The following is a 55,314-nucleotide window of genomic DNA, read 5'->3' on the forward strand; positions in this document are numbered from 1 at the left end:
CTGCACGTGGCGTGGAACGGCGAATGGTTCGGCCACCCACATGGCGGGGCCATGCATTTCGGCTTCCACCAACTGATCGCTCATGCGGCGCTGACCCGGCGCCTTAGCGCGGGTAGCTTGATCGGCTCGGGTACCGTGTCCAACGCGGACCGTTCTGTAGGGTCGGCGTGCATCGCGGAGCGCCGTGCCATTGAAACCATCGCCCACGGTGCACCGCGCACGGCCTTCATGCGCTTTGGCGACCGCGTGCGCATGGAAGCCCGGAGTCGTGCAGGCGAGGTGCTGTTCGGTGCCATCGACCAGCGTGTGGTGCCGGGAGGTTGGCAATGCGCGTAATGGTCACCGGGGCCAACGGCTTTGTCGGGCGCCAACTGGTAATGCGCCTGCTGGAGGCCGGCGAGATACGTGGGCGGCCCATCGAGGCGTTACTGATACTGGACCGGCAACTGGAGGGGCTGCCCGACGATGCGCGGTTACGCCGCCATTACGGCAGTGTCACCGACCCTGCCTTGTTGCGCCGGGCGCTGGCCGATGGTGTGGATGTGGTGTTCCACCTGGCCAGCCTGCCCGGGGGCGCCGCCGAGGCGCAGTACGAGCTGGGTTACCAGGTCAACCTGCAGGGCAGCCTGGAGCTGCTCGACCAGTTGCGCAACCCAAGGCGACCGCCCGTGCTGGTGTACGCCAGCAGTGTCGCGGTGTACGGCGGCGATCTGCCCTTGCGCATGGATGAAGACCAGCCCTGTTCGCCGCAACTGTCCTACGCGGCCCACAAACGCATGGTGGAAATCGCACTGCAGGACCTCGCGCGTCGCGGCGAGGTGGATGGCCGCGCGCTGCGCCTGCCCGGCATCGTCGCCCGGCCGCGCGAGCCGAACGGCCTTCGCTCGGCGTTCATGAGTGACTTGCTGCACGCCTATGCAGCCGGTGAGGCCTACACATGCCCGGTTTCCCCTCAAGCCAGCGCCTGGTGGATGTCGGCCCGCTGCTGCGTGGACAACCTGCTGCATGCCGCCGAACTGCAAGCCCCGGGTGACCGTCGTGTCTGGCAGCTACCGGTGCTGCAGCTGACGATCGCCCAGGTGCTTGCCGGGCTGCAGGCCAGCCTGGGCGAAGAGAACCGCGCCTGCATCAGCTTCGAGCCCGAGCCACAGCTCGAAGCGCTGTTCGGCCGTTATCCGGCCTTGCGTACAACCCAAGCTCGCAAGCTGGGTTTCTGCCATGACGGCTCAGTGCTTGGCCTGCTGCGCAACGCCCTTGATCTGCCACCGCGCCGCGGCACTGCGGCAACCCGTAAAGGAATCTGTGCATGAATGTGAACAAGCGTCGCCTGCTGGACCTTTCCGTCACCCTGGACAACAACCCCTACACCGACCCACCGCCTTTGCTGCCAAAGATCGACTACATGGACCACCAGCAGGGCTGGCCGGAAATGGCCGCGATGTTCCCGGGCCTGCGCAAGGAAGACCTGCCCGGTGATGAGTCGTGGGCAGCTGAACGGTTGCAGATCACGACCCACAGCGGCACGCACATGGACGCGCCCTGGCATTATGCGTCCACCACCAATGGCGGTGAGCGGGCCTTCGGCATCGATGAGCTGCCGTTGGAGTGGTGCTTGCAGCCGGGTGTGAAGCTGGATTTTCGCCACCTGCCCGATGGGCACGTGGTGACGGCGACGCAGGTGGAAGCCGAACTTACCCGCATCGGCCATCAACTGCAGCCGCTGGACATCGTGCTGGTCAATACCCGCGCAGGCAGCCTGTTTGGCCAGCCGGGCTACCTGGAAGCCGGGGTGGGCATGGGCCGCGAAGCGACGCTTTACCTGTTGGAGCGGGGGGTAAGGGTGGTCGGCACCGATGCCTGGAGCTGGGATGCGCCGTTCAAGTACACCCGTGAACGTTTCAGTGCCACAGGCGATGCATCGATTATCTGGGAAGGCCACAAGGCCGGCCGTGACATCGGCTATGGGCAGATGGAGAAACTGGCCAACCTGGATCAGCTCCCGGCCTACGGTTTCATGGTCAGTTGTTTCCCCTACAAGATCCGCCAGGCGTCCGCGGGGTTCGTCCGGGCAGTGGCCATCTTCGATTAGCGCGACGTTGTCAGCCGCCGTGCTGGCCGCCCATCCCGGCGCAGCGATGGCCAGGTGAACTTTATCAGGCCTCCAGGCTTCCTCTGTTACAGCAGCTGCCCCCGTGGGGCAGCCAGTGCTGTATCACGCCAAAGGTTCAGGAGGGGCAATGAAGACGCACACCACGCAAGCGCCTGAGAAAGCAGGCCAGGGCAAGGGCCAAGGGGAAGTCGAGCGGGACAATGATGCCCATCGGCCAGACGGGTCAGGCGGTACGGCGCATGATTCCACCGCGCAACGAACCGCGCGAGACAAGGGGCCGCACTCGTCCGACCACGCCGACAGCCAGGATGACCTGGGTTTCGACCCGGACTCACCGGACTTGGACGACCCGCAGGTCGATCCCCAAGGGCCGGCCAAGCCCCCCAGGGATGTGGAGAAAAAGGCACCCTGATCGAGGCCGTGAGCGCGGAGGTTCTGGACGCTGTTCAGCGCACCCGCTCAAGGCTTTGCACCGATAGCTGCAGGGCTTTTTGCATGTCCAGCCGCGCCGAACGCCCCACGTCCTGGTCGTGCAATTGAAAGTTGCGCTCCGAAGGCAGGATTGGCGCGGTGAGGTCTTCGGCGTCCTCTCGTTCGAAGTCGTTGTTGCCGCCGATGGTCATGGCGCTGCGGCGCAGCAGCATGCGTAGCTGCTCGGGCTGCAACTGCGGGTTGATCGACAGCATTGCCGCCACCAGGCCTGTGACCATCGGGGTTGCATAGGACGTGCCGCAATGCACCGCGCCGGGTTGGCCTGCCTGTGGGGTAGAGGCGTGGGCGCAGGCTGCGGCGGTGATGTCGACGCGCATGTCTACGTTCGAGGTGCTGCGCTTGACGGCATAGTTTGGCGACTCGACGGGGACTGACGCCTGCCCGCTACGTTGATGGCCACCCACCACCAGCAGTTGTTCGGTGATGAAGGAGGAGGGCAGGCGGTATTCATCGGTGCCCGAGAACGAGGCGCCGTTGCCGGCCGAGTTGACCACGACCACGTCCGGATGGGCCTTGCGCAGCCAGAGAAAGAACTCTTCGAGCAGCTCTTCATAGCCGCTCATGGCAATCCCGGAGCGCAGCAGTGAGTCCACTTCGTCGCCTTGCACGTTGCGCGCCCCGACGCGGTGAATGCCCCAACTCCAGTTGAGTACGCGCACGCCGTCCTCGACCAGGTTCACCGATGCGGCAATGTTGGCGGTGATGCCGGCATCGGAGTTGCGCTCGACGATCACCTCGAAGCCACCTGCCGCCTTGTCCAGCCCCTTCAGGAAGCCGGTATTACCCCCGTCATCCCAGGCGGCGGCGAGAATGCCGGCCACGGTCGTGCCGTGGTTGTCCGGCTTGCTGGCATCCTGGGCATAGACGCAGGTGCGGCGCCCCTCGCAGGCGCCCAGGTAGTCGGCGAAGTCTGCGCTGTCGAAGTCGACGTTGCGTTCGATCACGCCGACCCGGATGGGGGTGGGCAGCACCGGTGCCTGGCGGCCCGGGATGCGCCGCTGGTAGTAGTGCACCGCATCGAGAAAGCGGTTGGCAGCCCACTCGTCCGAGTCTTGCGCAGGCTTGCGGGTACCCGGCGCCTCGCGGGCGGCGTGCTCTGCCTCTTCAGCCGCTGATTCCTCCACCACCACCGCATCCACGCTGGTTTCACCACCCAGGCGCAATACCAGCGCGTCGCGCTGCACCAGGTCCCGGGCGGGCAGGCGCAGCTGATAAAGGTTCAGCGCAGCGATGCTGCCAACCACCTTGGCCCCGTATTTGCGCGCCAAGCGTTCGGCCTCCTGGCGGCCGTCGTGGTCCTCTTCGATCAACACGCTGACCAGGTCGACATAGGTGGTCAGGCCATCCATGTTCTTGGCCACCTCCTTGGGCCCTGCGGCCAGCACATGGTTGTTGCGCAGGGTAAGCCAGGCGGCGTTGCTGGCACGCGGGCCGTCCTGCAACCACAGCGGGCCGCTTCGCACCGCCGTGCTGTCCAGTTGCAGGCGCAGGGTGTCACCCTGGCGCTGGATACGCGCCGGAGCCACTGCGTTGCCGTTGAGCAGCAGCTGCGGCGTGGCCTGGCCAAGCCCCTGCACGCGCAGGCACCAGGTTTGCTGCTGGCTGTCCATCAAGTCGCCGCAGCGTTTGAGCTGTTGCAGGCGTAACGGCTGCTCGGCGAGCGCGGGGGTACTGGCCGCCAGCGTCAGCGCCAGGGCAAGGGCAATGCGTGGATGGCCCATGGCTTACTCCATGGCCTCGGCCACACCCTGATCCTCACCCAGGAAGCCACCGCTCTGGTGCTGCCACAGCCGGGCATAGGTGCCGTTCCTGGCGAGCAGTTCGCTGTGGGTTCCCTGTTCGATGATGCGCCCCTGGTCCATGACGATGAGCCGGTCCATGGCGGCGATCGTCGACAGTCGGTGGGCGATGGCGATGACCGTCTTGCCCTGCATCATTTCATTGAGGCTTTCCTGGATGGCGACCTCGACTTCCGAATCCAGCGCGCTGGTGGCTTCATCGAGCAGCAGGATCGGGGCGTTCTTGAGCATGACCCGGGCGATGGCGATGCGTTGACGCTGGCCACCCGAAAGCTTGATGCCGCGTTCACCCACCAAGGTGTCGTAGCCGCTGTGGCCTTGCCGGTCGCTGAGCTGCTCGATGAATGCATCGGCCTGGGCGTTGGCTGCGGCGTGGCGGATCTGTTGCTCGGTCGCATCGGGGCGACCGTAGGCGATGTTGTCGCGGATGGAGCGGTGCAGCAGGGAGGTGTCCTGGGTGACCATGCCGATGGCGCTGCGCAGGCTGTCCTGGGTAACTTTGGCGATGTTCTGCCCATCGATGCGAATTTCGCCGCTGTCCACGTCGTAAAAGCGCAGCAGCAGGTTGATCAGCGTGGATTTACCCGCACCGGAGCGCCCCACCAGGCCGACTTTTTCGCCTGGGCGAATGTGCAGCGTCAGGCCATCGAGCACCTGGCGTTCGCCGTTGTAGTTGAAGCTGACGTTGTCGAAGTCCACCGCCCCGCCCGTGGTCTTGAGCACCCCGGCGTTCGGCGCATCCTGCACTTTCGGGCCGCGCGTGAGGGTCTCCATGCCATCCTGCACGGTGCCGATGTTCTCGAACAGCGAGGTCATCTGCCACATGATCCAGTGCGACATGCCGTTGACCCGCAGTGCCATGGCGGTGATCGCGGCAACCGCGCCAGTGCCGACTTCGCCCTGGTGCCAGAGCCACAGGGCGTAGCCACCCGCGCCAGCGATCAGGCCGACCACCAGCGCCTGGTTGACGATCTCGAACTGGCTGACCAGGCGCATCTGGCGAAAGCCGGTGAGCTTGAAGTCTTCCATTGCCGCCCGCGCGAAATGCGCTTCACGCTTGGAGTGCGAGTGATGTTGGTGTAGGCGTCCGACACTCGCCCGGTCATCGAGGAACGCGCGTGGGCCTGCTCCTGCCCCACCTGGCCCAGGCGCGGCACGAAGTACAGCAGGGCCAGCCCGAACAACGCGACCCAGGCAATGAACGGCAGCATCAGTTTCAGGTCGAAGCCGCCGGCCAGGGCGATGATCGCGATGAAATACACGCCGATGCCCGGGGCGATCTCGATGACGGTGAACAGCACTTCGCGCACCGCCAGCGCCGTCTGCATCACTTTGGTGGTAACCCGGCCAGAAAACTCGTCAGAGAAGAACGACAGGCTTTGGCGCAGCATCAGCCGGTGGAAGTCCCACCGCAGTCGCAGTGGCAGGTTGATCGCCAGTACCTGATGCTGAACCATCGTGCGCAGCGCCACCAGGCCGATGCTGGTCAGCAATACGATGGCGATACCCCACAACACCCGGGTTTCCTGCCCATCGGCAGCGCCACCTGCCTGCCAGGCCGACAGCAGGTCGACGACCTGCCCCAGAAAGGAAAACAGCCAGGCTTCGTAGATCGACACACCGGCGCTGAGCACCGCCAGGGCCAGCACATAGCCGCGCGCGCCCCGCGTGCAGGCCCACAGGAAGCGCAGCAGGCCAACCGGGGGTGGGGGCGCCTCGTCGGGTGGGAAAGGGTCGAGCCGTTGTTCAAACGCGCGCAGCATAAAGTCTCCGAATGGGTCAGGTGTCGCTCACTTGCGACAGGGGCCTGGCTACGTGTTCAAGTGGCTGTCGCTCTGCCGCCACGCCCCACAGCGCCTGGGCCAGTGCCGCGATGATCATCAACGCCGCGCCGATCAGGTAGCCGTACAGGACATTCAGGCGCTCGCCGGTCTCGATCAGCGCGCCGAACAAGGTCGGGCCGATCAAGCCACCAAGCCCCGTGCCAAAGGCATAGAATACGGCAATCGCCAGCGCACGGATCTCCAGCGGGAAGGTTTCAGCCACGGTCAGGTAGGCCGAACTGGCGGCTGCCGAGGCAAAAAAGAAAATCACCATCCAGGCGATGGTCTGCTCGGTCACATCGATCAGTTGCTGCTGGAACAGGTAACCGCTGACCGCCAGCAACAGGCCGGAAAGCAGGTACGTGGAGCTGATCATGATGCGCCGCCCGACCACGTCGAACAGCCGGCCCAGCAGCAACGGCCCGCAGAAATTGCCCAGGGCGAACGGCAGTATGTACCAGCCCACCTGGGCAGACGGCACGTCGTAGAAGTCGGTCAGCACCAAGGCATAGGTGAAGAAGATCGCGTTGTAGAAAAAGGCCTGGGCGGTCAGCAGCGTCAGCCCCACCAGTGCCCGCCGCCGGTGCACCCTGAACAGGCTGTGGAACACCTCGCGCAGTGGCGTATGGTCGCGCGCGCGCAGCCGCAGGGCAGGGGTTTGCAGCGGGGGAATGGCGATGCCGCGCTGGTGGTAATGGCGTTCGATGCTGGCGACGATGCGTTCGGCCTCTTCAGGCTGGTTGTGAATCATCAACCAGCGTGGGCTTTCGGGTATCCACAGGCGCATCAGCAGGATCAGCAAACCCAGCGCGGCGCCGATGCCGAAACACAGGCGCCAGCCCAGTTCGCCGCCAAGCACCGCCGGGTCGAGCAGGATCACTGCGCCCACCGCGCCCAGTGCGGCACCGAGCCAGAACGTACCATTGATGGTCAGGTCGACCCAGCCGCGATAGCGCGCCGGGGTGAATTCCTGGATGGTCGAATTGATGGCGGTGTACTCACCGCCGATGCCGGCCCCGGTGAGAAAGCGAAACAGCAGAAAACTCCACAGGTCCCAGGCGAAGGCCGTGGCCGCTGTTGCGCCGATGTACAGCAACAGCGTAATGAAAAACAGCTTGCGCCGCCCCAGGCGGTCGGTGAGCCAGCCGAACAGCAATGCACCCAATACGGCACCGGCGATGTAGGCCGCCCCTGCCAGGCCGATCTGGGTATTGGTCATTGCCAGGGCCGGGCTGGCCTTGAGCGCGCCCGCCACCGAACCGGCCAAGGTCACTTCAAGGCCATCGAGCAGCCAGGTGATGCCCAGCGCCATGACCAGCAGGGTATGAAAGCGCGTCCACGGCAGCCGGTCGAGCCGGGCCGGTATGTCGGTGCTGTAGAAGCGCTCCTGCGCACAGGCGCCGGCGGGTGGTTGCAGGGCGTGGGTCGTCATGGCGCGTCCTGTCGGCTGGCGGGTGGGCAGCTCCGTTATCGCCGGTTTTTGGCTTCGACCTCAGCCAGGCGCCGCTTGATGGCCTCGGTCTGCGCCTGTTGTTCCTTGATCGACGTCGGCGTGATCACTTTGTCCACGGCTTCGGTGTCGGGGTCCGGCCGCTCCAGCACAGGGTCGGGCGATGGCTCGCCTTGTTGGGCGTGCTCCGAGGATATCGGGCGAGGGACTTTATCCGCGCTGTCGCCGTTGTTGCGATCGGTGTGCTTCATGGCTTGCTCCCGCGTGAAGGTATGTCTTTCAAAAGAGCCCATGGGCACGAAAAAGTTTGATTGGCTTCGCTTTGTGCAGGCAACCGAGGCACTGCGGCGTATCAGGCTGAACATCCGCCAGCAAGCCTCGTCCAAACGGATGACGGGCCTTCCCCGCCCAACCCCACCTAGCAAACTGCCGCAGGAGTGAATGCCATGCCACGTGGAGACAAAGCCAAATACACCGAAAAGCAGAAACGCAAGGCTGAGCATATAGAAGAAAGCTACGAGCATAAGGGGGTCTCCAAGGATGAGGCCGAGGCGCGTGCTTGGGCTACCGTCAACAAGCAGTCTGGGGGTGACGAGAAAGCTGGCGGCTCAGGCAAGAAGACCACGCCCGGCGAAAAAAGCACCGCGCGTTCCGACTCTGCCAGGCGTGCCGCCAAAACCCGTCAGGGCCATGCCCGCACATCAGGCGCTTCCCTGGAGACCCAGACCAAGGAAAGCCTGATGAAAGAGGCCCGCAGCAAGGACATCAAGGGGCGCTCCAGCATGACCAAGGCACAATTGGTCGAAGCGCTGCGCGGGCTGGGTCGATAGGGGCTGGAGCTCAGGCCTCTCTGAAACCCCGCTCTTCGGTACTGTGGCCAAAGGTCTCGGCCCCTTGCGGCAGCGCTGTGACCTTGATGGCCCGCACGGGTACGGCGAACTTGGCGCCGATCCTGGAGAACCGTTCGAGCAAGCGGAAATTGATGGCCTGCTGAATGTCCATGTAGAGGTTGTAGCCTGGGTCCTTGACGATGTAGACGCACTCGAACTCCAATGCCTCCTTGCCGAAACCGCGCAAGTGGGCGCGGTCGAAGCGCGCCTGGTCCTGCGCCTTGATCGCCTCCTCGACGATGGCCGGGGCTTTTTTCACGGCCTCGGTCGGGGTGTCGTAAGACAGCCCGAACTCAAAGACGATGCGCCGCTCCTGCAAGCGTTTGTAGTTCTGGATGGTGCTGCTGATCATGCTGGCGTTGGCCATGACGATCTGCTCACCGCCCAGGCTGCGGATGCGCGTCGTCTTCAGCCCGACTTGCTCGACGGTGCCGGACAGTGAGCCGATGACGATGAAGTCGCCCACCTCGAATGGCTTGTCCACGGCAATCGCCAGCGAGGCGAACAGGTCGCCGAGGATGTTCTGCACAGCGAGCGCAACGGCAATGCCGCCCACGCCCAGGCTGGCGACGAAGGCGGTGATGTTCACGCCCAGGTTCGACAGCATGGCCAGCAGTACCACCGACCACAACAGCACGCGCGCGCCCCAGCCCGCCAGGGTAGCCAGGGCGCTGCCCTGGTTCAGGCCTGGGGTGCCGTGCCGGGCGAAGTAGCGGCCCAGGCCCAGCCCGATGGCGCGGTTGGCCCACAAGCCGATCTGCAGCGCTGCTACCACGAACCAGAGGCTGCCCACCCGGCTCAGCCAGCGCTCTGGCAGGTCGAGCATGCTCAGGCCCACCAGCACAGAAGCGAGGAACAGCAGGGAGTTGCTGGTGCCGGACAGTACTTTGGCCATGACATGGCTCAGCGCACCGTCATGCACGGACCAGCGTTGCACCCGCCTGAGCAGAAAACTGATGGCCGCCCGTGCGGCCACAAAGGTCAGTGCGGCGACAGTAAGCGCCAGCAGCAGGTTGAGGATGGAAATACCGAACACAGTGGTGTCGGTGAAAAATTCGATGATGCGATCGTTCATGAGCGATTGGCCTCCTGGTTGCCCTTGAGTGAATTCGCACGTGCAGTTCATCGGACGCCCAGTGGGCGCAAGAGGTCGATCGGATTTTGGTTTTTTGTCGGCGTTTGCAGCCCCCGGGCGCCTGGACGCCTGTCAGATCAAGCACCGCTGATCTCACAGGCGTCACAAGCCTGGGCTTACTTCACCGCGGACAGCACCGCATTCTCTTCCTGCTGCAATTGCCTGAAATGCCCTGCAATGGCCTCGATCAGCACCGCGTCGGCAACGGGATCCATCCCTGGGTAAGGCTTGCCGTTGTAATCACCCTTGTGGGTCAGCACAGCCTCGACGCGTTCACCGTTCTGCTGGTAGATGCGTTTGATGGTCTGCGCTTCGAGGTCCTTGCTGTCGCTGCAACGCAACGCATAGTGAATGCCAAGCGCAGCCCCGAACGTCAGGCCAGGGGTTTCGATGCCGTGCTTGTGGGCAAGGTCGATACTGCTGAGGATGCGCTCGTTGCGCTGAAGTTTGCGCAGTGGGTCGCGCCCGACACGCGAGCAGGGGTCTTTGAACGACGTTTTGCAGCGTTCCAGAAAGGTGCTGGCAAAATCGCGAACCGCCTCTGCCATGTCGGCATTCTCAGCCACCAGTGCCGGTGCGACCTCCTGGCTGATCAAGCGCTCGGCCAGTTCACTGACCCGCTCATCGCCCATGGCCTGGCCAACCCAGTCATAGCCCAGCACGCTTGCATACCAGGCAATGATGGCGTGAGGGCCGTTCCACAGGCGGTTCTTGATGACCTGGATCTGGGCGATGTCAGCGACCGTTTTCACTTGGCGCAGACGTTCCAGCAGGTCACTGCCGCGCTCCACGTACAACGGCATGTCTGGCTCGCTGTTGAACAGGATCAGGTGCAACTGGCTCATCGCGTTGCTCGATTGCGCGAACGGCCGGAAGCGGCAGATCAGCCGCTCGTATTCAGGTACGGGTGCGGAGGGTTTGCTGGCCGGTGCGGGCTCGTCGTCAAGGCTGTTCTGGAACATTTGAGACTTGATGCGCAACTGACGGACCAGGGCCTCGTTGCTGAGTTTGGACACGATGCGGCTGACCACCGTCTCCGCGAAATGGGTTTTTTGCAGGATCTGTTGGGTGATGTCTGGCGCGCACAGCAATTCCAGCTCCGCCTGTACGTGCAAGCGTACGAACGCGGCGCCACCGATCTTGTTCAGCACGATCAGGATGGTGAGGTCACGGCCCCGGCGCTCGAAGCGGCGCAGCAGGCCTTGGGCAATCACCTTGGCCTGTTTGCGGATGGCCTGCTCCGGCAGGCTCAGGCCGATGATTTCTGCCGCGTTGTACATGTCGATCACCGCCTCGGCATCGTCCATGTCGATCATGCGTACATTCTCGATGGTCTGGTCGAACGAGGTGGCGCCGTAGCGCACGCTGTAGCGGCCAAACGCAGAGACGGTTTCGCGGAGCATGCGCGAGCGGGTGGCGGCGATGATTTCACACGGCCGGGTGTAGCCGTCCCAATGGGAAAACACCTGGGTCAGGTAGCCGCCGCCGATGGCGCCGAACCCGTGAATGCCGACACGGAACTGGTTCAGTGACGCTGGAAAGGGCTCCTCAAGCTGCGGCATGCCCAAGTCAGGCACGCATTCGCTCAAGTCGGCGAGGAATTCGGTCATGCTGCGGTAGGCTTTCAGCGCGCCGGCTTTGACTTCAGGAGCCGGCGGCTTGATGTCTTCGATCAGGATCGCCTGGCCTTCGGCACGGATGGCCGAAAGCATGCCGTTTTCCGAGTCTTCGACCATGAAGCACTGGCTCGGCTCGCAGTTGAGGGCGGTGGCGGCGCGCAGGAAGATTTCGGGGTGGGGTTTGCCTTGGCTGACTTCGTCGCCACACACGGTGATGTCGAAATACTTGAGCACATTGGCGTTGATCAAGTACTCCTCGGCAATGGCCCGGCGGCTGGAGGTGGCGACCGCCATGGTCAAGCCAGACTTGCGCAGCCGCTCCAGCACTTCCAGCAACCCGGCTTTGATCGGCACGCCGTGGTTGCGCACGTACTCCAGTTCAAGCTCATCGGCGCGCTGGCGGATCTGCGCGTACGGGAAGTCGTCACCGTTGTGCGCCTTGGCCAGGGCCTCGGCCTTCTTCGCGCTCAGGCCCAGCGAACCGATCAGTGTCTGCTCGCTCAGCGCCTTGCCGGAAATTTCCAGAGACGCTTGTTTGAGCGTCTTGAAGCGCAGGCGCTCGGTGTCGAACATGGTGCCATCCATATCGAAGATGGCGCTGAAAATGCGTTTGCCTTGAAAAAAGATCATTGGCTATTGCCCCTTGTTGAGTCGTGATTCATCTCGGCTTGCACACGGGTACAAGCGAGCGCTGCGAAAAAACGCGGCTTGAGTTGTCAGGTAGGGGGCAGGCGATCGACAGGGCCACGCACCGGCGCGACGTAGAAGTAAGGGGGGACAGAGCGGGGAGTGCAGAGGATGTCTGCGAGCTTCGAGGCAGCTCGGGCGCCTTGTTTGACTTCACGCCCACTGGCTGCAGATCGGTTTGCAGACAGTGAGCGCAAATAGCGATGGATACGTGTGATTCCTGGCATGGGGGGGCTTCGCTTCCTTTGTTTTGACGGGTATTCCTTTTTTACCCTTGCACGTATGCCCGGTCACATGCAACCGGCAAGGGCGCCGCAGCGTGCCATGCGCGGTTCGTGCCTTACCTGTTCAGCGCTGCCTGCTCCCTGAGGATCTGCATCTGCTGGCGATAGTCTGCGGTCACTTGACGCGCCTGTTCAGGGTTGTTCACGACCTTGGGTGTAATCAGCACGATCAACTCGGTACGGTCACGGCTCTTGGAGGTGCTGCCGAACAGCCAGCCCAGCCCGGGTATGCTCGACAGGCCCGGCACGCGGGTATCGGATTGGCCGTTGTCTTGCTTGATCAGGCCCCCCAGCAGCACGGTCTGGCCGCTCTGCACCGCCACTTGGGTCGACACCGCACGGCTGGAAATCCGCGGATTGGGCTGCGTGGTGGTGACGGCGCTGTCGTCGGCGTCGCTCACTTGCTGCTGAATATCCATGTACACCAGGCCACCGGGGTTGATCCGTGGCACGACATCGAGAATGACACCGGTCTGCACGTATTCGACGCTGCTCAGGGTGGTATCGGAGTTGCTGGTATTGACCGTGGTCTGGCTGATCGGAATGTTGTCGCCGACCTGGATCTGCGCCTGCTGGTTGTTCAGTACCACCAGCGAAGGGGCCGAAAGCACCTGCGTCAGGCCGCGTGTCTCCAGCGCGCGCAGGGCAACCTGCAGGTTGCTGCTGACGAAGGAGTAGAACATCGAGGCGCTGCCCAGTGCGACGCCACCGGCACCGAGCGCGCCCTGGCTGCCGCTTTCGTTGGCGACGGTGGTGCTGGACGAATTGCCGGCCAGGCGGCCCAGGTACCACTGCACGCCCAGGTCCAGATCGCCGGTGAGCTTGACTTCAAGGATGCGGGTTTCGATCTGCACTTGCAGCGGCGGGCTGTCGAGGCGCTTGATGGCCGATTCGATCTCTTTCCACTGGGCAGGCCGCGTGCGTACCAGCAACTGGTTGCTGCTTTTCTGCGCGGTGATGCGTACCGTCTCTTCAAGGCTCTTGGCCGAGCCGTCGCCCGGCTCGGCGCTGCTGGCCAGGGCTTGCTCGGTGTCCTCGTCGCCATCCTCCGACGGCACTTCGCGGATACTGGCCTGGGTGCTCATGCCCGTACTGCCCAGGCCTTGGCCCGACTGGCTACCGGTGCCGTTGAGCGAGGTCAGGTTGGTGGTCTTGAGCCCTGGCGCGACGCTGGCTGCCTTGTCGTCGGCGATTTGCCCCGAGCCGTAGATCTGGCGCAGATAACGGGCAAGGTCCGCCGCTTTCATGTTGCGCACGTCGTACACGAACAGCTGCGGTTCGTTGCCACCGCCTTCATCGATGGTGCGGATCCAGTCGCCGACTTCCTGCAGATACTCCGGTTGCGCAGAGATGGCGACGATCGAATTGGTGCGTTCGTTGGGCATGAACCTGACCATGTCCGACAATGGCATGCCGCTGTCGGGCCCGAACAGTTTCTGCAACTGCGGCATGAGTTCGGCCACCGAAGCGCGTTGCAGGCCGTAGACGCCGATCGACATGCCCTTGAGCCAGTCGACATCGAAGGTGTCGATGGTGTCCTGGTAGTTGGCCAGTTCATCGGGGGTGCCCGCCAGGCTGATCACGTTGCGGGCCGGGTCGACCAGCAGGAAGGCGTTTTCACGCACGAAGGGCTTGAGCAGCTTCTGCATTTCGCTCGCACCGATATAGCGCAGCGGGTAGAGCCGGGCTGCGAGGCCCGTGGCCGGCTGGGCGACCGGCACCTGTGGCACCAGTTTGCCGGCGATGGCCTTGTCGGCGGGCAGGATCACGTAGCGCTCGCCCTGGCGGATCATGGCGTTGTCGGTCCACGACAGCAGCGTTTCCAGAATCGACAGCGCCTGCTGCTTGGTGACCGGCTTTGAGGTGGAAAAACTGACATTGCCTTTGACGCCTTGGCTGATGCTGTAGTTTTCATGCAGCAGGTCACCCATGACGCTGTTGATCACCGCCTCGATGGGCTGGTCGGTGAAGTTGAACACGATGTCGCCTTGCTCATCTTGCTGGGCCGGTGGCGTTGCCGGGGCTTTGCGGATGAAACGCTGGTTGCCGGTGATGATCTGCCGGCCAGGCGCCGTGCGAGGTGCCGTTGCCATGGGCGCGGCGGGTTCCAGGCTGGTGGGCGCAGGTGCAGGGGCGTCGGCGCCGTTGAAGGCTTGCTGCAGCAGCGCCGGGTCGGTGTGCAGGTCACCTTGCGTGGTGGCGCAACCGGCCAGGGCGATGGCGACACTCAGGCCGAGCAGGGGCGCGCGCAGAGTGGGGAACGGGAGGCGTGAAGAAGCTTGCATGGTCATGGGGTTTCAATACGCGGAAGAGTGATGGCGGAGGCCTTGGACGGCGGTGGCAGGCGCAGCAGTGGCATGCTCAGGGTGTGCTGTTGCCCGGCACGGGTGAAGGTAGCGCTCAGCGCGGTCAGGCGGGTGAGGGTCCAGCCGCTTGCCAGGGTGCTGCCCAGCGCCACCTTGCTGGCCGGTTTGCGGCCTTCGCGCAGGTAGGCCCAGCGCGCCTGCCCGTCAAGCACCACGCCGCTCAGCGTCAGGTTGGCCAATGCAGGGCTGTGCTGGCCTTGCGCGGGTGGGTCGGGCTGACGGTCAACGCTGAAGATCGGGTGCGTCCAGGTGGCGGCCCGCACTGGCTGGGCAAGCTCGGCCAGTGGCGCAGGTGGCTGGTAGGTGGGCGTCGCTGACGGCTTTGGCGCGGGCAGCCACCGCGGTGGGTTTGGCGCGACGAGCATCCAGGCGACCACGGCGAGGGCACTGGCATTGGCAGCCAGCAGCACCAGGTTAGCGGCACGCATCATGAGTCGCTTCCTGCTGCTGGCTGAGCGTGCAGGTAACCGCGTATCAGCAGGTGAACTTCCAGGCGCCCGGCAGGCCCCTGGGCTGGCGCCGCAGAACGGCGGCGTATGCTCAGCTGGTCGATGAACAGGCTGGGCTGGCCGTACTCCAGCGCATGCAACAGGGCCGCCAGCGGCTCGATGGCGCAGGCCAGCGTCAGGCTGACCTTGACCGGGCGATAAGGCTCGGCCTGGTGCTGATCGGCGGGGGCGATCGGCATGCGCTGGGTGATGTCGCAGCCGGGGCCCAGATGTGCCTGCGCTTTGACCTGATCGACGGCATGCTGCATCAGGTCGGCGGCAACGGCGTTGGGGTCTTCGCCCGGCAGCAGGCTGTTGCGCTGGGCAGCGTCGTTGCGGCTGCGCTGCAATTGGGCCTGCAGTGCAGGTTGCTGGAGCATGAGGCTGCCATAGCGCCGTTGCTGCTCGCGCAGCGCCTGGGCTTGCGCGTCCAGGCTGCGCAGGGGGGCGAGCAGCAGGCATTCGAACACCAGGTACCAGGCCAGCCAAAGCAACAGCGCGAGCACGCTCAGGGCGCAGAGCTTGCGTTCCCTGCTAGTGAGTGGGCGCATGCGGCACCTCCTGGCTGAGCTGCGCGGTGATGGAGAAGCGCTCGCGGCCCGTGTTTTTGTCGGCCTGGATGATGCCCTTGAACTGCGCGTGCTCAAGCGTGGTGCAGGTCTTTACCTGCGCCAGCAAGGCACTGGTGCGTTCGCTTTGGCCGGTGAATGTCACCTGCGTGGCATCGCTCACCTCCAGCTGTTCTATCCAGGTGCCGTCGCCCACGCAGGCGGTGAGGTCGGCCAGCAGGGCGGTGACGGTGGGGCGTTGTGCCTTGAGGCTGGCCAGGTAGGTCGAGGCGCCCAGTGTGGTGTCCAGGGCCTGGCGCACGTGCTGCACCTGCTGGGCAGCCACGCGTTGTGCCGCCACTTCACGCTGCATGGCCTGGACCTCGCCCTCGCGGCGCTGCAGCCAGGCTGCAGCGAGCATTACGCAGCAGGCCGCGCAGCCAAGCCACAGCCAGCGGGCCTGCTGGCCCGGGCGAGCACGCGTGCGAGCGCTTTCGGCCGGTAGCAAGTCGATCATCAGGCGCTCGCCGCGGGCATCCAGTGCATCGATGCCGACCAGGTGTACCCCGTGTTCGCCACAGGCAGCCAGCAGGGTGTCCAGGGCGCTACGTGCGATGGCCACCAGTTCAACCTGGGCCTGGGGTGCGCGGCGCTGCGTCACGCGGGCGACAAAATGCACCTGGTCGGCGGTATACGGCGTGTATCGATCGATCTCGAAGGCCAGCACCTGCATCAGGTTGCGCGTGGCCGCAACGGGCAGCTCGATGTGCTGTGCCAGCACGTGCGAGGCAGGCAGCAGCACAACGGCAGGCTGGCCGTGCTTGCAATCGGCAGGCAAAGGCCATGGCAGCAACTGTGGCGTATTACCATTGGCCAGGCGCGCGGCGATCGCCTGCGGGAGCATGCCCAGCAGCTCGGCCCGCCATGCGCTGAGCCAGCGCCGGGCACGGCTGCCCCTCCAGCGCGCCTGGTAAAGCTGGCGCAGGCTGCACCAGCGTGCCGCAGCGTGTTTTGCCAGGCGGATCAATCCTGCCACCTCAGTACTCGGTAAGGCTTGCCACCGGCGTAGGCCGGCAGCAGTACGAAGGTGGCCGTCAGGCGTGACGCAAAGCCGCCGGGCAACGTGGCCTGGCTGGTGACGGTGAGAATCGGCCCGCCATCGGCTGCTGGCCCGTGATAGCGGGGCAGGCCCAGCACACTGGCCAGCGAGGCTGATGCCAGGCTGGGGTCGGGCTGGGCATTGCCCGACCAGACTGTGATGAAAGGCAAGGCCCGGTCATAGATGGCGTAGCTCATGCCGGGCAGTTCGCGAAATTCTTCGAGCATTCGCAGGGGTACCTGGTTGCGCCTCGTCCTTAAAGCTTGAGTGATGATTTTCGAGCGTTCGGCAGTGGCGCCGCTGGCACGCAGCAGTTTTGCCAGGCTCGTTGACGGTGTTGCATTGAGGTCCAGCTTGCCTCGCTCGCTGACCACGCTGATGTGCAGCGTACTGCCTGCAAAGTCAGCCTCGTGTACCTGGCCATCGGCGAGCCAGCGCGCCTGGCCGTCGCGCAGCAGGTTGGCCACGGCCAGGTTGAAACCTGCCTGGGCGGCGAGCCCGGCTTGGGTCTGGTTGCCTTGCCAGCGGGCCTGACGCTGCTGCAGCTGCACCGACAGCGCCAAGCCGCCGAGCAGCACGCTCAGCAAACCGACGACCCAGAGCACCAGCAACAGGGCCGCGCCGCGCTGGCGGCTCATGGCCGGCCACCGTCGCCGGACAGGTCAAGCAGCAGGTTGACCTGCAGCAGCGGCCAGGCCTGAGTGCCCTGCAGTTGCACCGCCACGCGCACGGCCTGGGGCAGGCGCTCCGGCCACGGCCACTGGGGCATCCAGCCGGTGGCTTTGCCCAGCGGGGAGTAGCCGCGGTAAGTCAGGTGCAGCTTTTTCACCCCCTCCAGCAACGGCTGCGGCTCGCCCCAGGCCTGCAGGCGTTGGCCTTGCAGCCTGGCCAACTGGATCTGAAGGCGCCCTTGGCGCAGTTGCAGGCGCTGGCGGTAGATACCGCCCCCGACAGAACTTGGCAGCGGGGCGAAAAACACCACCGCGTCGCTTTGCCCCTCGAACGTCGCAGTGTGGGCGCCCTGGCCGGTCGCGGCGGTCAAGGGCAGCACCTGGCCCAGCGCCTGGCGCAGGAACCGCTGGGTCGTACGCAGTTCATCGAGCCGGGCGCTGTAGCGCTCGGCCTTGGCCACTGCGCGGTTGGCCGCCACCAGGGCGCTGCCGACCAGGCCCAGGAGCAATCCCAGCAGGCTGATGACCACCAGGATCTCCAGCAGGGTGAAGCCTGCCTGGCGCTTCATGTTCCACTGCCTGGCGCGCGAGCGCGCAGCGTGCTGTAGCGCCAGGTGTGCACGCCGTCGACCAGGGTCAGGTCCAGCCGGTACAGTGCCAGGCGTGCGGGCAATGACTGTTCGAGGGTGACGTCCAGCACCCAGTCGATGCCCTGCCAGCTACCCCGTCGCTGGCCTGGGGCAAGTGGGCTCAGGTCGAAATCGTCCAGCAGCGAACGCGCCGCTGCATTGTGGCGGTCACTGCGCGCCACCTGTGCCAATGACCGGCTGCTCTGGGCGAACGCGCCCAGCAGGATGCTCGAAGCCACCACCAGCACGGCGATCGCTGCGAGCATCTCCAATAGGGTGAAACCACGCTGACCGCTCATGGCAACTCCCGCAGTTGCACTCGGCCGGTGAGCCAGCTGACGTCGATGCGCCAGCGCGCCTGGCCGCGGCTGATCAGGATGTTGCCGCCGCTGGCCGCGCCGTCGGGGTAGAACTCAAAACCCGCACCCAGGCCGCGCGCCGTCTGCAGGCGCACGGTGAAGTCCTTGGGCCAGCCCTGGGGCGTGCGCCCGGGCGCGTGCACCTGCCGGCGTTGCAGGTCGAAGCTCGCTCGCACGGGCTGCCCGCTGGCGATGGCTTGCACGCGCGCACTACGCAGCGCCGACACCATGTTCGCCAAGGCACTGCGCTCATGGGCGACCAGCATGCCTCGGCCAACGCCAACGGCCAGGATCGACGTAGCAACGCCGACCAGCACGATGACGATCAGCAGTTCGAACAGGGTAAAGCCGCGTTCGCGAGGCGGGCGGGCTGCCATGGTTACTCCCAGCTGCCCACGTCGGCCTTGTAGCCTTCGCCGCCGACCGCGCCATCCTGGCCGAGGAAGATCAGGTCGAAGCTGGCGTGGCTACCCGGGAAGTGGTACGCGAAGCCATGACCAAAGGGGTCGACCAGGTCCGAGGGCTTGGCATAGGGCCCGGCCCAGCGGCTGGCGTTGGCCGGTTTCTCAAGCAGCTGTTCAAGGTTGGCCGGCGGGGCGCCGACGTCCAGGGCATAGCTTTCGACTTTCATGCTCAGGCTGGCCAACTGCGCCTTACCGGCACCGTACTTCCCCTTGTCCACGTTGCCGCCGACCTGGCGCACCACGATGGTGGCGACAATGCCCAGCAGCACGATCACGGCGAGCATTTCGAGCAGGGTGAAACCCGCTTGGCGGGCGTTGAAGCGTTGCTTGGAGGGCATGGGTGGTTTCCTAGATATTGCTGGTAAGGCTCATCAGCGGCAGCATGATGGCGAGCATGATCGCCGCCACCATCACCGCCATGACGATGGTCAGGGTGGGCACCAGCGCCGCGAGCAGGCGGTCGATGGTGCGTTTGGCTTCAAGGTCATAGACATCGGCGACTTTGAGCAGCATCGCGCCGAGGGTGCCCGACTGCTCGCCGACTTCGATCATCTGCAGGGCGAGCTCTGGCAGCAGGGCCTCTGCCGACAGCGCAAGGCTCAGGCTGCTGCCTTGCCTGACCTGCTCGGTGGCGTGCCCCACATGCTCGCGCAGTGCATGGTTGGCACTGACCTCACGGCCGATCGCCAATGAACCGAGCAGGGTGACGCTGTTGCTCAACAGCGTGCCCAACGTGCGAGCCAGGCGTGCGGTTTCCAGGCGCTGCAGCAGCGGGCCGCACAGGCGGTTGCGCCACAGGCGCAGGTCCTGGGCCACGCGCCGGCGCGGGTCTCGCCGTGCAGCCAGGCCAAGCCAGCTGGCGCCGAGCAGCATCAGCAGGCAGGCCAGCCCCCAGGCATTGACGAACTCGCCCAGGGCCAGCACGCCGCGGGTCACCAGCGGGATGGGCACGCCCAGGTCCTGGAAGATCGGTACGAATTGCGGCACCACATAAGCCAGCAACAGCGCCAGTGAGCCGATCACACCGATCACCAAGAAGGCCGGGTAGATCAGCGCGTTGATCACTTCGCCACGCAGTTTGTGGCTTTGTTCCAGATAGCCGCCAAGCTGCGCCAGGGTCACTTCCAGCACACCACCGGCCTCGCCGGCGCGCACCAGGCTGGTGTAGAACGGCGAGAAACTGCCGGGGTGTTCTTCAAGCGCCTGGGACAGCGGCAAGCCGGCCTTTACCTGCTCGCGCACCCGCTCCAGCACGGCCTGGGCGGCGGGCCTGCGCACGTTTTTCAGCACGGTGCCCAGCGCCCGGTCCAGCGGTTGGCCGGCGCTGAGCAGGGTCGTGAGCTGCTGGGTGATGGTGACCAGCTCCACTGGCTGGAACACGCTACGCGCCTTGCGCGAGCGCAGCAGACGGCTGCCTTGCCTGAGTTGGAGGATCAGCAGGCCGCGCCGTTGCAACTGGCGAGCGGCGTGGTCACGGTCACTGGCGTCCAGTTCGCCTTGCTGTTTGCGGCCTTCGCTGTCGAGCGTGGTATAGGAAAAGCTCGGCACCTCAATCACCACCTGTGACGCGCAGCACTTCTTCAAGCGAAGTGACGCCGGCCAAGGCCTGGCGCAGGCCGTCCTCGTACAGGGTCACCAGCCCGTTGCGCCGGGCGTGGGCCTCGAGTGTGGCCGCATCGGTCTGGCGCATGAGCATGCCGCGCAGGTCTTCGTCCATGACCAGCAGTTCAGTGATCGCGCTGCGCCCATGGTAGCCGCCGCCAGGCGCCTGCTCGTTGGGGCGGTACAGCATGATCGGCCGCTGCTGCGTAAAGCGGGCCAACTGGTGGCGCTCGACCAGCTCGGCGGGTGCCTGGAAAGCGATACGGGTGGCTGGGTCGAGACGGCGCACCAGGCGCTGGGCCAGGATGCCCTGCAAGGTGGAGGCCAGCAGGTAACCTTCGACGCCCATGTCCAGCAAGCGGGTGATGCTGGCGGCGGCGCTGTTGGTGTGCAGCGTCGACAGCACCAGGTGCCCGGTCAGCGATGACTGGATGGCGATGCGGCAGGTTTCGAGGTCGCGCATTTCACCGATCATGATCACGTCCGGGTCCTGGCGCACGATCGAGCGCAATGCCGTGGCAAACCCCAGGCCGATGGCAGGCTTGACCTGGATCTGGTTGATGCCGGTGAGCTGGTATTCGACCGGGTCTTCCACGGTGATGATCTTGCGCTCGGCGGTGTTCAGGCCCGACAACGCGGTGTAGAGGGTAGTGGTCTTGCCCGAGCCGGTGGGCCCGGTGACCAGGAAGATGCCGTGGGGACGCGCCAGCAGCTGCTCGATGTTGTGCAGGGTGGGGCCATGGATACCCAGGCTGGCGAAGTCGAAACGCACGGTCTGCCGGTCCAGCAGGCGCATCACCACCGACTCGCCGAAACTGGTCGGCACGGTGGAGACCCGCAGGTCCAGTTCGCGGCCCTGAATGCGCAGCATGATCCGCCCATCCTGGGGCAGCCGGCGCTCGGCGATATCCAACCGGGCCATGATCTTCAGCCGCGAGATGACCGCTGCGGCGTAGCCTGCCGGGGGGGCTTCGCCTTCGACCAGCACGCCGTCGACCCGGTAGCGCACTTTCAGCTGGGTTTCGAACGGTTCTACATGGATATCCGAAGCGCGGCGGTCGACGGCGTGTTGCAGCATCAGGTTGACCAGGCGGATCACTGGCGCCTCGGAGGCCATGTCCTTGAGCTGTTCGATATCGCCTTCGTCGATGCTGTCGTCGTCCAGGGTCTGGATCAGCGCGCCCATGGCCGAGCGGCCTTCGCCGTAGGCCTGTTCGATCAACGCGGTGATCTCATCGCGGGTCCCCACCACCAGCTCTACCTGTTTTGCCGCCTGGTAACCGAGTGCCTTCAGCGCATAGTCCGAAAGCGGCACGGCGGCGGCGACCTGCAAGTGGCTGGCGCTTTCGCTGAGGGTGACCACGCCATAGTGGCGGGCGAAGCGTTCGGTCGCCACAGGCGGGGTGTCGACACGCTGCCCTTCAAGCCTGGGCACGCCCAGCAACTGGGCATAGGCCGCGGCCATCTGTTGCTCTCTTACAGCACCCAGGCGCAGCAAAGTGCGCAGCTTTTCATGTTCGCCAATTGCCTGCGCCACGCCCAGGCGTGCAGCACGATTCATATCAGCCGGTTGCAATGCGCCAGCATCGAGCAGCCACTCACATATATCGTCAGCAGAAGGGATAGTTGATTTCATCATGATGGCTTAGTGCAAGTGCTGGCTATATAGCGGCACTTTACTAGTTGTCAGGCCTTAGGTGGCCCGGAGAATACTTTGGAAATTTAATCGCTGCAACAGCCTATGTTCTTGGGTTTTTAAATGGGAATTAGCTGGCTTTTTTCAGTGGGCTCGCAAGCATATCATTCCACTAAACCTAATTGCAACTAGGTTTAGTGAGAGGTTTGGAATTGCTATAAATGGTTAAAAAAAGCATGAAAAAACCAAGCTAAAGGCTTTCGTTGGATTTAAAAGTCGAATATATGCTGTAGTCATGTGCTTAATGTAATTTTGCGATTTGTGCCGCCCTGTTATTTGGCGTGGTTTTTTCTGGTTTTTGATACGTTGCCGATCGTGCACTTCACGAGCACTTGAACTTTTCAATGAACTGCCCAGACTTACGCGCCGGCCGGGCCCTGTTTTGCGGTCCGCTAATTCCTGCATTCTTTTTTCGAGAACTATTCGATGAATAGACTATTGCTGCCGTTCGTCTGTTCGGCGCTGCTGGCCACGGCGCCAAGTGCCTTTGCAGATACCCAAAGCGCCACTTCCGATTCAGCGGCCTATGAAGCACGAGAGCAACTGGACAACCAGCGTGAACAACTGTCCGGCGTCAGCGATGTTGCAAAAGGCGCCACTGACGCCAATGCCTTCGTCGACGCGCCGGTAGACACCGCCGATGCGCCGGCGTTGGTCAGCCAGCCGTGAGGCCGCAGGTTTGCCTGCTCCCATTCCGTTCTTGAGGATTCAACCCGTGAAACATTTCAGACAGGCCCTGAGCCTGATGGCGCTCGGCGTCATGCAGGCCTCAGGCGCGATGGCGGCCGGGCCGGCCACCGGCAACGAGGTGGAGGCCCGGGTCAGCTCCATCCTGGACAACATGAACCAGGCCGAGAAGATCAATTTCACCCGGGTCAATGACGGCCACATGATCCCGCCGCTGCTCAAGTGGGGCATCCAGGGCACGGTGGCCTACGACTCGTCCATGGGCGTGCACGTCAATAACGCCACCTTTGGCGCGCAATACCCGTCGCAGTCGGCCCTGGCCGCCACCTGGAGCATCAATCGGGCCAAAGAGTTCGGCCTGGCCATCGCCTATGAAACGCGTATTTCCGGCGGCCAGCAGATGCTCTCCCCCGGCGTGAACCTGTACCGCACGCCGTACAACGGGCGTTCCGCCGAGTACGTCAGTGGCGAGGACCCGTTCCTGGGCGCGGTGCTGGCACCGGCCATCGTCAACGGCATCCAGGCCCAGGGCATCCAGGCCAGTGGCAAGCACTACCTCGCCAACGAGCAGGAAGCGAATCGCCAGGCGGTCAATGTCGTGGCTGATGAGCGCACGCTGCGTGAGCTGTACTTGCCCGGTTTCGAGTCGATGGTCAAGAACGCCAACGTGGCGTCGATCATGTGCGGGTTCAACAAGGTCAACGGCGACTATGCCTGCGAAAACCATCACCTGATCACCGAGGTGCTCAAAGGCGAGTGGGGCTACCAGGGCACCGTTATCAGTGATTTCAATGCCATTCACGACCCGTTCAAGGGCGCATGGGCCGGCACCGACCTGGACATGCCCTCGGGCCTGCAGTTCACCGAGGCCAACCTGCTGCCCTACCTGTGGAGCGGCCAGCTGACTCAGAACGTCATCGATGACAAGGTCAAGCGCAACCTGCGGGCCGTGGTCAGCTATGACTTCCAGGAAAACCTCAATACGGCGAAAACCCTGGAGCACACCGAGTACGGCCAGCGTGCCGCGCTCAACGCCGCACGTGAAGGCATCGTGCTGCTGCGCAATGCCGATACCGCTGCTGGCAAGCCGCTGTTGCCTCTGGCGCGCACCGCCAGGATCGCAGTGATTGGCGACTGGGCCGCGCAGGCGCCTGCCTCGCCATTCGGCACCGCCAACGCGCCACCCAACAGCTACGTCACCGAACTCAGCGGGCTGCAGCAGCTGGCTTCGAACAGCGCCAACGTCACTTACCTGTCGGCGTTGAGCCTCAACCCCAAGGCGGCAGTCTGGTACCAGCCGACTTCGTCCGGCAGCGGTGTCAGCAATGCCGGGGTGAAGGCCGAGTACTTCAGCAACACCACCCTCAGCGGCGACCCTGTACTGACCCGCATCGAGCCGGGGGTGAACCTGAACTGGACCACCAGCACCAATGAAACCAACACCGGCACCACTGCCGTGTCAGGCTTCAGCCCGACTGCGGGTGCGTTCTCCGCGCGCTTCAGTGCCACGATCAAGCCCACCGTCTCCGGTGCGCATGTGTTCAAGGTGCGTGCCGACGGCCCTTACAAGCTTTGGGTCGATGGCAAGCTGGTGGTGCAGAGCGACGGCGTGCCGTACTCCTCTGACGTGGTCAACGCGCTGACCACCTCGGGCAAGAGCGCTGCCCTGGTGGCGGGCAAGTCCTACACCGTCAAGCTTGAGTACCGCCGGGTGCAGGGCAACTTCACACCGGCGCTGGGCGGCCTGGCAGGCGTTCAGATGAGCTGGGCGTCCCTGCGACCGCCGAAGGATATCGCCAGCTATGATGCCGTGGTGATCGCTGCGGGCACCCACTACGAAAACGAGGGCGAAGGCTCCGACCACGATTACGCGCTGCCGGACCAGCAGGCCGAGCTGATCAACTTCGTCACCAAAGCCAACCCGAACACCATCGTGGTCACCCATGGCGGCGGCGTGGCCGACATGCAGCCGTGGGCCAGGAAGGTGGGCGCGGCGCTGCACGCCTGGTTCCCGGGGCAACAGGGCGGCCAGGCACTGGCTGAAATCCTCTATGGCAAGGTGAACCCGTCGGGCAAGCTGCCGGTGACCATCGACAAGAAGATCGAAGACAACCCAAGCTACGCGTCCTACCCGGACCCGGCAGCCTACCGTGGCGACAACCCGCTGACCGAGATCGAATACAGCGAGGGGCTTTACCTGGGTTACCGCGGCTATGACAAGAAGCACGCCAAACCGCTGTATCCGTTCGGCTTCGGCTTGTCGTACACCACGTTCGGCTATTCGGACTTGAAGCTCTCGACCAATGTCATGACCCCGGGCAACACCGTGAACGTCACGTTCACCTTGACCAACACCGGTGACAAGGCGGGCTTTGAGGTCGCGCAGCTGTACATTCAGCCGATCGCCCCCAAAGTCGACCGCCCGAAGAAGGAGCTCAAGGGCTTTACCAAGGTGTACCTGGAGCCGGGCCAGAGCAAGACCGTGAGCCTGCCGATCGACTCGCGCTCGCTGGCGTACTTCGTGCAGAGTACCGACAGTTGGGACGTCGATGCCGGCAAGTTCAAGGTGTGGGTCGGCCCCGACTCGGAACACCTCACGCTGCAGCGCACCCTGGTCACGCTGATGCCGCAACACCTGACCACCCGTGACAGCAACCCTCTACCTGCACCGCTGCAAGCGGCGGTGCAGGTCAGCGACAGCCAGGCTTACTGACCGTCGCGCTAGGCCTTGATGAGAGAGGCAAGGCGTAGCAGGTAGGCGTCGAAGACCGCTTCGACGTCGACCTGGTCCGGGGCGCGCAGCCACTGGATCTGCAGGCCATCCATCACGGCGAAGATCTCGGTCGCCAACAGCGTCGCATCAATGTCCTTGCGCACCTCACCATGCTCGACCAACGCCGCCATGTGCGCCTGGGCGTGGGCGTGGATCAGCGCGAATTTTTCCTTGTACCAGGGCCAGGCCGGGTGGTGCTCGGCCAGGCTCTCGACGTTGATCATCATCGAAGCCTGGCATTCAAGCAGGTTCTGCACGCTGAAACTCATGCTCATGCGCAGGAACGCCAGAAAGTTCTCCAGCGTCGGCGCCATCTCCAGCTCGGCAAACTTCTCCGTTACCCGCCGATCGCGCCGATCGAGCAAGGCCTGCAGCAACGACACCTTGTTGGGGAAGTGGTGCAGCAGCCCCACCGTGGTGATGCCGGCGATCTCGGCCACGTCGCGCATGGAGGCCGCCGCATAACCGTCTTTGGCGAACACCGCAGTGGCCGCATCCAGCAGCGCGGCGCGGCGCATCTCACCTTTGGGGGCACGGCGGCGTTTGGTGACCGGTGTGCTGGATGGCTCGGTTTCGTGATCCTGACCTGACATAAACCAACTTCAAGCTGTGGTGGGTGGTGTGCCGGTTCCGCTGAAGCGGCGAGGGCGATTATGGCAAAAGTTCTAGGCTCTGTTGAAAACCTTTGGAACTCAGAGCCTGTGGAAGCCTGATTTTCCCTAGAGTTTTCGCTTTTTTTGGCGAAGGATTCTGCCATGTCCAAGTGGTACGAATTTTCCGGCACAGAATGGGAAACAGCCGCAGACCTCTTCACCGCCCATCGATGTACAAGAACCCCAAGCGTTGCCGCTGGTTCCTGGCCGACAGAGGCTGTGACGCAGAATCCTTGCGGCAATACCCCTATCGCTAGCGGATGCAGCCGGTGATTGCACTGCGTGACATGAAGCGCAAACCGAAGCCGGGATTACCGCGTCTTTTGCCAAGCCCAATTATCGGCAGCGGAACGCGATCGAACGGCTGTTTGGTTGGTGTAAGGAGCACCGCCAGGGTACACGCCATTGCACGCTGGCAAGCGCTTCGCTGCGATGGTCGCGCTGGCTTGCTGGCGGCGGTATTTACGACATTGATTTCGTATAGTGCCTAAAGCCTCTACGTTCGACGAAGAATGGTTGGACAGTAATTTTCCCGCCTTCCTTTGTCGAGACCGCCCGGATCAGCACAAGCAGCAGGAGCGCCTGAAGAGCAGTTGAGTGTGATTGATGGGGATGTGGTACTGACAGAGGTTAAAGCAGTTATTTCGCGCCGGCACGTGTAGCAGTAAAAAATTAAAAAACGCATCAATTTTAGTGCGTGAAGCCAAGCAAAACGCAAGATGTGCGATGATTTGATTGGTGGCACAGGGTGCTATCATTCGGCAATACCATTAATAGATAAAGGTGCGATCATTTACCGAAAGCACCCACCTCACTTTAAGCAAACAATCAATAACCCAGCTCAATCAACTCGTCAGCTAATTTCTCGACAGCAGACGCACACTCAACTAGGGACATCGAGTCATTATGAAAACCAACAACAATCGACTGTTTAGTTTTTGCAATAACAATTCCGTGACCGCCCCGTCGTCCCAGTATTTTTTTATCGGATATCGATAACACAACATATTTCTTGCCATCCACGGTAATGCCTGTTTTCAAAAGCTCCCCCGAATCCAAAATCCCTGCGAGTACGTCGGCTGCTGGCTTTATTTGGTCGGGGGCGATACTTAGTCCGGGCGAGGATACCCACGCCTTTCCATTCAAATCTAGGATTGCTCCTTGAGACACAAAGCCAGTTCCCACCAGGTAGTCGTCAATATAAGGTTGCAAACTCATAATTTTACCTTTCGAGCAGTGGTTTAATAAACGGGCATGAGTCGGAATGGAAGATGTGGCCAACTCATACGGTCAATTTTACATAGGGTTCGCTTCATTACGAACAGCAAGCTGCACGTATGAATAACACGCTGCGGCCGAGTATTGGCTGGCGCTGCCTCGATGCACTCCTAGTTTCACGAACGTTATCGAAAACGAATCCGAACGGAACGCACCATCAGTAAAGACCTCTTTGTAAGTTTTCATCGTTCGGCTCACTCTCCCAGCCCATACGCGACCCATATTTGGGGTATTCAATAAAAACCACAACTGGTAAAAATAATAGGTGTACCACCGATTTTTCTGAATAGGTGTTTGAGCCCGCCACGTGCAACGCTCGGTCGTACTCGGTTTGACGACGAAATTCACATGGTCAGTGACGCCTGTGGCATCCAACTCCACTTCACCCTCTTGGTGGTAATGCCAGCGACATCTGCCTTGACCGTGTCCACATCACTCCGGATCGAGGTAGGCCACGCAAGCGCTGCCGCTGACGCCTGGCCGGCAAAGGTTATGGCGCAGAATCCTTGCGACACCACTGCGACCGCTATCGGAGGCAGCGGGGCATGGTGCTGCGTGACGTGAAGCGCAAACCGAAGCTGGGATTCTACGCCTTTTCGCCGAGCCCAATTATCGGCAGCGGAACTCTATCGAACGGCTGTTTGGTTAGTTTAAGGAGCACCGCCTGGGTACACGCCATTGCACGCCGGCAACAGCTTCGCTGCGATGGTCGCGCTGGCTTGCTGGCGGCGGTGTTTACGACATTGATTTCGTATAGTGCCTAAGGCCTCTACGTCCGACGAAGAATGGTTGGACAGTAATTTTCCCGACTTCCTTTGTCGAGACCGCCCGGATCAGCACAAACAGCAGGAGCGCCTGAAAAGCAGTTGAGTGTGATTGATGGGGATGTGGTACTGACAGAGCTTAAAGCAGTTATGACGCGCCGGCACGTGTAGCAGTAAAAAATTAAAAAGCGCATCAATTTTTGTGCGTGAAGCCAAGCAAAGTGCAAGATGTGCGATGATTTGATTGGTAGTACAGGGTGTCATCATTCGGCAATACTATTAACAGAAAAAAAGGTTGCGATCACTCACCGAAAGCAACCCCCTCACTTAAGAAACATAATCAATAACCAAGCTCAATCAACTCGTCAGCTAGTTTCTCGACAGCAGATGCACACTTACCTGGCGCCATCGAGTCATAATGGAAACCTACAATAATCGAATGTTTAGTTTTTGTAATAACAATTCCGTCGCCGTACCCTCGTCCCGTTATTATTTTTGAATCGGGTGGCGATACCACAAGATATTTCTTGAAATTCACAGTAAGACCTTTTTTCAAAAGCTCCCCCAAATCCAAAATCCCTGCGAGTCCGTCTGCTACTGGCTTTATTTGGTCGGGGGCGATACATAGTCCGGGCGAGGATGCCCACGTACTTCCATCCAAACCTAGGATTGCTCCTTGAGACACAAAACCAGTTCCTACCAGGTTGTTGTCAACATAAGCTTGCCAACTCATAATTGCACCTTATCAAGCAGAGGTTAAATAAACGGGCATGAGTCGGAATGGAAAATTTGGCCAACTCATACGGTTAATTTTACATAGGGTACACTTCATCACGAACAGCAAGCTGCACGTATGAATAACACGCTGCGGCCGAGTATTGGCTGGCGCTACCTCGATACACTCCTAGTGTCACGAACGCTATCGCAAACGAATCCGAACGGAACGTACCATCAGTAAAGACCTCTTTGTAAGCTTTCGTTGTTCGGCTCACTCTCCCAGCCCATACGCGACCCATATTTGGGGTATTCAATAAAAATCACAACTGGTAAAAATAATAGGTGTACCCACCCATTTTTCGCATATGAGTATGAACCTGCCACGTGCAGCGCTCGGTCGTATTCGTGCCTACGGCTCGTGCGCCCAGTATGCGCCACGGCGGTTGATCAGAATGGCGGTGGCGACGCTGGCCAATGCGACCAGTGCATTGCCGACCCACAGCCCCAGCATGACGCCGCTGGCACCCTGCAGGGCTGCACCTGCGGTGACGAAGGGCAGGGTGCCCAAGGTGGCGCGAAGCCAGGCGTAGAAGGCCACCCAACCCGCCTGGCCACGGCAGATGAACACCGAAATGGCGATGAAGTCCAGGCCTATGATGACCCACAGCCCCGGCCCGTACCGGCACAGGTCCTCGATCAGCACTTGCCCTGGGCCGGACAGTGCGAAGGCGTGGCCAAGCCACGGCGCTGCGCTTGCCAGCACTGCCCAGGCGACCAGGCCGTAGACCACCACCAGCCTGGCGGCGCTGTGCAAGGCTGCCTGTGAACGGGCGTGGCGGTGCGCGCCGAGGTTCTGTGCCAGGATCGGCACCAGCGCGCCTGGCAAGGCGAAGTACAGGCAGTAGGTGATCTGCAGCACCCTGTCCATCACCGCCATGCCGGCCATGACCGAGACCCCGAACAGCGCCAGTTGCGCCATGGTGTAGGTCAGGGCAACGGGCATCGCCAGGTTCGCGAGGGTGTAAGGCAAGGCGATGCGCATGATGCGTGCGCCGTACAGCCGCAGCAGGCGCAGGCGTATACGTGTGCCAAGGCCGACATGGGCCCTGACTTGGTACAGGCCCGTCAGGCTGCCTGTTATGGCTGCCACCAGGCAAGACAGGCCGGCGCCCGACAGTTTCAGGTCCAGACCAAAGATCAGTATCGGGTCGACGATGGCCAGGCAAGCGGCACCGGCCAACACCACTGCGAGCGCGCGCCCGCTCAAACCGTGCGCACGGAGCACCTGGGCTGCGGCCTGCGTGAGCGCCATCAGCACCGACGCCACCAACGTCATGGCGATGAATTGGCGGGCCAGCGGTGAGGCGGGCGCACCGGCCCCCACCAGGCTGGCGAAGAAGTCCAGAAAGTACCATTGCAGCGCAGACACACTGGCCGAGACCATGGCGGCGAGGATCAGCATGTGGCGGGTCAGTGCCGGCACCGACGCGCTCGAACCCTGGCCGACCCTGCGGGAGATCATGGTGCCTGCAGCGACGACAATGCCTGCCACCAGGCTTGAATTGAAGAAGGCCAGGATTTTGGCGATGCCGACCGCGGCAATGAGCACTTCGTCATGCAGCATGGCGACATATGTGAGCGTGAGGATGTCGGTCAGGAAAATCGCCAGCAGGCTCAGCCCGCTGGTAAACGCCATTACCCGGACGTGGTGGGTCAATGAACCTTGGGTGAATGTGGCGGGGGGCTTCATCGTGAGTGTACCGCTAGGGTCGGTGCGATAGTGCGGTACCAAGACAACGTGGGTTGCGAAGAGTTTAACGGGCAATCCACGCGTATGTGCTTCTCACAACACCTTGCCGCCGCCCAACGATAGCTGGCCGGTTGGGCTCAATGCAGCCTTAGCAATCGGTCCAGTGACAAAGCGCCGGCGCCCCGGGCTACCAGCAACAGCAGCAGGCCGGCCCAGGACAGGTGGGTAGGCCAGGCATCCGGGTAGACGAATACCTGGATGACTGCCGTCATGCCTAGCAGGGCAAGGGCCGAAAGCCGGGTGAACAGGCCCAGCACCAACAGCAGTGGGAACACGTGTTCGGCGTAGGTCGCCAGGTGGGCTGCGAGCCAGGGCGAAAGCAGCGGCAGGGCATACTCGGTGTGGAACAAGTCGTACGTACCGGGGGTGATGGTGAGCACGCCTTCGACCTTGGTACGGCCTGACAGGAAGAAGATCGCGGCGATACCCAGCCGCGCTATCAGGCACAAAGCACTGTCGCTGAGCAGCCGTTGCAGGCCGTCGGCAAGGGTGTTCCAGCGTTGGCGCAGGCCAAGGGGGGGAGCAGGTGGGCGTAGGGTATCCATGGCCGTTCCTTCATTCGAATGAAAGCGGGAGAAAGACCCGGGCCTGCATCAGGCGACCGAGCAGGCTGGTGAAATCGAGGTCAGGCTGGCGTTGCAAGGCGAGCTGCGAGGCGCCTTCCAGTGAGTGACCGGCCGCGCAGGCATCGAGGAAGGTACAGCCACCGGCCTCGAGTGGCTGATGGTTCACGCCATCCTGGTCGGCGCTCAACAGTGCGCCTTCTGCCACCCAGGGTTGTGACTGAAGCCATGGCAGGCCTTCGCGGCTGCAGCGCCACAGGCTCAGTGCCGGGTGCGCGTCGAACCATTGCCAGCGCACGCTCTGGCGCGGCTGCAGGTGGCTACGGCCCAGGTCACTGGCCGTCATGCCTGCCAGGTCGGCCAGGGCCAGGCAAGGTTGCTCGATGGCGCAGAACACTTCACACCAATGCCAGTCCAGGCGCGCGACATCAGCCAGGTACGGCAGCCCGTGGCTGGCCTGCCTGTCTTGCAAAAAGGCTGCGAACGTGGCGCCGTAGCGAATCAGCCGCGGGTCGTCGGGTGGCGTGTGCTGCGCGTAGGCGGCCGCCGCTTGCTGCATCCAGTCGGTACCGACCAAGGTTTCGACACTGGGAAAGTTGGCTCGCAATGCGTCCACGCAACCGGCCATCACGGTATTGCGGTAGACCGCGAACGCCGGCTGGCAGGTCAGGCTCTGTAGCAGCGGGGCAGGGCGCCGGCAGAGGGCGTCGATGAAGGCGTCCTGGAACTGGGCAAAGGGCAGGTTCATGGCAAGGCCCCTGCGTGGTCGAGTGCCGCCTGGGCAATGGCCCGTTCGGCAAGCAGTTCGTCGAAGGCCGGCAGGTTGCCGTCGCGCTCGATCAATGTCGGGCGCGCGCCGATGCGCGCGACCAGCCGGCGGTACAACGCCCAGACCGGTTCGGCGATGGCTGCATCATGCGAGTCGATGAGCAGTGCGCCTTGGTCGTCGTGACTGTGGCCGGCCAGGTGCACTTCGCTGATGGCATGGGCCGGGAAGCGGTCGAGGTAGTCCTGGGCGTCGAAGCCCAGATTGTGGGCGCTGACATGAACATTGTTGATGTCCAGCAACAGCGTGCAACCGGTGCGGCGCACCAGTTCGCCGAGAAAGTCGATTTCGTCCAGCGCGTGCCCCTGCAGGTGCAGGTAGTGGCTGGGGTTTTCGATGGCGATGCCACGGCCCAAGGCATCCTGGGTGCGCAGAATGTTGTCGCTGATGCGTACCAGGGCTTCGTGGCTGCGGGGGAACGGCAGCAGGTCGGGGTGATATTGACCACGCCAGGTGGACCAGGCCAGGTGCTCCGAGACCAGCACCGGTTTCACCTGGTCGATCAGCGTGCGCAACCGGCGCAGGTGCGTGAGGTCGGGATCGGCGTCCGCTGCCAGTGACAGCGCCACCCCGTGCAGTGACAGCGCATGGCGTTCGGCCATGCGCTGCAGCCACGCCAGGCGCGGCCCGCCGACCATGTAATTCTCTGGATGCACCTCGTACCACAGGCCATCGGCGTTGCAGGCCAGGGCTTGGGCAAAGTGTTCAGCCTTGAGCCCCAGCCCGGCGCCCAGAGAGGCAGTTGAGTTCATGGTCGGCGGCCTCTGCTCAAGACTTGATCGGGGTCAGTGAACCCATGCCGTTAGGCGTCTTGATCGAGGTGCAGGTGCCTGCCGGCACGTTTTTCCAGGCCATGCCGTCGTAGTCTTTTTTGGAGCTGCCTGCGCAACTGGTGCCGGCACCGGCTTTGCAGTCATTCTTGCCGGCCATGGCAACGCCGTAGCATTTCTCCATGGCCGCACCATTGCTGGTGGTATCGGCGGCGGTGGCGACGCTGGCCATGGAAGCGAGGGCCAGGGCGGCAGTGGTAAGGGCGAGGCTATTCATGGGGGTGTCTCCAGAGGATGGGGCCGTGGTGATGTACCAGGCTCATGGACTAGTTCGCGCTGGCCGCTGCTTGGGTTACAGGCACGCGAAAATATTTTCAGGGTGCTGCATCTGACCTGACCGGTGCGCTGAAAAGCGCAGCAGCGGCTAAGGTTCGATGAAAGAAAAAACTTCAGACGGTGTAACCTTGGCGCCCCATGCAACGAACTAACACTCAAGACACGCTCGGCGCACGCGAGAGGCAGTTGCAGGTTTTGCTGCTGCGCGGGCTGGCGGGTGATGCGCAGGCTTACCGCGAGTTTCTTGCGGCATTGGCGCTGCATGTGCGCGGGTTTCTGCGGCGGCGTCTGTACCAGCGCCCGGCCGAAATCGAAGACGTGCTGCAGGAAGTGTTGCTGGCCGTGCATAACGCACGTCACACCTACCAGCCGCAACAGCCGCTGACGGCGTGGGTGCAGGCGATTGCCCGCTACAAGCTGGCAGATTACCTGCGCCGTTATGCGCGCCACGACGCGTTGCATGACCTGCTGGAGGACGACAGTGGCCTGTTCGCCGTCAGCGAGGAGGCGCCGGCCGAGGCCAGTCGCGACCTTGGCAAGTTGCTGGGGCGGTTGCCGGAGCGCCAGCGTTTACCGATCGTCCACGTCAAGTTAGAGGGGTTGTCGGTGGAGGAGACTGCGCGCATTACCGGGCTGTCCAGTTCGGCGGTCAAAGTGGGGATACACCGGGGGCTCAAGGCGCTTGCCAGGCTGATTCGAGGCAGTGAAGAGCATGAAGACTGAAGAACTGATTACCCTGCTGGCCGCCGGTGAAGGGCCGGTGGACCGTCACGCGCTGGCACGGCGCCTGGCGCTGGCGTTGCTTGCAGGCACACTGGCTGCGATGCTGATGACGGTCGCCTTCTATGGCGTGCGTAGCGACCTTGGCGAAGTGGTGCGTACGCCGCTGTTCTGGGCCAAGCTGGCCTTGCCCACCAGCCTGGCGCTGCTCGGGCTGTGGCTGACCCAGCGTCTGTCCAGGCCCGGTGTGCGCGGCGGGATAGCGTGGCAGCTGCTCGGGCTGCCGTTGCTGGTGGTCTGGCTGGGCGCGGCGATCAGCCTGTTCGGGGCTCCGGTCGAAGCCCGTGCCGATTTGATTTTTGGGCGTACCTGGCGCACCTGTGCGCTGAATATCACCCTGCTGTGCGTGCCGGTGTTCATCACCCTGTTCTGGGCATTGCGTGGCCTGGCGCCGACGCGTTTGCGCCAGGCTGGCGCCGCAGCGGGCCTGCTCGCCGGTTCGACCGCAACGGTGGTCTACTGCCTGCACTGCCCGGAAATGCAGGTGCCGTTCTGGGCGACCTGGTACGTGCTGGGGATGTCGGTGCCCACCCTGATCGGAGCAGTGCTTGGTCCGCGTGTGCTGAGGTGGTGAAGAGGTAGCGCCTTGGGTTTGTACGAAAAGTCGCCGAGCGGCGATCAGGCAAGGCGAAAGCCGGCGAGGAAGCGGAGTTTACGGGGTGTAAATGAGCATTCCGAGCCTGCTTTCAACACAGCATGATCGTCGCGCAGGCACTTTTCGTACAAAGCCTAGCGCAATGCTCGCTCTATCCCCCCCACCAGCAGGCTTTCCATCAAGCCCAACCCCTGTTCCTCAGGCAACGTCTTCAGCATCCCAGGCAACTGGTTGAGCAAGGTCGCCACCACCTGCGCCGTCGCCGCCAATGCCGCGTCGGGGAGTTTCGCCTGTGGTGCGATCAACCGCAGCAACCCGGCCTCATACCGCTTGCGCAACAACGCCAGGCGCGTTTGCTGCGCTTCGCTCAGGCAGCAGAAGTCCCGGGCAGCCAGGCGAAACTGCAGGGGGCGTTCAGCATGCAGTTGCCAGTGCGCTGCAATCAGGCAGGCCAACGCTGACCGCCCGCTCGCCATGGCGCGGCGGCCAGGCTCCAGGGTTGCCTGCAGCTCCTCGTACAACTCTTCGATCAGGTCGTACAGCAAGTCCTGCTTGCTCGGGAAGTGGTGATACAGCGAACCTGCGGTCAAGCCAATGTGTGCCGCCAGTTCGCGCATGCTCACCTGGCCGAAGCCTTTCTCGGCGAACAGCGCCATGGCACGGTCACGCCGCTCTTCAAAATTGGCACAGCGCATCGCGGCGTTGACCGGGGGCATGCTGTCCGCTCCTCAGTAGGTGAAGAAGCCGCGGCCGCTCTTGCGCCCCAGCCAGCCGGCCGCGACCATTTCCTTGAGCAGGGGGGCCGGGCGGTACTTGCTGTCGTTGAAGCCCTCATGGAACGCTTCCATGATCGCCAGCAGGGTGTCCAGGCCAATCAGGTCGGCCAGTGCAGGGGGCCGATAGGCTGGTTGCAACCCAGGCGCATGCCAGTGTCGATGTCCTCGGCACTGGCCAGGCCCTCCTGGCGCACGAAGATCGCTTCGTTGATCATCGGCACCAGAATGCGGTTGACCACGAAGCCCGGGCGGTTACCGGCAGTGATCGGCGTCTTGCCGAGCTTTTCGGTGACCAGTAGCGCCTGGGCATAGGTGCCATCGCTGGTTTGCAGCCCACGGATGATCTCGACCAGGGCCATCATCGGCACCGGGTTGAAGAAGTGCACGCCGATGAACCGTTCGGGGTGCTCGATGCTGGCGGCCAGCTCGGTCACCGACAGTGACGAGGTGTTGGTGGCGATCAGGCAATCGGGCGCCACGTTGGCAGCCACTTGCTGGAGGATGCGTTGCTTGAGCTGCAGGTTTTCGGTCGCCGCCTCGATCACCAGTTGCGCAGTGCTCAAGCGGGCATAGTCGGTGCTTGTGTGGATGCGCGCTTGCGCTGCGCTGGCGCGTGCTGCATCGAGGGTGCCCTTGTTGACCTGGCGCTCCAGGTTTTTGCTCAGGGTGGCTACGCCGCGCGCCAGCGCGGCCTCGGCGACATCCACCAGCAGCACCTGATAGCCGGCCACCGCGCAGACTTGCGCGATGCCGTTGCCCATGGTGCCGGCGCCGATCACGGCGATCTGTTCAATGCTCATGCTGCAAGTCCCTCAGACGCGCTCGAAGACGACGGCGATGCCCTGGCCGCCGCCAATGCACATGGTGGCCAGCGCGTAACGGCCCTGGATGCGTTGCAGTTCATGGATGGCCTTGGTGGCGATGATCGCCCCGGTGGCACCCACGGGGTGGCCGAGGGAAATGCCGGACCCGTTCGGGTTGACCTTCTCGGGGTCGAAATCCAGCGCCTGGGCCACGGCGCAGGCTTGGGCTGCGAAGGCTTCATTGGACTCGATCACGTCCAGGTCGCTGATGTTCAGGCCGGCCTTTTCCAGCGCCTTGCGTGTTGCCGGGATCGGGCCCAGGCCCATCAGCTCCGGTTCGACGCCGGCATGGGCATAGGCCACCAGGCGCGCCAGCGGCTTGAGCCCCAGGCGGCGCACGGCGTCACCGGTGGCCAGCACCAGGCCGGCAGCCCCGTCGTTGATGCCGCTGGCGTTGCCGGCAGTCACGGTACCGTCTTTCTTGAACACGGTTTTCATGCCGGCCAGCTGTTCGGCGGTCACATCGCCGCGCACGTGTTCGTCAATGGCAAATTCGACGGTGCCTTTGCGGGTTTTCAGCTCCAGCGGCACGATCTGGCTGGCGAAGCGGCCTTCAGCGATGGCGCGGGCAGCGCGGCGTTGGCTGGTCAGGGCCAGTTCATCCTGCATCTGGCGGGTGATGCCATGCTTGGCGGCGACATTTTCCGCGGTGATGCCCATGTGGAAGTGTTCGAACGGGTCCTGCAGCACGCCGACGGTGTAGTCGATGCCTTGCAGGTCGCCCATGCGCGCACCCCAACGGGCCTGCGGCAGCAGGTAAGGGCCACGGCTCATGGACTCGGCACCGCAGGCCATGGCCACATCGGCATCACCAAGCAGCAGGCACTGGGTGGCGGAAACGATGGCCTGAAGGCCCGAACCGCACAGGCGGTTGACGTTGAACGCCGGGGTTTCCTTGGGGATACCCGCGTTCATCGCGGCGACCCGCGACAGGTAGGCATCGCGTGGTTCGGTAGGGATGACATTACCCATCACCACATGGCCGACCTGCTCAGGGGCTACGCCCGAGCGCTCGAGGGCGGCGCGGCTGATGGCGGTGGCGAGGTCTGCCAGGGGCAGGTCCTTGAGCGAGCCGCCAAAACCACCGATGGCGGAACGGACGGCACTGACGACGTAGATTTCTGTGCTGCTCATAGAGGCTCCGATTGCGAAGGCATGGCGGGAGCGGGCCAGGCTCTGCGAGAATGGTTGGCGCTCCCTCGTTGAGTCCGAGTCTAGGCAAAGGCCCTGTACCAGCCTATGCCGGATCTGTTCAGTCAACCTGGCACTTTTTGCCACTCAGCATAGACAGCGAATAACGCCATGCGCGATAGCGATTCGGTCGCGGTGTACTTTCTCAATGCCATGTTCCATGCCCTGCGCGACCAGCCCGGGGTGCGTGATGCGCATTTGCGTGCAGTGGGCATCGACCCGGCGGTGCTCGACCAGCCGCAGGCCCGGGTACCTGCCAAGGCGTTCGCCCAGCTATGGCTGACGCAGATCCAGCTGCTGGACGACGAGTTCTTTCGCCTGGACAGCCATGGCATGCCGCTGGGCAGCTTTGCCTTGATCTGCCGCGGCCTTATTCAGGAACCGAACCTGGATAAGGCCCTGCGCCAATGCCTGGGCAATTTCAGCCTGTTTCTGCGTGACCTGCGGGGCAACCTGACGGTGCGCGCGGGGCGGGCGGTGATCAGTGTGCATTCGGACATTGCCGACCCGTTGACCCGGGTGTATGCCGAGGAGACCTATCTTGTGCTGGTGGTGGGCCTGCTGTGCTGGTTGGCCGGGCGCCGTCTGGCCATCGACCGCACTGAGCTTGCCGTGGCGCGCCCGGCACAGGACGACGACTTGCTGCTGTGGGGCCCGGACTTGCGCCTGGGCAGCGGGCGTACCGAGGTGGAGTTCGACAGTGCCTACTTGCGTTTGCCGGTGGTCCAGGACTTGGCGGGTCTGAAAACTTTCCTGCGGAGTGCGCCGCAGGGGTTGGTCATCCGGTTTCGCAATCAGAATGGGTTGGTGGCGCAGGTGTACCGGCATCTGCGTGCCCGGCGCTATGGGCAATGGCCGACGCTGGCGGCCATGGCGCAGTGGCAGGGTATCAGTGCCAGTACATTCCGTCGGCAGTTGGAGCGCGAAGGGCGTTCGTACCAGCAGATCAAGGATGAGGTGCGGCGTGCCATGGCGTTCGAGCGGTTGCGCGAGGGGGTGATGAGCATTGCTGAAATTGCCGAGCAGGCGGGGTTTCAGGAACCTAGTGCGTTTCATCGGGCGTTCAAGAAGTGGACGGGGGAGAGTCCGGGGCGGTATCGGGCTAGGTTGGTTGGGCACTAGGTTAGCGGCAAGCTGCAAGCTGCAAGATAGAAGTTGGGGGGGCTTTAATTCGGGTGGGCATATCCGGTTGCCATGGTGGCGCTTACTCACCTTTCCGCCCTTACGGCGGGTCCCTTTTTGTCTTGGCAAAAAGGGACCAAAAACCGCCGGCTCCCGTCATCCGGCCCCTGCGCTTCGCTTCGGGGTTCCCTCGCTCCGGCCTTGCTCCCGGGAGGACCGCGCTCACGGCCCATCCATGGGCCGAAGCGCTTGACGGGCATCCATGCCCGTCACCTCCCTCCGCAAGACCTGCGCTTGGCCTCCTGAAGTCGCAATTTGCGGTGACTGAGCTACCGCGCGCTTTACAAGCAAAAGCAAAAGCAAAAGCAAAGGCAAAGGCAAAGGCAAAGGCAAAGGCAAAGGCAAAGTAAGCATTGAGCGACAGCGTTGCGGCGGTGTCGCCGTTGGCTGTTGGCTTCAGAATCGTGCGGTACTTACCGTGATGTACCCTTTGTTTAGCAGCGAAATGCGGATCACGGTCTCGTCGGCGGGGGCTTTGCGTTTTTGCTTGATGGACACACCCTCGACGGCAATGGCGCGGATGCGGTGGGCGATGAGGCGGCCGCAGGCGTCGAAGAACAAGTCGCTGGCCAGCAACTCGATGCGTTCGATCAGCCCTCGCGTGCGCTCGTCGGTGGCACAGAAGAACAGTACGCCCGACAGGTGCGGGTCATCGTCAGGGTTGCTGACATCATGAGCCAGCAGCTCGCGCAGGGTACTGCGCAGCTCGGCAGTGGTGCGGGTGTGTGGATGCATGCGCTGCTTCCTCTGGGACACAAGAGCCGATCATGTTTTCCATGGTGGTGGGCGGCAAGTAGGACGCTTCCGAGAGGTTGGGTAGGAATTTTCTGAACATGTAGGGAGGGCCGGGTGGTTTGCAAGCGGTCGACCTGCGAAAGCTATCCACGGCCCGGCTCTTCTGGTGGCGGTGAATCGTCAAGGCGCGGGTTACGTGATGGCCGCTGCCCCGGCCTTGGCCACCTGGGCATCCTGCTCAGGCTTGACCCCGGACACACCGATGGCGCCAACCACCTGGCCATCCACCCGCAACGGCACGCCGCCCTCCAGGCAGGTCAGCAGCGGCGCTGTGACGAACGCGGTACGCCCACCGTTGACCATCTGTTCGTAATCACGCGTTTCCTTGCGCCCCAAGGCCGAGCTGCGGGCCTTTTCAACGGCGATGTAGGCGCTGGCTGCCGCGCAGCCATCCATGCGCTCCAGGCCAAGGGGATGGCCGCCGTCGTCGACCACCGCGATGGTGACATTCCACTGATGCGCCAGAGCCTCCTGGCGCGCGGCTGCGAGCAGGCGGGCAACTTCGGTCTGGCCTATCACGGGCTTGCTATGCATGGCTGTTCTCCGGGTTCAGGGCTGCTTCGATGATTTCGATCCAGTGCCGTACCGGTGTGCGCCCGGCACCATTGAGGTGGGTCTGGCACCCAATGTTGGCGGTGGCGATGACTTGCGGCTTGCCGCTTTCCAGCGCGTTGAGTCGGTTATCGCGCAGTTGCCGCGACAGCGCTGGCTGGGTCAGCGAGTAGGTACCGGCAGAGCCGCAGCACAAATGGCTGTCCGGCACTGGGGTGAGGGTGAAGCCCAGCCGCGCCAGCAAGCGCTCCACCTGGCCACCGAGCTTGAGGGCGTGCTGCAGGGTGCACGGGCAATGAAACGCCAGGCGTTGTTCGTGGCACACGCCCAATTGCTCGACCGGTTCATCGCGCAGCACTTCCACCAGGTCGCGTGACAGCGCGCTGACCCTTGCAGCCTTGGCCGCGTAAAGCGGATCCTTTTCCAGCAGGTGGCCGTAGTCACGCACGAAGGCGCCGCAGCCGCTGGCCGTCTGCACGATGGCTTCTGCGCCCGCTTCGATGGCGGGCCACCAGGCATCGATGTTGCGCCGGGCACGCTGCAGGCCCTGCTCCTGGGCATTGAGGTGGTAATCCACCGCGCCACAGCAGCCGGCTTCGAACGCCGGCTCGACGCTGATGCCCAGGCGGTCCAGCAACCGCGCGGTGGCGGCGTTGGTGTTGGGCGACAGGGCCGGCTGCACGCAGCCTTCAAGCAGCAGCACGCGGCGCGCGTGGCGCACCGCCGGGCGCTTGCCAGGGGCGGCCACCTGGGCGGGCAACTTGCTCTTGAGGGGGGCCGGCAGGACGGGGCGCAGGGCCTGGCCTGCGCGGGTCAGCGCCTTGAACAGCGCCGGGCGCGGCACCACTGCACGCAAACCCTGGCGCAGCAGGCGCTCGCCGAGCGGGCGGGGCACCTGCTGCTCGACCACGGCGCGGCCGATGTCCAGCAGGTCATGGTATTTGACCCCTGACGGGCAGGTGGTCTCACAGTTGCGACAGCTCAGGCAGCGGTCCAGGTGCAGTTGGGTGCTGGCGGTGACGGGTGCACCTTCGAGCACTTGCTTGATCAGGTAGATGCGCCCGCGCGGTCCGTCCAGTTCATCGCCGAGGAGCTGGTAGGTTGGGCAGGTGGCCGTGCAGAAGCCGCAGTGCACGCACGCGCGCAGGATACTCTGGGCCTCTTCGGCGCGGGCCAGGCGCTTGGCGCTTTCGCTCAGGTTGGTTTGCATGCTGTGGCCTCACAGGTCCGGGTACAGGCGGCCAGGGTTGAACAGGCCCTGGGGGTCGAGTTGCCGCTTGAGGGCGTGGTGGTAGCGCATCAACGCGGCGGGCAGAGGTGCGCTGCTGTGCTCGCCTGGGGTAAAGCCTGTGGCGTGGCCGCCGGCCTTGGCCACCTGCTCGCGGATCACCGATGCCGGGGCGCTGGACTTCAGCCAGCGCTGCGCACCGCCCCAATCGATCAACTGGCGCCCCGGCAGGTCCAGTTCGGCGGTATTGATCGGTACCGACAGGCGCCACAGCGGTTCGTCGCCGTCGAAAAAGGCCAGGCGCTGCTCGCGCAGCTCGCTCCAGAACCGGCTGTCGAGCACGTCGCCGCCCAGGCGCTGACGGGCCGATTGCACCGAGCCCTCACCGCCTTCCAGGCGCAGGTACAGCGCTTCGCCGTCGTGGCAGGCTGCGCTGATCGGCAATGGCTGCTGGCCCCATTCAACCAGCTCGGCCAGGGCCTGATGGCGGTCCATCGGCAGGCGCAGACTCAGGCATTGGCGCGGCCGTGGCAGTACCTTCAGCGATACCTCGGTCAGCAGGCCCAGGCAGCCGAAGCTGCCGGCCATCAGCCGCGACACGTCGTAGCCTGCGACATTTTTCATCACCTCACCGCCAAAGCGCAGCAGTTTGCCGTGGCCGGTAATGACCCGCGTGCCGAGCACATAGTCGCGTACCGAACCGGCCCAGGGCCGGCGCGGCCCGGACAGCCCCGCCGCGACCGCGCCACCCAAGGTCGCACCGGCGCCGAAGTGGGGCGGCTCGCACGGCAGCATCTGCCCGGCCTCGAACAGCGTCGCTTCGATTTCCTGCAGGGGCGTACCGGCGCGAGCAGTGAGCACCAGCTCGGTCGGGTCGTAACTGACGATGCCGCGGTGGCGGCGGGTATCGACGATCTCCCCGGCCACCGGGCGGCCCAGCATGGCTTTGCTGTTGCTGCCCTGAATGCGCAGCGGGGTGTTCAGGTTCAAGGCCTGGTTGACCTGTTCGAGCAGGTCCTGGCTCATGTCACGGTCCAGGCTCATCAGAAGCGCTCCAGGTCAGGAAAGGGCAGTTGGCCGTGATGCACATGCATGGCGCCGAACTCGGCGCAGCGGTGCAGGGTGGGGATGTTCTTGCCTGGGTTGAGCAGCCCTTGGGGATCGAACGCTGCCTTCACGGCATGGAACAGGGTGATTTCGTCGCTGTTGAACTGCGCGCACATCTGGTTGATTTTCTCGCGGCCCACGCCATGTTCGCCGGTGATGCTACCGCCCACTGCCACGCACAGTTCCAGGATGCGCCCGCCGATGGCTTCGGCGCGTTCCAGCTCCCCGGGCAGGTTGGCATCGAACAGGATCAGGGGGTGCATGTTGCCGTCGCCGGCGTGGAACACGTTCGCCACCCGCAGGCCATACTGTTCGGACAGTTCGCTGATGCCCTTGAGCACGCGCGGCAGTTCGCGACGCGGGATGGTGCCGTCCATGCAGTAATAATCTGGCGAGAGGCGCCCCACGGCAGGGAATGCGTTCTTGCGCCCTGCCCAGAAGCGCACCCGCTCGGCCTCGTCACAGGCCAGGCGCACCTCGTCGGCACCGGCCTGCTGCAGTACCGCTGCCACGCGTTCGCAGTCGTCCTGCACGTCGGCCTCCACCCCATCGAGTTCGCATAGCAGGATCGCCGCGGCCTCAACCGGGTAGCCGGCGTGGATGAAGTCTTCGGCGGCGCGGATCGCCAGGTTGTCCATCATTTCCAGGCCACCGGGGATGATCCCGGCCGCGATGATTTCGGCCACGGCGCGGCCGGCGTCTTCCACACTGGCGAAACTGGCCAGCAGGACCCGGGCGACCTGAGGCTTGGGCAGCAGCTTGACGGTCACTTCAGTGACGATGCCGAGCATGCCTTCGGAACCGGTGAACAGCGCCAGCATATCGAAACCTGGGCTGTCGAGGGCATCACTGCCCAGGGTCAGGCGTTCGCCTTCGACAGTGAGGATCTCCACTTTGAGCAGGTTGTGCACGGTCAAACCGTACTTCAGGCAGTGCACGCCACCGGCGTTTTCCGCGACGTTGCCGCCGATGGAGCAGGCGATTTGCGAAGAAGGGTCTGGCGCGTAGTACAGGCCGTGTGGCGCCGCGGCCTGAGAAATGGCCAGGTTGCGCACCCCGGGCTGAACCCTGGCGAACCGGCCTAACGGGTTGACTTCAAGAATGCGGTTGAAGCGTGCCATGACCAGCAGGATGCCTTTGGCCAATGGCAATGCGCCGCCTGACAGCCCCGTGCCGGCCCCGCGAGCCACGACGGGGACGCCGCGCAGGTGGCAGAGCCTGAGCAACGTCTGCACCTGCTCCAGACGCTCGGGCAGCACCACCAGCAGGGGCACGGTGCGGTATGCAGAGAGGCCGTCGCACTCGTAAGGTGCCAGGTCTTCGCGGCGATGCAGGATCTCAAGGTCGGGCAGCGCTTCGCGCAAGGCCTGCAGCAGTGCAGGCTGGTCAACGGCAGGCAGCGCCCCATCGACCCGTTCGTCGTAGAGAATGTTCATCAGGCTCACTCAACGGCAATTTTTGTTGTTGTGGGTAAACCGCTTACTCCCGCAGCCTGCGCGCCCGGTCGCACCAGGTCGAGTGCGAAGCACACTGGTCCTACCAGTTTTTGTGCCTGCTGCTGTTTATTTACCCGTTCAGGCGTATAGATTGGCGCAAGCTATGGAAGTGGTCCTACCAGTGGAGGGGTGCGCATGGTTGCTGAAGGCAAAGCCAAGGTCGCCGACCAGGTTGCCGAGCGGGTCGAACGGTTGATCGTCGAGGGTGTGCTCAAGGTGGGCCAGGCCCTGCCTTCGGAGCGGCGTCTGGTGGAAAAGCTTGGCTGTTCGCGCTCTGCGCTGCGTGAGGGCCTGCGCATCCTGCGTGGGCGCGGCATCATCGACACCGAACAGGGGCGCGGCTCGTTCGTCGCCGACCTGACCGGGCAGCAGGTGGGTATCACGCCGCTGATGCACCTGTTCAGCTCGCAGCCGCGCACCTTGTTCGACCTGCTGGAAGTGCGCGCGCTGCTCGAGGCCGAGTCGGCGCGCCTGGCGGCGTTGCGGGCCACCGAGGTGGACCGCCTGCTGATCCGCCGCCGCTATGAGGACATGCTCGCCGCCCACGCCGCGCCCGAAGGGCTGGATGCGCGTGAGCACGCCCTCCGCGACCACGCCTTCCACCGGGCGATCAGCGAGGCCTCGCACAACCCGGTGCTGGTGTACACCCTGCAGTCGCTCAGTGATCTGACCTTGAGCACGGTGTTCGCATCGGTCAACAACCTGTATTGCCGCCCCGCGCAGAAACGCCAGATCGACCGCCAGCATGCGCGGCTGTATCACGCCGTGATGGAGCAGTTGCCGGAGCAGGCGCAGCGGGCGGCGCGTGAGCACATCAACGGAATTCGTGACAGTTTGCGCGAGATCGAGCAGGAGGAGCAGCGGCTGGTGCGGGCGACGATGCGCATGGACGGGTGGGGGTGAAGTAGCCCTGAGGTGTCTACCGGAACACGGCGCTTGTAGTTTAGGGAAGGGGTTGGGCAGCGGTTGCCTGGACCCAGGCGATCGAGAACGTCAGGCAATGGCGTAGAGAGGGCGGGGCATAGGCATCTGTTCAACCTGGGCAGGGTGAACCGCTGAACCTAGCCCCCCCACGCGTGTATCTGGGCGGCCCTGAGGCCATACAGGCCTCAGTGGTGAGCCATTGGGTCATCTTGGGACAAGATGGCTCGAGCCAGCTCCTCATCGCTGGCCTGCAAGCCAGGATTGTCCTTACGTGCCTGTTCCAACGCCGACTCTACATAGGCGCCGCGAATGGCACCGCCGCTGGCGACGAATGCAGACAGCTCGTCACGGGCGGGGATGATCCGTTTGTCATCCTTGAAGGTCGAATACAGCGAGGCGGATACACCGGCCGAGGTAGCGACGTCGCCCGCATCGACGCGGGCCATGGCAGCACCGGCTGGAAGCAGGAGCAGCAGCGCAGGGGCGAGCAATAGGTGGCGCATAGCGTGTTCTCCAATAGCGTGAAGCCCAAGGGAAATACCACTCAGTGAGTAAGATGGCAGAACTGAGGCGGTAGTTCCCTTGATGCATCGATACCGTCGCGCACCGTTCGCAAAGCCAGCAGCACCGGGGCTCAGGGGCGTCGATAGAGCGGGCGCGGCGTGCTCGGGTCGAGTTCGGTGAGCTTGGCGCCGGCCCGGACGAAGCCGGAACGCTCCGCCAGCCGCTGGCTGGCCTGGTTGTCGATGTCGGTGGTCAGCCACACCGGGGTTGCGATGGCATCGAGCAAGCCAGTCAATGCTTCGCGCATCAGTCCCTTGCCAGTGAACGCCTGGCTGGCCCAGTAACCCACCTCGTACTCAGCGTTGCCCGGGCGCAGGCCGATGCAGCCAATGACTGCGTCACTGTCCAGGTGCAGCACGAAGTAACGCTTTTCGGCTGCGGGGTCGAGAAACTCACGGGCACTCAGCTGCAGGCTTTCGCGCACTTCCGGCAGCGTCCAGTCTGGCTTGGCCCAGGCCAGGAAGGGTTGGTGCAGGGTATAGCTATCGAGCAGGGCCTGGCGCAATTGCGCTGCAAGCGCAGGGTCGGGGCGGACCAGGCGGGTGCGCGGGGTGGTCAGGGTGCGAGGGAGTGTGGGGTAGGGCATAGGGGCCGTCCTGGCATGCGGGGGTAGCGCTCTACTTTGCGCGTATTGCATTGACCGTGTCGAGCCGGCGTGGTCTGCTCGGGCTGGCGGCCCCTTTACGGCCCTGACCAACAGCGCTATCGCCCCTGGGAAAATGAAGGATCACCATGCCCGACTACACGCTCCATTGCTTCGCCGAATCCGGCAATGCCTATAAAGCCGCACTCATGCTCGAGCTCACCGGCCAGGCTTGGCAGCCGGTGTTCGTCGATTTCTTCAACGGCCAGACCCGCGACCAACGCTGGCGGGATGAGGTCAACGAGCAGGGCGAAGTGCCGGTGCTGGAGCATGCGGGAAAGACGATCACCCAATCGGCGCTCATTCTCGAATACCTCGCCGAACGCACCGGCCAGTTCGGCCCGCGCGATGACGACGAAAAGCGCGAAATCTGGCGCTGGATGCTGTTCGACAACCACAAGTTCACTGCCTATTACGCGGCGCTGCGTTTCATCTTCTGCCTGAAGAACGCTGGCGAAACACCGGTGACTCAGTTTCTGCGAGAGCGCGCCACGGCGGCTTACCAAGTAGTCGATGCGCACCTGGCGAAAACGCCCTATATGGTCGGTGGGCGCCTGACCATCGCCGACCTGTCGCTGGCCGGCTATGTGTTCATGCCGGAAGATACCGGCATCCCGTTGGCTCAGTTCACCCATATCGAGGCGTGGAAAGCGCGTATCCAGGCGCTGCCGGGCTGGAAGCATCCCTATGAACTGATGCCACGCACCGCTTCGGCCTGACCGGCCGCGTCGTCCTTCAGGGGCGGCCGGGTGGAAACTACCCAGCCGCGTCCCGCTTTGGTGCGCGGCGGCCTCAAATTGAGTCATCTGGCACATAAAAAACCATTAGGAACGTGCACATCTGTGCACATTGCCCACTATTTACCATGCCGTGCGCCCGCTATTTCGAGGTACAGCCGCCCGCCAGAAAGCGGCCCGCATATTGCTCTGCCTGCTCCAACTTCAACCCGGAGCACCCGACAATGAGTTCCCCTTCAGAATTCCCGCTTTGCGAGGCGCCGCAGCATGCCCGCAAGGGCCTGTTGCCAATCGCCATGGTCCTGTTCAGTTTCACCTTCTTCACCGGCACGATGTTCGCCGGGGGCAAGCTGGGCATGGCCTTCGGCTTCGTCGACATGCTCTGGATCGCCACCCTCGGCAACACCCTGCTGGCCCTTTACGCCGCCGCGCTGGCGTTCATCGCTTCGCGCAGCGGGCTGAACACTGTACTGATGGGGCGCTTCTGCTTCGGCGAGGCCGGCAGCCGGCTGTCGGACTTCCTGCTGGGTTTCGCCGAACTGGGCTGGTATGCGTGGGGTACGGCCACTGTGGCGATCGTGCTGGTCAAGCTGCTTGGGCTGGCCGAGGGGTTCACCGTGCCGTTGATGGTGCTGTTCGGGTTGGGCTTCAGCATCACGGCAATGGTCGGCTTCAAGGGGCTGGACCTGTTGTCGCGGGTATCGGTGCCGCTGATGTTCGCCCTGCTGATCATCTCCATGGCAATCGCCACCCGCGACGTGGGTGGCCTGCAGCAACTGGCGGCATTGGTGCCGCATGAAACCATGACCTTCTCGGCGGCGGTGACCATGGTCTTCGGCACCTTTGCCAGCGGCGCCACCCAGGCCACCAACTGGACGCGCCTGTCGCGCAGTGGGCGGGTGGCGGTGACGGCCAGCGTGGTGGCATTTTTGCTCGGCAATGGGCTGATGGTCGTGGCCGGCGCTTGGTGCGCGATGGCCTATCAGCAGGCCGACATCGTCGAAGTGATGATGCTGCAAGGGCTGTCGTTCGCAGCGGTGGTAATGCTCTGCCTCAACCTGTGGACCATCCAGGGGCCGACCCTCTACAACGTTGCCGCCGCAGCTTGCCACCTGGTGCGCAGCGAACGCCGGCGCACGGCCACGCTGGTAGCGGCAGGGGTGGGCATCGTGCTGGCGATCGGTGGCATGTACGAATTGCTGATTCCCTTCCTGGTACTGCTGGGTTCGATCATCCCGCCGGTGGGGGGTGTGATCATGGCCGACTTCTGGTACCGCCACCGTGGCAAGTATCCGGCCCTGGCCACGGTCAGCCTGCCGCGCTACAACCTGCTGGGGCTGTGCGCCTATGGCGTCGGTGCGGTGGCGGCCTATGCCTCGCCCTGGGTGGCGCCACTGGTGGGCATCGGGACGTCGGCGCTGTGCTACATCGTGCTGCTTGAGCTGGGTGGCCGACGCCGGGCCCTGGGCCAGGCGCGGGTCGAGCCGTGAGCCTGGCCCTGGAAGAGATCCTGCACCTGCCCGGCCTGCACGAGATGAGCGTGCGGGCGGGCGCACGCAATTTGCAGCGGCGGGTGCGCTGGCCCTATGTGGCGGAGAACGAGGGCATCGCCGAATGGGTGATGGGCGGCGAACTGGTGTTCGTCACCGGCATCAACCACCCACGCGGCGAGGGCAACCTGTTGAGCCTGGTCGAAGACGGCGATGCGGTGGGTATCGCCGGCCTGGTGATCCTCACGGGAGGCACCTTCATCCAATGCATTCCGGCCGCGGTAATCGAGCGCGCCGAGCAGTTGGGGCTGCCACTGATCGAACAGCCCTACGCCCTGAAAATGGTGGTGGTCACCCACCTGATCGGTACCGCGCTGGTACAGATGGCCCAGGTGCGTCGCTCGCGCGACGACATCCTCGGGCAACTGCTGAGCGGTGACTATCCAAGCCTGGCGATCGCCCGGCAGCGGGCCGCGCACCTGCAGCTCGACCTGGACGGGCCACGGCGTCTGGTGGCGTTGCGCTTGTCCGCGGTCGATGGGCTGTTCGAACGGCATGGCCTGGCCAAAGGCGAACGCCTGTGGCAGGACACCCGCCAAACCCTGGAAGACCAGCTTGAAGCCTGGTGCCGGGCCCGGGCCGGCGCGGTCACCGCGCAACTGGCCGGTGACCTGTTCGTGTTGCTGCTGCCCGATACCCCGGACTTGCGTGCAGCCCTGGCTGCCCTGCACCGGCAACTGGCCGCGCAGGCAGGCGAGATGGGGCTGTTCATGGGGCTGTCGAGCCCTGCCGAGGACTGCGGCCAATACCGCCAGGCCCTCAACCAGGCGCGCCAGGCCCTGGAGGTGGCGCTAAACCTGCGCCCAGCCACCGGCCTGTGCGACTTCAGCGAGCTGGGGGTATTGCGCCTGTTGCAGGGCATTGGCGACCGTTCGCTGCTCGATGACTTCGTCGCCCAGACGCTCGGCCCGCTGCGCGCCCCCGGCCGTAAACAACCCAATGCACTGCTGCACACCCTCGATGCGCTGCTCAAGGAAAACGGCAATGGCCTCAAGGCTGGTCAGCGCCTGGGTTTGCACCGCAACACCATCAATCAAAGAATGCAACGCATCGAACAACTGAGCGGGCAGTCGCTGGACGACCCGCTTTTCCGTATGAACGCTGCGGTCGCTATGCTGATATGGCGCATGACCGAAGCCCAAGGCAAGGAGTAACTCCATGAACATCATCAACGCACGTCTGCGCGGCAAGGCCGGCCTGGTGCGCATCGAGCTGGACGGCGAGCGTATCGCCGCCATCGTGCCCCAGGCCAATGTCGTCATGGCCGCCGGCCCCGATGACCTGGACGCCCAGCAGAACCTGGTGGTGCCGCCTTTCGTCGAGCCGCACATTCACCTCGATGCCACCCTCACCGCTGGCGAGCCGAACTGGAACATGAGTGGCACGCTGTTCGAAGGTATCGAGCGCTGGGCCGAGCGCAAGGCAATCACCACCCACGACGACATCAAGGCCCGCGCCAAGAAGACCATCGGCATGCTGGTGGACCATGGCATACAGCATGTGCGGACCCATGTGGATGTGACCGACCCCAAGCTCACCGCGCTCAAGGCGATGGTCGAGGTGCGTGAAGAGGTGCGCGAGCTGATCGACCTGCAGATCGTCGCGTTTCCGCAGGAGGGCATCGAGTCGTACGCCAACGGGCGGGCGCTGATGACCGAGGCGGTGGCGATGGGCGCCGATGTAGTCGGTGGCATTCCACATTTCGAGAACACCCGCGATCAGGGCGTGTCGTCGATCAAGTTCCTCATGGACCTGGCCGAGCGCACGGGCTGCCTGGTGGACGTGCATTGCGACGAAACCGACGACCCGCAGTCGCGCTTCCTCGAAGTGCTGGCCGAAGAGGCGCGGGTACGCGGGATGGGGGCACGGGTCACCGCGAGCCACACCACGGCCATGGGCTCGTATGACAATGCCTACTGCTCCAAACTGTTCCGCCTGTTGAAAATGTCGGGCATCAACTTCGTTTCGTGCCCGACCGAAAGCATCCACCTGCAAGGGCGCTTCGACAGCTACCCGAAACGCCGCGGGCTGACGCGTGTCGCCGAAATCGACCGCGCAGGGATGAATGTGTGCTTCGGCCAGGATTCCATCGTCGACCCCTGGTACCCATTGGGCAATGGCAACATCCTGCGCATCCTCGAGGCCGGGCTGCACATCTGTCACATGCTGGGGTACGAGGACTTGCAACGTTGCCTGGACCTGATCACCGACAACAGCGCGCGCACCCTGAACCTTGGCGAGCGCTACGGCATCGAGGTGGGGCGCCCGGCGAATTTGTTGCTGCTGTCGGCGCCGGACGACTATGAGATGGTGCGCAGCCAGGGCCATGCGCTGGTGTCGATCCGGCAGGGCAAGGTGCTGATGCGCCGCACCCAGGCGCAGGTCGAACGCTTTGCCTGAAGGGTTAAGGGGCCACTGAGTGCTTGCCTGGCGGTGTTGAACTTGGCACCCTTTGTGGCCTCTGAACCGTCGACGCCGTGACAGAAGGAAATTTACCCTTGAGTTGGGACAAAATCGGGAAACTTCTCGTAGCCCTGTTGCTTGGCCTGATGGTCTGGCTGGTGGCCTATGTGGCGCTCAAGGGCGACGCCCGCCTTGAAGCTTCCCTGACCTACGCCTACCTCACTTACCCAAGCCAGTTCAGCGAGCGTATCAGCAAGACCAACGACCAGCTCAAGTACGAGCGGTTGCAGCCACGCATCACCAGCATCGGCCAGGGGGCGTTGAGCCAGGATCAGGTCGACAGGCTGATCGACCTTGCCCAGGCGCCCTACGCGCAACTGTTCGCCAAACCGTTCGAGGCCGGCTTGGTGGATCACCGTACCGGCTTGCTCATCGAGCTGCGCAACACAGGTGACACCGAGGTGCGCGAGGTGAAGGTGCGGCTGCCGGCCAAGGGCCTGGTGCAAGTGCGCGACGGCTCAGGGAACGACACCCTCTACGAGGCCCCCACGGCCATGATCGAGATCCCTGTAATCGAACGTGGCAGGGCGTGCAAGGTGTGGGTCTACTTCGATGCCGACTACTCGCAGATCCGCCAGGGTGGTATCAGCATCACCCATGCCGAGGGTGTGGCGGATGTGCAGGTGTACCGAGAGTTCATCGGTTTTCCGGCGCTGGTGGCGCGCTACAGCCGGGAGTTGATGGTGCTGCTTGGTGTGCTGGTGCTCAGCGTGTTGGGCCTGGGCTACGCCTGCCTGGCGCGGCCGCGCAAGCCCGTATTGCCTTCCTGAGGGTGCCAGCTGGCGCCTAGTGGCCGGTGTCGTGCAGGGCCAGGCTTTGGCGCAACTGCTCGATCACGGCTGTGCGCAATGCCTCTGGCGCTTGTACACGTATCGAACCCGCCTGGGACAGCAGCCAGCCCATCAACGCGCGGCTGTCGTCGACGGTGGCATCCAGTGTCGCGCCGCCGTCGCCGTGCGGGGCCAGGCGCATGTCATCTGACAAGGGCTCATCTTCCAGGCGCCGTGCGAGGGCATCATCCACCCAGGCGCGCAATTCGATCTGCCGGGCAGGGCAGAGCGCATCCGGCTGCAGCACTTGAGCCGCACCCGGGCTGCGGCCTGGCTGCCAGTACCAGCCGTAGGGCATGCCCTTGTTGTTGCAGCGCAAATGGAACAGCGAAGCAAGCTCGTTGAGGTCTCTTTCCACTGTCCGTTTGCTGGTCTTGAAGCCGACCTTGGCCAATGCGGCCTGCAACTGTGTGGAGCTCATGCCCGGATGGCGGTCTGGCAGCAATTTGAGCAGTTGCCACTGGCGGGCGATCGTATGGCGGGTTGAGTTGCTGGGCAAAGGGCTCGTCCTTGAAGTTCAGGCGTGGTGCGTGCCTGAATGATGGCAATTGGCTATTGCCGCGAGCATACCCGTTCATTGGATCGGATCCAAGTTCAGCAGGATCAGTGGCATGGCCAGTGCCGTGGTTAGCGGGGCCGGGGGTTACGGCATAGAGGTTGCGTGCTCATAGCACCCATCGGATAGAGCGCCGCGCGCGGCGCTTGAGGTGCAGAGGCTGAAAATGCCGCGGCCAGCAGGCCCGCAGCACCCTCCGTAAGCCCTAGATGCCCGCCCGGCGCACGTGCTTGACCAGCACCCTCTCCAACAACTCCCACATCGCAGGGTCGGTACTGAACGCCACATTGAACCGCATCCACCCGGTCGGCTTGGCATCGACCATGAACAACTGCCCGGGCCCGAGCATGATGCCTTTCTCCAGCGCATCATCGAGCAGTGCAGCGCTGTCGGGAAGCGCCGGGTGACGGGTCCATATGTACATGCCTTCATCCGACTCGATGAACAGCTCGAAACCCAGCCGGTGCAGGTGCCGGCCAACGTCCTGGTGGGCCTCGGCCAGGCGCTGGCGCAGCCGCTTGAGGTGCTTGCGCCAGCGGCCGTCGATGATCGCGGCGTACACCACGCGCTCCATCACCTGCGAGGTGGTCAGGCCCGAGCGCATCTTCAGGTGCAGCAGCTTCTGCGCCAGTTCCGGGTTGGCCAACAGGTAGCCGACCCGCACGTTGGGCGAAATGCTCTTGGAGTAGCTGCCCACGTACACCACCTGTTGCAGGTGGTCGAGGCTTGCCAGGCACGGCTGTGGCTCGGCGACCATGTCGGCGTACAGGTTGTTTTCCACCAGGCGAAAACCATGCTGGCTGGCCAGTTGCAGCAAGCGGTGCAACTGCGGCAGCGGGGTGCGCGAGCAGGTCGGGCTGTGCAGGTGTGGCTGGGTGAAGAAAGCCGTCGGGCGATGGTGCGCCAACAGCTGTTCGAGGTGGTTGAGGTCGTAGCCGTTGGGGGTGCGTGGCACTCCGATCAGGGTGGCGCCCTGGGTGCGCAGGATGCTCATCAGGTTGGGGTAGCCGGGATCGTCCACCAGCACCACGTCGCCCGGGCGCACCAGCGTGCGCACGGCAAGGTCCAGGGCCTGGCTGGCACCGTGGGTGAGCATCAGCTGCGCCGGGTTGGCGACGATCGACAGTTCCTGCTGCAGGTTCTGCGCGGTCAGCGCGCGCAGTTCCGGCAGGCCCATCGGGTCGCCATAGCCGGACAGCTCCAGCGGGCTGCCGGCAACCTGGCGCAGGCCGCGGCGCAGGCCTTCTTCGTACATCCAGTCGTTGGGCAGCCAGCCACAGCCCGGCTTGAATGGCAACTGGCGGGTCTCGAAGATCTGCTGCAGGTACCACTCGGAGTTGAACGAGGGCCGACTGGCATCGGCCTCGGCGCCGTGGTTCTCCAGCAGTTCCGCCGCCGCGCGGTTGACGAAGAACCCGGCATTGCCCTTGCTCACCAGCAGCCCCTGGGCAACCAGGCGGTCGTACGCCTCGACCACAGTGAAGGTGCTCACCGAGTAGGTCGCGGCAAACGCGCGGATCGACGGGACCTTGGCACCTGGCTTGAGGGTCTGGTTGTCGATCAGCTCACGCAGCCCGTCGATGATCTGGTTGACCAACGGCGTCGAGGAGTCTGGGTGTAATTCAAGCATTCGGGGGCCTTGAGGGTGCGTAACGGCAGGCGCCTGCAGGGTGTATTGCATCGGCGACCTGTACAGTGCAGTGCGACTTTCATGCCACTGTGCATGGCTCTATGTGTCGGACATTTTTACATTAGGTGTCAGATATCGCCACATAAAGCATGTTCAGTTCGCCCAAGGGGCAAACCCTGGGGCGCGTCAGCAGGCCGCCATGGAAGGCCTGCGTGTGTAACCGCACACCTCCTGCCCGCATTAGCACTGATGTACAGGTGAGGCCGATGACCATCGCGGCTTTACAGTTTTCCTTGGATAAAAAGAAGCACGGGGTACACAACTGATGGACGCAACATCCACAACCACCACCGCGAACAGCGGGCATGAGAGCAAACTCAGTGCCTCGCTCAAGTCGCGCCACCTGACGATGATGTCGATCGCCGGGGTTATCGGCGGCGCCTTGTTCGTCGGCTCCGGCAGCGTGATCCACAGCGCCGGCCCGGCGGCTGTCCTGGCCTACCTGGCAGGCGGCATCCTGGTGGTACTGATCATGCGCATGCTGGGTGAAATGGCGACTTCGTCGCCCGACACCGGTTCGTTTTCCACCTACGCCGACCGCGCCATCGGCCGTTGGGCCGGTTTCACCATCGGCTGGCTGTACTGGTGGTACTGGGTCATCCTCATGGCTTGGGAAGCTTATGTGGCGGGCAAGATCCTGCATGGTTTCTTCCCTGATGTGAGCGTCAACGTGTTCGTGCTGGCCACGACCCTGGTGCTGATCACCGTCAATTTCTTCAACGTCAAACACTACGGTGAGTTCGAGTTCTGGTTCGCGTTGATCAAGGTGATCGCGATCGTCTGCTTCCTGATCGTGTGTACCGCAGCGGTGATGAACATCTGGCAGTTCGGTGAAGTGCGCGGCATCACTCACCTGACCGCCGAAGGCTTCATGCCCAATGGCATCACCACGGTGATCGGGGCGTTGCTTGGCGTGATGTTCGCCTTCCTGGGTGCCGAAATCGTCACCATCGCCGCCTCCGAAGCCAAGGACCCGGCCACTCAAATCGTCAAGGCCACCAACTCTGTGGTGTGGCGGGTATGCCTGTTCTACGTCGGTTCGATCTTCCTGATCGTCTGCCTCGTGCCGTGGAACGATCCGCACCTGGGCGTTTCCGGTTATGGCGCGTATCGCCGCACCCTGGAACTGCTGGGTGTGCCGTATGCCGAGCTGTTGATGAACTTCGTGGTGCTGACCTCGGTGAGCAGCTGCCTGATCTCGGGCCACTACACCGCTTCACGCATGCTGTTCTCGCTGGCACAGCGTGGCGATGCGCCGTCGTTCTTCAAGTCGACCCGCCCCGGTACCGGCGTACCGGTGAATGCGATCATCGGTTCGTGCGCCGTGGCCGTGGTGTGCGCGCTGATCAACTTCAGCGAGACCCTGCGCCCGAAAGACGTGCTCGATACGCTGATGAACACCAC

General features: G+C 63.5%; 51 protein-coding genes and 5 pseudogenes (2 of these 56 only partly in view). 19 read left to right on the forward strand and 37 right to left on the reverse strand.

Features of this window, described 5'->3' with window-relative positions:
* From OSW16_RS11285 to OSW16_RS11300, 4 genes and pseudogenes are all read left to right on the forward strand, one after another.
* Nucleotides 1-336 carry the 3' end of a fumarylacetoacetate hydrolase family protein gene (locus tag OSW16_RS11285; protein ID WP_267823119.1) on the forward strand. 657 nt of this gene lie to the left of the window's left edge, so only the last 336 of its 993 coding nucleotides appear in the window; its start codon lies off the left edge, out of view; the stop codon is at nt 334-336.
* Complete coding sequence (locus OSW16_RS11290; RefSeq protein ID WP_267823121.1) at nt 327-1,310, forward strand: NAD-dependent epimerase/dehydratase family protein; 984 nt, start codon at nt 327-329, stop codon at nt 1,308-1,310. Before OSW16_RS11285 ends, OSW16_RS11290 begins: the two co-directional genes overlap by 10 nt.
* Nucleotides 1,307-2,089, forward strand: a complete 783-nt coding sequence (locus OSW16_RS11295) for a cyclase family protein (protein WP_267823123.1) — start codon at nt 1,307-1,309, stop codon at nt 2,087-2,089. The genes OSW16_RS11290 and OSW16_RS11295 overlap by 4 nt, the downstream gene beginning before the upstream one ends.
* Before the next feature lie 286 nt (nt 2,090-2,375).
* Nucleotides 2,376-2,522 (forward strand): annotated as a pseudogene (locus OSW16_RS11300) (DUF6021 family protein); the annotation flags it as partial.
* Nucleotides 2,523-2,556: 34 nt separating this feature from the next.
* Here OSW16_RS11300 and OSW16_RS11305 read toward each other — a convergent pair.
* The 4 genes and pseudogenes from OSW16_RS11305 to OSW16_RS11320 form a co-directional block, all read right to left on the reverse strand.
* Nucleotides 2,557-4,323, reverse strand: a complete 1,767-nt coding sequence (locus OSW16_RS11305; protein WP_267823125.1) for a S8/S53 family peptidase — start codon at nt 4,321-4,323, stop codon at nt 2,557-2,559.
* Nucleotides 4,324-4,326: 3 nt separating this feature from the next.
* Nucleotides 4,327-6,164, reverse strand: a pseudogene (locus tag OSW16_RS11310) (ABC transporter ATP-binding protein).
* A 16-nt stretch (nt 6,165-6,180) separates the two neighbouring features.
* Nucleotides 6,181-7,656, reverse strand: a complete 1,476-nt coding sequence (locus tag OSW16_RS11315) for an MFS transporter (protein ID WP_267823127.1) — start codon at nt 7,654-7,656, stop codon at nt 6,181-6,183.
* Between the two features lie 35 nt (nt 7,657-7,691).
* Nucleotides 7,692-7,925 (reverse strand): hypothetical protein, encoded by a 234-nt coding sequence (locus tag OSW16_RS11320; RefSeq protein WP_267823129.1) that lies wholly within the window; start codon nt 7,923-7,925, stop codon nt 7,692-7,694.
* A 195-nt stretch (nt 7,926-8,120) separates the two neighbouring features.
* Here OSW16_RS11320 and OSW16_RS11325 point away from each other — a divergent pair, with 195 nt between their 5' ends.
* On the forward strand, nt 8,121-8,504 hold the full coding sequence (locus OSW16_RS11325; RefSeq protein ID WP_267823131.1) for a termination factor Rho: 384 nt from the start codon (nt 8,121-8,123) through the stop codon (nt 8,502-8,504).
* Between the two features lie 10 nt (nt 8,505-8,514).
* Here OSW16_RS11325 and OSW16_RS11330 read toward each other — a convergent pair whose 3' ends face one another.
* The 13 genes from OSW16_RS11330 to gspE form a co-directional block, all read right to left on the reverse strand.
* Nucleotides 8,515-9,639: a mechanosensitive ion channel family protein gene (locus OSW16_RS11330; protein ID WP_267823132.1), complete on the reverse strand. Its 1,125-nt coding sequence runs from the start codon at nt 9,637-9,639 to the stop codon at nt 8,515-8,517.
* Nucleotides 9,640-9,815: 176 nt separating this feature from the next.
* Nucleotides 9,816-11,948 (reverse strand): bifunctional mannitol-1-phosphate dehydrogenase/phosphatase, encoded by a 2,133-nt coding sequence (gene mtlD / locus OSW16_RS11335; RefSeq protein WP_267823134.1) that lies wholly within the window; start codon nt 11,946-11,948, stop codon nt 9,816-9,818.
* Nucleotides 11,949-12,345: 397 nt separating this feature from the next.
* Nucleotides 12,346-14,580, reverse strand: a complete 2,235-nt coding sequence (gspD, locus tag OSW16_RS11340; RefSeq protein ID WP_267823136.1) for a type II secretion system secretin GspD — start codon at nt 14,578-14,580, stop codon at nt 12,346-12,348.
* Nucleotides 14,577-15,086: a general secretion pathway protein GspN gene (locus tag OSW16_RS11345; protein ID WP_267823138.1), complete on the reverse strand. Its 510-nt coding sequence runs from the start codon at nt 15,084-15,086 to the stop codon at nt 14,577-14,579. The genes gspD and OSW16_RS11345 overlap by 4 nt, the downstream gene beginning before the upstream one ends.
* Nucleotides 15,083-15,694, reverse strand: a complete 612-nt coding sequence (gene gspM, locus OSW16_RS11350; RefSeq protein WP_267823140.1) for a type II secretion system protein GspM — start codon at nt 15,692-15,694, stop codon at nt 15,083-15,085. Before gspM ends, OSW16_RS11345 begins: the two co-directional genes overlap by 4 nt.
* The gene (locus OSW16_RS11355) at nt 15,678-16,727 is read right to left on the reverse strand and encodes a type II secretion system protein GspL (protein ID WP_267823143.1); all 1,050 of its coding nucleotides are present in this window, start codon (nt 16,725-16,727) and stop codon (nt 15,678-15,680) included. The genes gspM and OSW16_RS11355 overlap by 17 nt, the downstream gene beginning before the upstream one ends.
* Nucleotides 16,715-17,428 carry a type II secretion system protein GspK gene (locus OSW16_RS11360; RefSeq protein WP_267823145.1) on the reverse strand — a complete coding sequence of 238 codons (714 nt, stop codon included), beginning with the start codon at nt 17,426-17,428 and terminating at the stop codon, nt 16,715-16,717. Before OSW16_RS11360 ends, OSW16_RS11355 begins: the two co-directional genes overlap by 13 nt.
* Nucleotides 17,425-18,030: a prepilin-type N-terminal cleavage/methylation domain-containing protein gene (locus OSW16_RS11365; RefSeq protein WP_267823147.1), complete on the reverse strand. Its 606-nt coding sequence runs from the start codon at nt 18,028-18,030 to the stop codon at nt 17,425-17,427. The genes OSW16_RS11360 and OSW16_RS11365 overlap by 4 nt, the downstream gene beginning before the upstream one ends.
* A complete protein-coding gene (locus tag OSW16_RS11370) occupies nt 18,027-18,389 on the reverse strand; it encodes a type II secretion system protein (protein WP_267823149.1) in 363 nt (120 codons plus the stop codon). Before OSW16_RS11370 ends, OSW16_RS11365 begins: the two co-directional genes overlap by 4 nt.
* Nucleotides 18,386-18,826 carry a GspH/FimT family pseudopilin gene (locus tag OSW16_RS11375; RefSeq protein WP_267823152.1) on the reverse strand — a complete coding sequence of 147 codons (441 nt, stop codon included), beginning with the start codon at nt 18,824-18,826 and terminating at the stop codon, nt 18,386-18,388. Before OSW16_RS11375 ends, OSW16_RS11370 begins: the two co-directional genes overlap by 4 nt.
* 2 nt (nt 18,827-18,828) lie before the next feature.
* Nucleotides 18,829-19,251 (reverse strand): type II secretion system major pseudopilin GspG, encoded by a 423-nt coding sequence (gspG, locus tag OSW16_RS11380; RefSeq protein ID WP_267823154.1) that lies wholly within the window; start codon nt 19,249-19,251, stop codon nt 18,829-18,831.
* Nucleotides 19,252-19,261: 10 nt separating this feature from the next.
* Entirely contained in the window at nt 19,262-20,461 is a 1,200-nt protein-coding gene (locus tag OSW16_RS11385; RefSeq protein WP_267823156.1) for a type II secretion system F family protein, read from the reverse strand.
* Nucleotide 20,462: 1 nt separating this feature from the next.
* The gene (gene gspE / locus OSW16_RS11390; RefSeq protein WP_267823158.1) at nt 20,463-22,154 is read right to left on the reverse strand and encodes a type II secretion system ATPase GspE; all 1,692 of its coding nucleotides are present in this window, start codon (nt 22,152-22,154) and stop codon (nt 20,463-20,465) included.
* A gap of 483 nt (nt 22,155-22,637) precedes the next feature.
* On the opposite strand from gspE, the gene OSW16_RS11395 reads away from it, so the two are divergent.
* Together OSW16_RS11395 and OSW16_RS11400 are read left to right on the forward strand one after the other, a co-directional pair.
* On the forward strand, nt 22,638-22,880 hold the full coding sequence (locus tag OSW16_RS11395) for a hypothetical protein (RefSeq protein ID WP_267823160.1): 243 nt from the start codon (nt 22,638-22,640) through the stop codon (nt 22,878-22,880).
* Between the two features lie 76 nt (nt 22,881-22,956).
* Nucleotides 22,957-25,611, forward strand: a complete 2,655-nt coding sequence (locus OSW16_RS11400) for a beta-glucosidase (RefSeq protein WP_267823940.1) — start codon at nt 22,957-22,959, stop codon at nt 25,609-25,611.
* Between the two features lie 8 nt (nt 25,612-25,619).
* Here the strand turns inward: OSW16_RS11400 and OSW16_RS11405 are convergent, their stop codons facing one another.
* The gene (locus OSW16_RS11405) at nt 25,620-26,264 is read right to left on the reverse strand and encodes a TetR/AcrR family transcriptional regulator (protein WP_267823162.1); all 645 of its coding nucleotides are present in this window, start codon (nt 26,262-26,264) and stop codon (nt 25,620-25,622) included.
* Nucleotides 26,265-26,509: 245 nt separating this feature from the next.
* Here OSW16_RS11405 and OSW16_RS11410 point away from each other — a divergent pair.
* Nucleotides 26,510-26,815: pseudogene (locus OSW16_RS11410) on the forward strand (IS5/IS1182 family transposase); the annotation flags it as partial.
* Between the two features lie 337 nt (nt 26,816-27,152).
* On the opposite strand, the gene OSW16_RS11415 reads toward OSW16_RS11410, so the two are convergent.
* The gene (locus OSW16_RS11415; RefSeq protein ID WP_267823164.1) at nt 27,153-27,542 is read right to left on the reverse strand and encodes a profilin; all 390 of its coding nucleotides are present in this window, start codon (nt 27,540-27,542) and stop codon (nt 27,153-27,155) included.
* Between the two features lie 360 nt (nt 27,543-27,902).
* Here OSW16_RS11415 and OSW16_RS11420 point away from each other — a divergent pair.
* Nucleotides 27,903-28,366: pseudogene (locus tag OSW16_RS11420) on the forward strand (IS5/IS1182 family transposase); the annotation flags it as partial.
* A gap of 340 nt (nt 28,367-28,706) precedes the next feature.
* Here the strand turns inward: OSW16_RS11420 and OSW16_RS11425 are convergent.
* From OSW16_RS11425 to OSW16_RS11450, 6 genes are all read right to left on the reverse strand, one after another.
* Nucleotides 28,707-29,099, reverse strand: coding sequence for a profilin (locus tag OSW16_RS11425; protein ID WP_267823166.1), 393 nt, complete (start codon nt 29,097-29,099; stop codon nt 28,707-28,709).
* Nucleotides 29,100-29,492: 393 nt separating this feature from the next.
* Entirely contained in the window at nt 29,493-30,833 is a 1,341-nt protein-coding gene (locus tag OSW16_RS11430) for an MATE family efflux transporter (RefSeq protein ID WP_267823168.1), read from the reverse strand.
* Between the two features lie 137 nt (nt 30,834-30,970).
* The gene (locus OSW16_RS11435) at nt 30,971-31,438 is read right to left on the reverse strand and encodes a DoxX family protein (RefSeq protein WP_267823169.1); all 468 of its coding nucleotides are present in this window, start codon (nt 31,436-31,438) and stop codon (nt 30,971-30,973) included.
* Between the two features lie 10 nt (nt 31,439-31,448).
* On the reverse strand, nt 31,449-32,204 hold the full coding sequence (locus tag OSW16_RS11440; protein WP_267823171.1) for a DNA-binding domain-containing protein: 756 nt from the start codon (nt 32,202-32,204) through the stop codon (nt 31,449-31,451).
* Entirely contained in the window at nt 32,201-33,034 is an 834-nt protein-coding gene (locus OSW16_RS11445) for a DUF692 domain-containing protein (protein WP_267823173.1), read from the reverse strand. Before OSW16_RS11445 ends, OSW16_RS11440 begins: the two co-directional genes overlap by 4 nt.
* A gap of 16 nt (nt 33,035-33,050) precedes the next feature.
* Nucleotides 33,051-33,329, reverse strand: coding sequence for a DUF2282 domain-containing protein (locus OSW16_RS11450; protein ID WP_267823175.1), 279 nt, complete (start codon nt 33,327-33,329; stop codon nt 33,051-33,053).
* Nucleotides 33,330-33,526: 197 nt separating this feature from the next.
* On the opposite strand from OSW16_RS11450, the gene OSW16_RS11455 reads away from it, so the two are divergent.
* Nucleotides 33,527-34,111, forward strand: a complete 585-nt coding sequence (locus OSW16_RS11455) for a sigma-70 family RNA polymerase sigma factor (RefSeq protein WP_267823177.1) — start codon at nt 33,527-33,529, stop codon at nt 34,109-34,111.
* Nucleotides 34,101-34,742 (forward strand): DUF1109 domain-containing protein, encoded by a 642-nt coding sequence (locus tag OSW16_RS11460; protein WP_267823179.1) that lies wholly within the window; start codon nt 34,101-34,103, stop codon nt 34,740-34,742. The genes OSW16_RS11455 and OSW16_RS11460 overlap by 11 nt, the downstream gene beginning before the upstream one ends.
* Before the next feature lie 155 nt (nt 34,743-34,897).
* Here the strand turns inward: OSW16_RS11460 and OSW16_RS11465 are convergent, their stop codons facing one another.
* The 3 genes and pseudogenes from OSW16_RS11465 to OSW16_RS11475 all read right to left on the reverse strand — a co-directional run bounded on the left by OSW16_RS11465 (nt 34,898) and on the right by OSW16_RS11475 (nt 37,536).
* Nucleotides 34,898-35,479 (reverse strand): TetR/AcrR family transcriptional regulator, encoded by a 582-nt coding sequence (locus OSW16_RS11465; protein ID WP_267823181.1) that lies wholly within the window; start codon nt 35,477-35,479, stop codon nt 34,898-34,900.
* Between the two features lie 12 nt (nt 35,480-35,491).
* Nucleotides 35,492-36,339: pseudogene (locus OSW16_RS11470) on the reverse strand (3-hydroxybutyryl-CoA dehydrogenase).
* Nucleotides 36,340-36,351: 12 nt separating this feature from the next.
* Nucleotides 36,352-37,536, reverse strand: a complete 1,185-nt coding sequence (locus tag OSW16_RS11475; RefSeq protein WP_267823183.1) for an acetyl-CoA C-acyltransferase family protein — start codon at nt 37,534-37,536, stop codon at nt 36,352-36,354.
* 168 nt (nt 37,537-37,704) lie between these two features.
* Here OSW16_RS11475 and OSW16_RS11480 point away from each other — a divergent pair, with 168 nt between their 5' ends.
* Nucleotides 37,705-38,715 (forward strand): AraC family transcriptional regulator, encoded by a 1,011-nt coding sequence (locus OSW16_RS11480; protein ID WP_267823185.1) that lies wholly within the window; start codon nt 37,705-37,707, stop codon nt 38,713-38,715.
* 456 nt (nt 38,716-39,171) lie between these two features.
* On the opposite strand, the gene OSW16_RS11485 is transcribed toward OSW16_RS11480, so the two are convergent.
* From OSW16_RS11485 to glcD, 5 genes are all read right to left on the reverse strand, one after another.
* Nucleotides 39,172-39,510 carry a hypothetical protein gene (locus tag OSW16_RS11485; protein ID WP_267823187.1) on the reverse strand — a complete coding sequence of 113 codons (339 nt, stop codon included), beginning with the start codon at nt 39,508-39,510 and terminating at the stop codon, nt 39,172-39,174.
* A 192-nt stretch (nt 39,511-39,702) separates the two neighbouring features.
* Entirely contained in the window at nt 39,703-40,104 is a 402-nt protein-coding gene (locus OSW16_RS11490) for a heme-binding protein (RefSeq protein WP_267823190.1), read from the reverse strand.
* Nucleotides 40,097-41,332 (reverse strand): glycolate oxidase subunit GlcF, encoded by a 1,236-nt coding sequence (glcF, locus tag OSW16_RS11495; protein ID WP_267823192.1) that lies wholly within the window; start codon nt 41,330-41,332, stop codon nt 40,097-40,099. Before glcF ends, OSW16_RS11490 begins: the two co-directional genes overlap by 8 nt.
* A 9-nt stretch (nt 41,333-41,341) precedes the next feature.
* Nucleotides 41,342-42,394 (reverse strand): glycolate oxidase subunit GlcE, encoded by a 1,053-nt coding sequence (glcE, locus tag OSW16_RS11500; RefSeq protein WP_267823194.1) that lies wholly within the window; start codon nt 42,392-42,394, stop codon nt 41,342-41,344.
* Entirely contained in the window at nt 42,394-43,893 is a 1,500-nt protein-coding gene (gene glcD / locus OSW16_RS11505) for a glycolate oxidase subunit GlcD (protein ID WP_267823196.1), read from the reverse strand. Before glcD ends, glcE begins: the two co-directional genes overlap by 1 nt.
* A 195-nt stretch (nt 43,894-44,088) precedes the next feature.
* Here glcD and glcC point away from each other — a divergent pair, with 195 nt between their 5' ends.
* Nucleotides 44,089-44,856, forward strand: coding sequence for a transcriptional regulator GlcC (gene glcC / locus OSW16_RS11510; RefSeq protein ID WP_267823198.1), 768 nt, complete (start codon nt 44,089-44,091; stop codon nt 44,854-44,856).
* 206 nt (nt 44,857-45,062) lie between these two features.
* Here glcC and OSW16_RS11515 read toward each other — a convergent pair whose 3' ends face one another.
* Nucleotides 45,063-45,380: a DUF2388 domain-containing protein gene (locus OSW16_RS11515; RefSeq protein ID WP_241805871.1), complete on the reverse strand. Its 318-nt coding sequence runs from the start codon at nt 45,378-45,380 to the stop codon at nt 45,063-45,065.
* 131 nt (nt 45,381-45,511) lie between these two features.
* On the reverse strand, nt 45,512-46,027 hold the full coding sequence (locus OSW16_RS11520; protein ID WP_267823201.1) for a GNAT family N-acetyltransferase: 516 nt from the start codon (nt 46,025-46,027) through the stop codon (nt 45,512-45,514).
* Between the two features lie 146 nt (nt 46,028-46,173).
* Between OSW16_RS11520 and OSW16_RS11525 the strand changes: the two genes are divergently transcribed.
* The 5 genes from OSW16_RS11525 (at nt 46,174) to OSW16_RS11545 (ending at nt 51,604) form a co-directional block, all read left to right on the forward strand.
* On the forward strand, nt 46,174-46,803 hold the full coding sequence (locus OSW16_RS11525) for a glutathione S-transferase family protein (RefSeq protein WP_241805869.1): 630 nt from the start codon (nt 46,174-46,176) through the stop codon (nt 46,801-46,803).
* 242 nt (nt 46,804-47,045) lie between these two features.
* Nucleotides 47,046-48,311, forward strand: coding sequence for a cytosine permease (gene codB / locus OSW16_RS11530; RefSeq protein WP_267823203.1), 1,266 nt, complete (start codon nt 47,046-47,048; stop codon nt 48,309-48,311).
* Nucleotides 48,308-49,525 (forward strand): PucR family transcriptional regulator, encoded by a 1,218-nt coding sequence (locus tag OSW16_RS11535; RefSeq protein ID WP_267823206.1) that lies wholly within the window; start codon nt 48,308-48,310, stop codon nt 49,523-49,525. Before codB ends, OSW16_RS11535 begins: the two co-directional genes overlap by 4 nt.
* A 4-nt stretch (nt 49,526-49,529) precedes the next feature.
* Nucleotides 49,530-50,771 carry a cytosine deaminase gene (gene codA, locus OSW16_RS11540; RefSeq protein ID WP_267823208.1) on the forward strand — a complete coding sequence of 414 codons (1,242 nt, stop codon included), beginning with the start codon at nt 49,530-49,532 and terminating at the stop codon, nt 50,769-50,771.
* A gap of 98 nt (nt 50,772-50,869) precedes the next feature.
* Complete coding sequence (locus OSW16_RS11545) at nt 50,870-51,604, forward strand: hypothetical protein (RefSeq protein ID WP_267823210.1); 735 nt, start codon at nt 50,870-50,872, stop codon at nt 51,602-51,604.
* Nucleotides 51,605-51,620: 16 nt separating this feature from the next.
* Here OSW16_RS11545 and OSW16_RS11550 read toward each other — a convergent pair whose 3' ends face one another.
* A complete protein-coding gene (locus OSW16_RS11550; RefSeq protein ID WP_267823212.1) occupies nt 51,621-52,163 on the reverse strand; it encodes a WYL domain-containing protein in 543 nt (180 codons plus the stop codon).
* A 262-nt stretch (nt 52,164-52,425) separates the two neighbouring features.
* Nucleotides 52,426-53,850 (reverse strand): PLP-dependent aminotransferase family protein, encoded by a 1,425-nt coding sequence (locus OSW16_RS11555; protein ID WP_267823214.1) that lies wholly within the window; start codon nt 53,848-53,850, stop codon nt 52,426-52,428.
* Between the two features lie 325 nt (nt 53,851-54,175).
* Here OSW16_RS11555 and OSW16_RS11560 point away from each other — a divergent pair, with 325 nt between their 5' ends.
* A protein-coding gene (locus OSW16_RS11560; protein WP_241805863.1) for an amino acid permease crosses the window boundary here: on the forward strand, nt 54,176-55,314 show its 5' portion. The gene runs 271 nt beyond the window's last position; the window shows 1,139 of its 1,410 coding nt (coding positions 1-1,139); its start codon is at nt 54,176-54,178; its stop codon lies beyond the right edge, outside the window.

Source organism: Pseudomonas putida (assembly GCF_026625125.1).
GTDB classification, from domain to species: Bacteria; Pseudomonadota; Gammaproteobacteria; order Pseudomonadales; family Pseudomonadaceae; genus Aquipseudomonas; species Aquipseudomonas putida_X.

Excerpts from the sequence above, each read along its gene's own strand:
- OSW16_RS11290 (WP_267823121.1), top strand. The coding sequence starts at position 327 with ATGCGCGTAATGGTCACCGGGGCCAACGGCTTTGTCGGGCGCCAACTG.
- OSW16_RS11295 (WP_267823123.1), top strand. The coding sequence starts at position 1,307 with ATGAATGTGAACAAGCGTCGCCTGCTGGACCTTTCCGTCACCCTGGAC.
- OSW16_RS11305 (WP_267823125.1), bottom strand. The coding sequence starts at position 4,323 with ATGGGCCATCCACGCATTGCCCTTGCCCTGGCGCTGACGCTGGCGGCC.
- OSW16_RS11315 (WP_267823127.1), bottom strand. The coding sequence starts at position 7,656 with ATGACGACCCACGCCCTGCAACCACCCGCCGGCGCCTGTGCGCAGGAG.
- OSW16_RS11320 (WP_267823129.1), bottom strand. The coding sequence starts at position 7,925 with ATGAAGCACACCGATCGCAACAACGGCGACAGCGCGGATAAAGTCCCT.
- OSW16_RS11325 (WP_267823131.1), top strand. The coding sequence starts at position 8,121 with ATGCCACGTGGAGACAAAGCCAAATACACCGAAAAGCAGAAACGCAAG.
- OSW16_RS11330 (WP_267823132.1), bottom strand. The coding sequence starts at position 9,639 with ATGAACGATCGCATCATCGAATTTTTCACCGACACCACTGTGTTCGGT.
- mtlD (WP_267823134.1), bottom strand. The coding sequence starts at position 11,948 with ATGATCTTTTTTCAAGGCAAACGCATTTTCAGCGCCATCTTCGATATG.
- gspD (WP_267823136.1), bottom strand. The coding sequence starts at position 14,580 with ATGACCATGCAAGCTTCTTCACGCCTCCCGTTCCCCACTCTGCGCGCG.
- OSW16_RS11345 (WP_267823138.1), bottom strand. The coding sequence starts at position 15,086 with ATGATGCGTGCCGCTAACCTGGTGCTGCTGGCTGCCAATGCCAGTGCC.
- gspM (WP_267823140.1), bottom strand. The coding sequence starts at position 15,694 with ATGCGCCCACTCACTAGCAGGGAACGCAAGCTCTGCGCCCTGAGCGTG.
- OSW16_RS11360 (WP_267823145.1), bottom strand. The coding sequence starts at position 17,428 with ATGAGCCGCCAGCGCGGCGCGGCCCTGTTGCTGGTGCTCTGGGTCGTC.
- OSW16_RS11365 (WP_267823147.1), bottom strand. The coding sequence starts at position 18,030 with ATGAAGCGCCAGGCAGGCTTCACCCTGCTGGAGATCCTGGTGGTCATC.
- OSW16_RS11370 (WP_267823149.1), bottom strand. The coding sequence starts at position 18,389 with ATGAGCGGTCAGCGTGGTTTCACCCTATTGGAGATGCTCGCAGCGATC.
- OSW16_RS11375 (WP_267823152.1), bottom strand. The coding sequence starts at position 18,826 with ATGGCAGCCCGCCCGCCTCGCGAACGCGGCTTTACCCTGTTCGAACTG.
- gspG (WP_267823154.1), bottom strand. The coding sequence starts at position 19,251 with ATGCCCTCCAAGCAACGCTTCAACGCCCGCCAAGCGGGTTTCACCCTG.
- gspE (WP_267823158.1), bottom strand. The coding sequence starts at position 22,154 with ATGATGAAATCAACTATCCCTTCTGCTGACGATATATGTGAGTGGCTG.
- OSW16_RS11395 (WP_267823160.1), top strand. The coding sequence starts at position 22,638 with ATGAATAGACTATTGCTGCCGTTCGTCTGTTCGGCGCTGCTGGCCACG.
- OSW16_RS11400 (WP_267823940.1), top strand. The coding sequence starts at position 22,957 with ATGGCGCTCGGCGTCATGCAGGCCTCAGGCGCGATGGCGGCCGGGCCG.
- OSW16_RS11405 (WP_267823162.1), bottom strand. The coding sequence starts at position 26,264 with ATGTCAGGTCAGGATCACGAAACCGAGCCATCCAGCACACCGGTCACC.
- OSW16_RS11415 (WP_267823164.1), bottom strand. The coding sequence starts at position 27,542 with ATGAGTTTGCAACCTTATATTGACGACTACCTGGTGGGAACTGGCTTT.
- OSW16_RS11425 (WP_267823166.1), bottom strand. The coding sequence starts at position 29,099 with ATGAGTTGGCAAGCTTATGTTGACAACAACCTGGTAGGAACTGGTTTT.
- OSW16_RS11430 (WP_267823168.1), bottom strand. The coding sequence starts at position 30,833 with ATGAAGCCCCCCGCCACATTCACCCAAGGTTCATTGACCCACCACGTC.
- OSW16_RS11435 (WP_267823169.1), bottom strand. The coding sequence starts at position 31,438 with ATGGATACCCTACGCCCACCTGCTCCCCCCCTTGGCCTGCGCCAACGC.
- OSW16_RS11440 (WP_267823171.1), bottom strand. The coding sequence starts at position 32,204 with ATGAACCTGCCCTTTGCCCAGTTCCAGGACGCCTTCATCGACGCCCTC.
- OSW16_RS11445 (WP_267823173.1), bottom strand. The coding sequence starts at position 33,034 with ATGAACTCAACTGCCTCTCTGGGCGCCGGGCTGGGGCTCAAGGCTGAA.
- OSW16_RS11450 (WP_267823175.1), bottom strand. The coding sequence starts at position 33,329 with ATGAATAGCCTCGCCCTTACCACTGCCGCCCTGGCCCTCGCTTCCATG.
- OSW16_RS11455 (WP_267823177.1), top strand. The coding sequence starts at position 33,527 with ATGCAACGAACTAACACTCAAGACACGCTCGGCGCACGCGAGAGGCAG.
- OSW16_RS11460 (WP_267823179.1), top strand. The coding sequence starts at position 34,101 with ATGAAGACTGAAGAACTGATTACCCTGCTGGCCGCCGGTGAAGGGCCG.
- OSW16_RS11465 (WP_267823181.1), bottom strand. The coding sequence starts at position 35,479 with ATGCCCCCGGTCAACGCCGCGATGCGCTGTGCCAATTTTGAAGAGCGG.
- OSW16_RS11475 (WP_267823183.1), bottom strand. The coding sequence starts at position 37,536 with ATGAGCAGCACAGAAATCTACGTCGTCAGTGCCGTCCGTTCCGCCATC.
- OSW16_RS11480 (WP_267823185.1), top strand. The coding sequence starts at position 37,705 with ATGCGCGATAGCGATTCGGTCGCGGTGTACTTTCTCAATGCCATGTTC.
- OSW16_RS11485 (WP_267823187.1), bottom strand. The coding sequence starts at position 39,510 with ATGCATCCACACACCCGCACCACTGCCGAGCTGCGCAGTACCCTGCGC.
- OSW16_RS11490 (WP_267823190.1), bottom strand. The coding sequence starts at position 40,104 with ATGCATAGCAAGCCCGTGATAGGCCAGACCGAAGTTGCCCGCCTGCTC.
- glcF (WP_267823192.1), bottom strand. The coding sequence starts at position 41,332 with ATGCAAACCAACCTGAGCGAAAGCGCCAAGCGCCTGGCCCGCGCCGAA.
- glcE (WP_267823194.1), bottom strand. The coding sequence starts at position 42,394 with ATGAGCCTGGACCGTGACATGAGCCAGGACCTGCTCGAACAGGTCAAC.
- glcD (WP_267823196.1), bottom strand. The coding sequence starts at position 43,893 with ATGAACATTCTCTACGACGAACGGGTCGATGGGGCGCTGCCTGCCGTT.
- glcC (WP_267823198.1), top strand. The coding sequence starts at position 44,089 with ATGGTTGCTGAAGGCAAAGCCAAGGTCGCCGACCAGGTTGCCGAGCGG.
- OSW16_RS11515 (WP_241805871.1), bottom strand. The coding sequence starts at position 45,380 with ATGCGCCACCTATTGCTCGCCCCTGCGCTGCTGCTCCTGCTTCCAGCC.
- OSW16_RS11520 (WP_267823201.1), bottom strand. The coding sequence starts at position 46,027 with ATGCCCTACCCCACACTCCCTCGCACCCTGACCACCCCGCGCACCCGC.
- OSW16_RS11525 (WP_241805869.1), top strand. The coding sequence starts at position 46,174 with ATGCCCGACTACACGCTCCATTGCTTCGCCGAATCCGGCAATGCCTAT.
- codB (WP_267823203.1), top strand. The coding sequence starts at position 47,046 with ATGAGTTCCCCTTCAGAATTCCCGCTTTGCGAGGCGCCGCAGCATGCC.
- codA (WP_267823208.1), top strand. The coding sequence starts at position 49,530 with ATGAACATCATCAACGCACGTCTGCGCGGCAAGGCCGGCCTGGTGCGC.
- OSW16_RS11555 (WP_267823214.1), bottom strand. The coding sequence starts at position 53,850 with ATGCTTGAATTACACCCAGACTCCTCGACGCCGTTGGTCAACCAGATC.